This is a genomic window from Halomonas sp. 72 (genome assembly GCF_052379785.1).
In the GTDB taxonomy this organism is placed as follows: domain Bacteria; phylum Pseudomonadota; class Gammaproteobacteria; order Pseudomonadales; family Halomonadaceae; genus Vreelandella; species Vreelandella citrativorans.
This window is the reverse complement of record NZ_JBQSYY010000011.1, coordinates 57549-114045: the sequence shown is the minus strand read 5'-3', so window position 1 is coordinate 114045 and position 56497 is coordinate 57549. Positions and strand designations below refer to the sequence as shown.

Here is a 56497-nt window from a genome sequence, read left to right as displayed (position 1 = left end):
AGCAGCTCCAATATCTTTCGCTAACCACGCCCAGACTAAGGCTGCTTCGTCATCTACCTGCCGACGGCTGGGACGTACCAGCCAGAACTGCTCATCGCTTGGCACACTAATAGCCGGAAACGGCGTCACCAGGTCATTGCGCTGCTCCAACAAACGGTGATGAATAAGCGCTACCCCTGCGCCTTGGCTAGCTAACGCTAACGTCATCACCTGGTTATCGCATGTCATAGAACGACATTGCGTTTCCAAGTGACCCACGCCCGCCGCCTGTAGCCAGCCTGACCAGCCGACACCAAAACCTACCGCATGAAGCAACGTGTGCCCTCTTAAATCGGCAGGCGTTGTTAGCGTTGCAGCAAGCGCTGGCGAACACACTGGCAGCAATTGTTCATCACCTAGCGAGTGCATTTCAACGCCACTCCATTCACCCCGCCCATAACGGATTTCGATATCCGCGCCCTCTACCCCATAGTCATCTGGCCAGATAGCGCTGACCAGGCGAATGGTGATGTGTGGACAGTGCTGGTAAAGAGCAGCCAAACGCGGCGCCAGCCAGGATTGCTGGAGAATCGGCGTGGCTCTTAATGTCACAGGCTGCCCGCTGGTAGCGCCAAACACCTCAGCCGTTCCTTCGCTGATCCGCGAAAAAGCATCATTGATACTGGGCAGCCAGGCTTGCCCTACAGGCGTAAGCGTTAAGCTTCGCGCATGGCGCACAAAGAGCTTTTGCCCCAACCGCTCCTCCAACAACCGAACTCGCTGACTAATGGCCGCTTGGGTAACAGCCAACTCATTTCCAGCCGCGGTAAAGCTGAGCGTTCGCGCCGCCGACTCAAATGCCTGTAGCCATAACAGTGGCGGTAATTGACTCATGATAAATTCACCTATAAGTAAAATAAGGTCTTAGAGGCCATATTAATCATTTGTTTGAGCCATGACGAGTGCGCATCCTATCCGGGTGAGCCCCCGGTCGATTTTCGCTTTCAGGACGAAGCAACCGATATTAGGGTCTGTCTGAACAGTCGACGAGCGAAGACAAGACAAGGCAAAAATTGGCGAAAAAACGGAGTTTACATGTGTAAATGAGTATTTTGAGCCAATTTTTAACGCCGTATTGTCGAGCGCAGACACTTTTCAGACAGAGCCTAGCGTTCGTGCCCCGTCATTACCCTTGATAGCGGCGCTCGTCACCTCCAGGGCACGTATTTGGACCGCGACATGCTCGCCTCTCGCCTGCGTGTGTTGGCACGCCACTCATAAACCGCCCCGCGCGATATAAAAACTCAGCAAGGAGATCTCAATGAAAACCCGCCTACGCCTCTCACCCAGCATGCCGTTGGTAGCCACAGCACTCTTATCCGCTGCCTTTGCGTCCACCACGCACGGCGATGATCAAACACTTGATTTTGGTGTTCCCGCTTGGCCTGGCATCACCGTAAAGACGGAAATAGCCGAACAGCTGTTAAACCCGCTGGGTTATGAAACCCGCGCGCAAGAAATTGGCCTGCAGGTGATCTATCAGGGTATGGAGAGCGGTGATATCGATGTATTTCTGGGCGCCTGGCTGCCTGCTCAGCGTGACATGTTCACCCCACGCAAAGAGTCAGGCGTGCTGATTGATGTGGCGAACAACGTTGACGGCGCGCAAATGACGCTGGCGGTGCCTAGCTATATTTACGAGAGCGGCATTCAAAGTTTTGCTGACCTTGCCGAAAACCGCGACCTGTTTAACGGTCAGATTCTCAGCTTTGGCGCCGGCTCGGCCGCCAGCGAAATTCTCCATGACGCCATTGATAATGACGCTTGGGAGCTGGGTGACTGGCGCCTGGTTGATACCAGCGAAATCGCCATGCTGTCCGCCGCTCGCGATGCTATCGAGCGTGAACAAGCGGTGGTCTGGGTCGGCTGGACTCCTCACTGGATGAACCTTGAGCTACCCATGCGTTACCTGGAGGATCCAGACAATCTGTTCGGTGAAAACAACGGTGAAAGTGATGTACTTACCGTGCTGCGCGCCGACTATGCTGAAGCCAACCCCAATATCACTACGTTTTTTGAGCAGTTCAGCTTCACCGCTGACGAACAAAGCTGGATGATCCAGGCGTTTGGCCAAGACGAGCGTGCGCTTTCCGAGGTAGCCCAGGAGTGGATCAGCAATCATCCCGAGCGGGTAGAAGCCATGCTTACCGAGGTAACGAACACCGACGGCGAACCCGCTTGGCCAATTATTAAAGCGCAGTTGACGTTATAAGTGCGCATCTTATGCCAACGCATCGCAACCATTTAACGTAGCAAGGATGCGCCGCGGCCCTCCCCGGTCGCGGTGCTCGCCTCGCTAAAGGCCTTGCCACATACTCAGAACTGAGTCCCTAACAAGATACTTATTTTATCCACTGGTTTCTGACCAAACATGTCAGTGCGTGATGAGCTGGTCACCGTCGTTCATCGAGGCCGAGGCCTGGCAGCGGCGGTACTCGCCCGCTTATGTCACGCTGCACATGATCAATAAAAGCGCCTAACCGCGTGGGCACATGGCGGCGCTGCTCAAATACCGCATAAAAGTCGGCCCGCACGCCCTGCCACTCAGGCAGCAGCGGCACCAGCGCCCCGCTGGCCAAGTGCTCGTTTACATCCCACCAGGAGCGCATCATTATCCCGTGTCCGTCCAGGGCCAACCGAGTTATGACTTCTCCATCGTTACTGGCCAGCCGCCCACTCACCTTCACTGACTGAACACACCCTGGGTCATTACAGCGCTCAAAACGCCAAAGGGGAAAATCCGTATCGTTTTCACGAATCACCAGGCACGCTTGGCGCACAAGGTCACCAGGCGCGTTCAGCGGTGCCATACGGGCGATATAACCAGGCGCTGCACACAGCACTCGGCGATTAGGCAAAATTGGCCGAGCAATCAAACGTGAATCCGGCGGCTCGCCAATCCGTATACCGACATCAAAGCCGTGATCGCTCAGGTTAAGTGGAAAATTGGTGAGCTCCAGCCATCCCTCAACCGCTGGGTGCGTTGCACAAAAGGTGGAGAGCAGCGGCGCAATGTGCTGCCGACCAAAACCAAAGGTGGCATTAACCCGCAGCCGTCCGCTAAGCCCATGCTTATGTGTGTCGTTGAGAGAGTTCTCAAGCTCCCCCAACTCATCCAGAATCAGCGCCCCGCGGGAGAGATAACGTTCGCCTTCTGCCGTGAGTGTCAGCCGCCGAGTAGTGCGTGCGGCAAGCTCCACGCCCAACCGCGCCTCTAGCTGCTTTAAGCGCTTGCTCACCGCCGACAGCGAAAGCCCCAGTTCACGCGCCGTTCCTGTCAAACTTCCTGCACGTGCTAACTGCTGAAAAAATGCAAGATCGTCTAGCGCCGACATGGATTCTCCACTTTCAGGCAACAATAGCTTGAATAGTAGCCTGATTATTATCACTCAGATAGCGGCTACACTGCGTTCATCGCTCATCTTTTTTAATAACAAGGAATCCAAATGGCCCACCGTATTGCAGTGATCGCTGGCGACGGCATTGGTACCGAAGTCATGCCCGAAGGTATTCGCGCCCTTGAAGCCGCAGCCAAGCGCTTTAATATCGACCTTGAGTTCACGACCTTTGAATTTGGCAGCTGCGACTACTACCTGGAGCACGGCCAAATGATGCCGGACGACTGGTTTGAACAGCTAAAAGGGTTCGATGCGCTGTTTTACGGCGCGGTCGGCTGGCCCGACAAAGTGCCCGACCATATTTCCCTTTGGGGCTCGCTGCTGCAGTTTCGCCGCCAGTTCGACCAGTACATCAACCTGCGCCCTTGCAAGTTAATGCCCGGTATTAAAAGCCCGCTTGCTGGGCGTGAACCGGGCGATATCGACTTTTACGTGGTGCGCGAAAACACCGAGGGCGAATACTCAAGCATCGGCGGCAAGATGTTTGAAGGCACCGAGCGCGAAATTGTCATCCAGGAAACCGTGATGTCGCGTACAGGTGTTGACCGCGTGCTTAAGTACGCGTTTGATCTGGCACAAACCCGCCCGCGTAAAAAGCTCACCTCGGCCACCAAATCCAACGGTATCTCTATCACCATGCCCTACTGGGACGAGCGCGTGCTGGAAATGGCCAAGCAGTATCCGGAGATTGATGTTGATAAATTCCATATTGATATTCTGACCGCCAACTTTGTACTGCACCCGGACTGGTTTGACGTGGTCGTCGGCAGCAACCTGTTTGGCGATATTCTTTCCGACCTGGGGCCAGCGTGTACCGGCACTATCGGCATTGCCCCTTCGGCCAACATTAACCCTGAAGGCAAATTCCCTAGCCTGTTTGAGCCGGTACACGGCAGCGCACCGGATATTGCAGGCAAAGGTATCGCCAACCCAATTGGGCAAATTTGGTCTGGCGCCATGATGCTTGAGCACTTGGGCTATAAAGAAGCCGCTGATGCGATGGTGACAGCCATTGAAGACGTGCTTCGCGAAGGTGACAGCCAAGTGGTCACCCGTGATGTTGGCGGCCAAGGCACCACAGAAAGCCTGGGCCGCGCGATTGCCAAACGTTTAAGCCAGTAATCCCTTCGCCATAGGAAAGCCACCCCGCAGATAATTATCGACGGGGTGGCTTTTTATTGGCGGTTGGTTACTCCGCTAACTTCGCAGCGATTTTCGCAACGTGCTCGCCCTGAAAGCGCGCAAGCTTCAGTTCACGCTCGCTTGGCTGGCGGGAGCCGTCACTACCTGCCAAAGTCGCCGCTCCGTAAGGATTACCACCGCTGACTTCGGAAATATCAAACTGCTCTTCAATACCATAACCGACGGGCACAATCACCATGCCGTGGTGGGCAAGCGTCGTCCAGGTGGAGGTAATCGTCATCTCATCGCCACCGCCGGTACCTGTTGAGGTAAACACACTCGCCACTTTGCCACGCAAGGTGCCGTTAGCCCATAAGCCGCCGGTTTGGTCAAAAAAGGTGCGCATTTGGCCGGTCATATTGCCAAAGCGGGTTGGGGTACCAACAATAATCGCATCGTAATCGGCCAGTTCCTGGGGGGTCGCTTCGGGCGTATCGTAATCCTGCTTACCGCCGGCATTTTTGAAGGCATCTGCGGGCATGGTTTCAGGTACTCGCTTAACGGTTACCTCTACGCCTTCAACTTTCCTTGCCCCTTCTGCAACGGCCTTGGCCAAGGTATCAACATGCCCATACATGGAATAGTAAAGTACCAATACCTTTGTCATTGCTTACTCCTTTGGACTGCGTTTTAGCTACGTTAATGGCATTCCGATTAGGGAATGACTACAACATAGCCTAGCCTGCAGCAGCGAAAAGCGAATGTTTTCCCCCTGCACTCTTCGATTTTCACCTTACGCAGATACAAAGCAGCGGCTGGTTTCTCGCATTGAATCCCAAAAGTGCGTGGCAAAGCGCCCTTCCTATTAAAACGCCCACTCACCGTGAGCATTTTAGGTACCGTCTTACACTCGAGCGCCCGCCATTTTCATAACCACGACGCTAATGCTTGCTCCCGTTTTTGAGCATGTTAAAGATAGCGTGTGGATTTCCAACCAATAACAAGAGGCCGATAATGCTGAATCACTGGCTTGACTGGACCCTTGATGGGCACCTTCCCGTACAGCGTAGCGGCCAATTCCCAAGCGGTACTTATCGGTTTCATGCCCCCGGCATTATGGAGCTTATCCCCCATACGCCACAGCCAGAGGCCTATGCCTGCGTTTTTTCAGCGGCGATTCATGGCAACGAAACGGCCCCGGTTGAATTGCTCGGTGAGTGGCTAAGCGCCCTGGAAGCAGGCACCGCCCCACTGGGTGCTCCCGTACTGGTCATCCTTGGTAATATCCCCGCGCTACGCGCTCAGCAACGGTTTATAGCAACCAACCTTAACCGCCTCTTCAAGCATGACTTAACGGACAGTGGTGAGGAGCCAGAACGCGCACGTGAATTAATGGCTGCGGTAGACCGATTTTATGCAACTCATGCCGCGCGGCCCAGGTTGCACTATGACTTGCACACCGCCATTCGTGAAAGCCTCTACCCGATTTTTGTTGTCGAGCCATTTGCTAACACTGCGACCCTGCCGGAGCAGTGGCAGTGGCTTGCGGCTGCGGGCATGCAGGCCGTGCTTCATCAACACCAGACAAGCTGGACCTTCTCGCACTACAGCAAGCACTACCACGGCGCTCAAGCGTTCACTTTTGAGCTAGGCCGCGTCGCCCCTTTCGGGCAAAATGACAGGGCATCGCTAATCCCAATGGGCGCGCTGCTTACGTCACTCAGCAAAGGCGAAACGCCTGCTCAGCAAGACCCAGCGAGCATGGTATTCTTTCAGGTAGAGCATGAACTTAAGCGCCAAGCGGAGGACTTTACGCTCTACGTTGATGCAGACATGCCCAACTTCAGCCGTTTTGAGCCCGGCACGCGTTTGGCCCGGGATAGCGTGGCAGGCGATTTCGTGGTGGGCGAGACGCCGCTACATGTCGTATTTCCTAATGCCAACGTGGCGTTGGGGGCGCGGGCGGCGCTTTTGGTGGCCCCGATTCACCCTCCAAGTCAAACCGCAAAATAAGCTTAATAGTTATTTAATAACAACAACATGGAGATAATATCGAGGCACACGCGTATCACTTACGGCCGCCTTCCTACATTTATCGTATAAGGAAAGCACGCATTTTTCGCTGAGCCTGATAGAATCGCCACTTTTTTCGCGCCAGCCGCATTTAGCCTACGTTAACTCAACACGTTGCTACCGCGGCAACTTTGTACTGGAGCCTATGTTTATGGCCGCTACTCCCCTGGAAGTGCGTAATATTAAAAAGCGCTTCGGCGATACGGAAGTTCTGAAAGGCCTTTCACTCGAAGCCCAAAAAGGTGATGTCATCACGCTAATTGGCGCTTCAGGGTCGGGTAAAAGTACCTTTCTGCGCTGTATGAACCTGTTAGAGCAGCCGGATGAGGGCGAGATTATCCTTCACGGCGACCCGATACGCTTTAAGGTGAACCGGCACGGACGCGAGCCAGCCGATTGGAAACAGGTTGTCCAAATGCGTGCCAAGCTTTCCATGGTGTTTCAGAATTTCAATCTCTGGGCACACATGACGCTGCTTGAAAATATAATTGAAGCGCCTATCCATGTGCTCGGCCTTCCTAAAAAAGAAGCGATTGAACAAGCCCATGCGCTGCTTGAGCGTGTGGGGCTAACCGCCCGCGCCAACGCCTACCCAGCGCAAATGTCAGGTGGCCAGCAGCAGCGCGGCGCGATTGCTCGGGCACTGGCCATGAACCCAGAGGTTATGCTGTTTGATGAGCCGACCTCGGCGCTGGACCCGGAGCTTGTTGGCGACGTGCTGAAAGTCATGCGCGATCTGGCCAATGAAGGGCGTACCATGGTGGTGGTTACCCATGAGATGAGCTTTGCTCGCGATGTCTCAAGCAAGGTGATCTATCTTCATCAGGGCTTGGTAGAGGAAGCCGGGGCGCCAGATGATGTATTAGGCAACCCCCAATCGTCCCGACTAAAACAGTTTCTTACTCCTAACTACTGATCTGCGAGGCGACCATGCTGGATTTGCAAGGGTACGGCCCCCGTTTGATCGAAGGTGCCGGGGTCACCGTTCAACTAGCGGTTTTATCGCTACTGTTAGCCATCGCGCTAGGCCTTCTCACCGCCACAGCCAAGATGTCACGCCACTGGCTATTGCACGGCACGGCAACCGTTTACACGACGCTGATTCGCGGCGTGCCAGACCTTGTCTTGATGATGCTGCTGTTTTACGGCGGCCAAATCGGTGTTAACGCGATTAGTGATATTCTTTACTACAGCTACGACATTGATATTTACATTAATTTCAATGCCTTTGCCGCGGGCGTACTGACCATTGGGTTTATTTTTGGTGCCTATATGGGCGAGACCTTCCGGGGCGCCTTTATGGCCGTCGATAACGGCCAAATTGAGGCAGGCAAAGCCTACGGGATGAGCAGCACACTGGTCTTTCGCCGCATTCGTTTCCCGCAAATGATGCGCCATGCGCTGCCCGGGCTCTCCAATAACTGGATGGTGCTGCTGAAAACCACCGCGCTCGTCTCGGTAATCGGCCTGACCGATATGGTTCGCGTGGCCGCTGAAGCCTCCCGAGCGACTCATGAGCCGTTTGTGTTTTTAATCCCTGTAGCCGTTGCCTATCTGTTGATTGCCAGCGTCTCCGAGTGGATTTTTGCCCGGCTACAAAAGCGCTACGACATCGGCTTTGGGGAGCAGTGACATGCTAGATATTTCCACATGGTTTAATGACCTTTTGTCCGGCAATCTGATTTTCACCCCCACTACAATGGGCTACTACTGGACAGGGCTTGTCACCACCACACAGCTGGTGTTTCTGTCGCTGGTAATCGGGCTGGTGCTAGCGGTGCCGCTTGCCATTATGCGCAGCTCACGGCGTAAATGGATCAGCCTGCCCGTGTATGCCTATACCTACGTGTTTCGTGGCACGCCGCTGCTGGTCCAGCTGTATATTATTTACTATGGCGTGGTGTTTTTTGACGGCATCCAGGAAAGCTTTTTGTGGCCGATCTTCCGTGAGGCCTTCTACCCCGCACTGATCGCTTTCACTCTTAACACGGCCGCTTATACCACAGAGATTTTCCGAGGAGCGATCAAGGCAACGTCCAAAGGTGAAATTGAAGCGGCCCGCGCTTACGGCATGTCCCAAAGCCTGATGATGCGCCGGATCATTATCCCCAGCGCATTTCGTCGCGCTCTACCCGCCTACGGCAATGAAGTGATTTTCATGCTTCATGCTAGCGCGATAGCCAGCGTGGTCACCTTAATGGATCTGACCGGAGCTGCCCGCTATGTCTATTCACGGTTCTATACGCCGTTTGAGCCCTTCCTGTTTGTCGCGGCTATTTACCTGTGCTTAACGTTTGCCATTCTGTTTTTCTTCCGCTTTTTAGAGAAGAAATTACTTGCGCACTTAAAGCCACAAACCCCGTAAACGGTTCGATGACGAGCGAACGTCAAACAAACGTTGGTTCACAAGGCGTTTTCCTCTTTCCGCCGGCCTCAACCTGGGTTACGTTAAAGAGGATCACCTCGGGTGAACCTGTTTTACAACGGAGTTAAATAATGAAAAAGTTGCTATCAGTTTCTTTAATTGGTTTGGCTGTTGCTGCGGCCTCTTCCGCCCAGGCACGTGATTATGATGAGGTGCGTATTGGTGTTGATGTACCTTATGTCCCGATGGAATTCCGCACCCCTGAAGGCGACCTGACCGGTTTTGATATCGAGCTGGGCAACGCCATGTGTGAAGAGATCGGCGTGACCTGCGAGTGGATCGAGCAGGAGTGGGACGGCATTATTCCGGGCCTTCTGTCACGCAACTACGATGCTGTCATGTCCTCCATGACCATCAACGATGAACGTCGCCAGCAGGTGCTGTTCTCTGACCCCTACATCACCATGCCGTCTGCCTGGTTTGCCGCAAGCGACCTGGATATCGACGAAGCCAATGAAGAAACCCTTGAAGGCCTGACCATCGGCGTTCAACGCGGCACACTTCAGGACAACTACGTCACCGATAACTACGGCAGCGTGGCCGATATCAGCCGCTACTCCACCGCCGATGATATGGTGCTGGATATGGACGCGCAGCGTCTGGATATCGTCTTCCTCGACTTCCCGATCGGCCAGTCAACGCTGGTTGAAAACGAAGACGCTGACTACACCATTGTGGGCGAAAAAATCACTGAGCCTAAAGAGTACTTTGGTGACGGCTTTGGTATCGCCTTCCGCCAGCGTGATGAAGCGCTTGCCGAAAAATTCAACGAAGCCCTCGCAACACTTCAAGAAAACGGCACCTACGATGAGATTCACGCTCGCTATTTTGGCGAAGAGTAATCACATAGCGTAGTGACTGCCCCATCACCCCGGCCTTTGCCGGGGTGATTTATTTACGCCTTGGCCTTTTTTCTCCTTTCATCAGCGGCTTAAAAACCAGGTACACAGCCCCATTAACAAGCACGCTGCCCCTTGGAATGAACCAGGTCAGCGTGAAAGAGTCTCTGTATCATTCTCCATGTGCATATAGCCGATATGGTTCATATAGCCGATATAACCCATATAGCGATGAAACGTCATTTCGCTATCACCGTAATTTAGTCATAAAAACAGGGAGGTTTTATGGCAGTAACCCTTAGCGCCACACCAGACATCGACCGACGCCCGTCTTCCTACTGGACAGGCTGGGGCCAGTGGCTCGCGCTCATTACCATGACGGTAGACCACCTTACCCGCTATGTACTGCCTGGGGATTTTAGCTGGGCAGGCTCCTCTATTGGCCGGATTGCCTTTCCACTGTTTGCCGCCATGGTCGCCTGGCACGGGCTGTTTAATACCCGTAACCCAATGCGCTATTCACGGCGTATTCTGGTTATCGGGCTGGTAGCGCAACTCCCCTATATGATGATGCCACGCGCATCGGATGCGTTGATTTTTAACGTCTGCTTTACGCTGGCCAGTGGCCTGGCCTTGGGCACACTGGCGCGCCAAGGCTGGCAGCACTACCAACAGCAAACGCTGGGGTTTGGCTGGCTGCTGCTGGGCACAGCAGTGGGCGTCACGGTGTGGTACCTGCTCGGTTTCTGGGTGGAGTACGGCCACAACGGCTTGCTGTTGATACCACTATTCATGTTTGCCATGCATTCACTTAGCCAAGCGGGCACCCATTTTCAGGCGCGACTTTGGGCAGGCTTAGCCGCCTTTCCCGTACTCTGGGTTGCCGGGCAAATGAACGCCTCGGATATGGCAAAATCGTTTACCGTGGGCACCTGTGTCGTGGTGCTGATACTGGCTGCTGGCCTGGCTCAACGCGTGCCTGTGGTAACGTTTGCCATGCCTCGCAGGCTTTGGTTAGCCTGGTACCCTGGGCACTTTGCGTTAATCGCGCTGTGGCTATTGCTGAGCGGGCGTATTGTGCTGGGTTGGTAAACGTTCATACTGATTCGCTGGACTTTAAACAGAGCTTAAAACGGTCTTAAAAAAGAGCTTAATACCGGAATAAAAAAAGGCGCCTCACATCGTGGGGCGCCTTTTCAGTAACTTATTAACGCTTATCTATAATGAGCACTCAAAACTCCACTCAACCGCCGGGGCATCGGGTATCAGTGCCTGGCAGGCGCGCACCTTTTCCAGCAGTTCAGCGTGGGTTGCCGCCACCACATTAACGTGGGCCAGCTTGCGCCCTGCCCGCTCGGCTTTGTCATAACGGTGCACATGGGTATTGGCAAGCTTGAGCATGGCCACGTTGTCGCCCTCCTGGCCAATCACATTGACCATACAGGTGGGCGCAATGGCCGCTGTGCTGCCCAGTGGTAATCCTTGAACCGCGCGTAGATGGTTCTCGAACTGGCTGGTAACCGCTCCATCCATCGTCCAATGGCCGGAGTTATGCACGCGTGGCGCCATCTCGTTAGCCAGCAGGCTGCCATCGCGGGTTTGGAACAGTTCAAGCGCCAGCACGCCCACGTAATCCAGCTCATCCAGCAGCGCACGAATATACGTATCAGCCGTTTGCTGCACCTGAGCGTCCAGGTCGGGCAGCGGCGCCACCGAGTAACGCAGAATACCGCCCACATGCTGGTTCTCTGCCATGGGGTAGAAAACTACCTCGCCATCGCGACCGCGTACAGCAATCATCGAAACTTCGCGAACAAAATCCACAAACGCTTCAACGATCAGCTGCGTATGGCCAATGCTCTGCCAAGCGTTAGCCGCCTCTTCTGGCGCTTTTAAAACCGCCTGACCTTTGCCGTCGTAACCTTCCGTGACGGACTTTGCCACCACCGGGCAGCCAAGCTCGCGGGCGGCCGCTTCCAGTTGCTCTGCGCTCTCGACCACACGGTAAGCAGGCGTCGGGATGTTCAAGCGATCAAACAGGGTTTTCTCTTCAACCCGGTTTTGGCAGACCTCGATCGCTCGGCTACCTGGATACACCGGCTTGTGCTTTTCGATCTCCTGCACAAGCGTCACCGGTAGATGCTCGAACTCGTAAGTCACGACATCCACCTTGGCGAGAAACTCAGCCAAGTGCTGATTATCCGGGTCGACAATGACCTCGCCGATGCCCGCACTTGGGTTACCTGTGGTATCCAGGAACGTAAACCGATTGCCTAGCGGGTAGCCCGCCAGCGCCAGCATGCGACCCAGTTGGCCTGCGCCTAAAACGCCGATGTTTGTCGTACCAGAGTTCATGGGGGCTCCTTTTACTCAGCATCCGGCGCGGGGCGCGGGTCCGGGTTATCCAGTACCAGTTGAGTCTGCTCTGCACGGAAGGCCTCAACCGCGTTACGCACGGCGCTGTCCTGAAGGCCCACAATCTGCGCGGCCAGCAGGCCCGCATTGGTCGCACCGGCCTTACCAATCGCCAGCGTACCAACGGCGATACCACCGGGCATCTGCGCAATCGAGAGCAGTGAATCAAGGCCTTTAAGCGCTTTGGATTCAACCGGCACACCCAGCACCGGCAGCGGCGTTTGTGAGGCCACCATACCGGGCAGGTGGGCGGCACCGCCTGCACCGGCCACAATTACCTGTAAACCGCGCTCAGCGGCACTTTTCGCATAGTCGAACAACAGGTCAGGCGTTCGGTGGGCAGAGACCACACGCGTTTCATAGGCAACGCCTAAGCGCTCCAGCATCGTCACCGCATGCTCCATCACCGGCCAATCCGATTTGGACCCCATAATGACGCCCACTTTGGGTGCGCTATTCGACGACATGCCATTTCTCCCCGGCCAGTGGCCATATAAAAAAACGATAAAGTACCGCACGCCAGAAGCAGCCGTGCACGCTAAAATAAGGCACATAGTTTACCAGAGCCAAGCCGCAAGCGGGTGTTCGCAAGTGTCGCGAAATTTTCATCAAATTAAATATTGAAATGCGCCTGCGTTGGCGGCATTGTGTCCTTGTCATTTCAGACTGATGGAGTCTCATGAGTACGGCATACTCAACTGCTCACGCAGAAACGCTGGATCCTCCGCGAAGCAGCCCTGACCTCGATGTCAGGGAATTAGAAAAACGCACGCGCCTAATGCGCATTATCACGCGTTTAATTGCAGTATCAGATCTAGGAAGCCGGGAAATTGCCCGCCAGGCAGGGCTTCCAGTACAGAAGATTAGCGACTTGCTCGCCGGCAGGCTTGAGCACCTGAACATTGACGAGCTCAATGTTCTGCGCCGCACGTTAGAGCTGGAGGCGCCATAGGAGCAGCCATTAGCCCTTTAAACCACGAACGCCTCGCTTAAGCGAGGCGTTTTTGTAAGGTTTTGATTCAAGTAAGTGCTTGTACAAGCGCCTAGTACAGGTGAAAGGTATCAAGCCCTAGTCTTCGCGCTGCTCTAACGCCTCCGCTGCTTGAATCGCCTCTTTGTTAGACGTGTGCTCAGACACGACCACTTCGTTTGCAGGGTCTGTAACATCAACCACCAACCAGCCGGTAATGGTTTCCTTAAGATCGTTAACATCATAAACAGGATCAATACGGGCTTGTCGCGACATGCTGGCCTCCTTGTCAGTATGAACAGTCAAGCGAGCCACTCAGCTCACTAGCGACCATTTCATCAGCGTAGAAGACAAAGGCCCCAAGAGGAAAGGCCGTGCGCTGCTTTTGATTAATCGCAAAGCCAAGCCGTTACCCGGACTATTTATCTACTGAACCGGTATCAAAAGACCGCCCAGCGCAATCACAATCACAACCGCCCAGGCAGGCAGCTTCCACACGGAAAGCAGTAAAAAGCCGCTAAGCGCCAAGGCAAATTCATACGGTCCGATAATCGCGCTGGTCCACACCGGCTGATAAAGCGCGGCACCCAGAATCCCTACCACTGCGGCATTGGCACCGCGCATCAATGCCTGAGCACTGCCCCATTGGCGAAAGCGATTCCAGAAGGGCAGCACGCCCACCAGCAGTAAAAACCCTGGTATGAAGATGGCCAGCAAGGCCACTAGCGCCCCAACAAGGCCATTAATGCCGGGCAGTAACGCCCCAAGGTACGCGGCAAAAGTAAACAGCGGCCCCGGCACGGCCTGTGCCGCTCCGTAACCGGTTAAAAACGCATCCGGCGTTATCCAGCCTGACTCCACCACTTCCGCTTGTAATAGCGGTAGCACCACATGCCCACCGCCAAATACCAGCGCGCCTGAACGATAAAAGGCATCGGCAATATCAAGCCAAACGGCGCTTCCCGCAAGCAACGGCAACCCAATCAGTAGCCCAGCGAACAGCCCCAGTGCGATAACACCAACTGAGCGCGACACAGCAAAGTGGAGTGTTTCGCTTGGCGTGGCCGTCACGGCTTCGCGGCATAGCAGGAACCCCGCCAAGCCACCGAACACAATGGCGCCCACCTGCCCTAGCGGCCCGCTGACCAACAACACCGTGAATACGGCCAATAGCGCAATGCCCGTGCGGGTTTTATCCGGGCACAGGTTACGCGCCATCCCCCATACCGCATGGGCCACAATGGCCACAGCCACTATCTTCAAGCCATGAATAATACGGCTGACAATCGGGCCATCCAGCACCGTCGCCCCGAACGCAAACAGTACCAGCACAATGGCAGAAGGCAGCGTAAAGGCCAGCCACGCCATCGCGGCTCCCCAGGGGCCCGCGCGCATTAGCCCAAGCGCAAAACCCACCTGGCTGCTGGCGGGCCCTGGCAAAAACTGGCAAAGCGCGACCAGGTCCGCGTAGGCAGCCTCCGAAAGCCAACGGCGGCGCTCCACAAACTCAGCCCGAAAATAGCCCAGATGCGCCACCGGCCCACCAAAGGAGGTCAAGCCAAGCCATAGAAAAACCCTAAAGACTTCGCTGACGCGCGTGCGTAAATTGTTCTCTTCAGCCATAGCGGAAGGCTCTTTTGCGTAATAGAAAGTGCCTAGGCTACCCGCTGCATTTTACGCAGTGATGACAAGCCGCCCGGGCCGTATTACCTAACCCCGGCACCGCTTCGCGCTGCATCCGCGGGTGCGCTGGCGCTTACCACGCGCTACAAAATTCGGTAAACGTATCGTCGCACGCCACCAAATTGAATACCGGCATATCTCGTAGCGCGGCGTAACGTTTTGCGAGGAACGAGCAAATAAGGCACCCGCGAAAGGCGACACCAGCCGCCCGGGCCGGGCCACCTAACCCCGGCACCGCTTCGCGCTGCATCCGCGGGTGCGCTGCGCTTACCACGCGCTACGAGAACCACCCCAAATGGCCGCACAAGGCGTAGCGCGCGGTAACGCGCCGTGAGGAACGAACGGCAAGGCACCCGCGAATGGCGGCGCCAGCCGCCCCGGATGTGCCACCTATCCTTAACCCAGGCACCGCTTCGCGCTGCATCCGCGGGTGCGCTGGCGCTTACCACGCGCTACAAAATTCGGTAAACGTATTGTCGCACGCCACCAAACCGCATACAGGCGTGTTCCGTAACGACGGCCCGGCGCGAATGGCCGGGCCGCCAGCGTCACTTACTCGCTTTGGTCGGTAACGGCGCCGGTGCTTGCTGAGCTTACCAGCCGCGCATATTTGGCCAATACACCGCGGGTATAGCGCGGTGCGGGCTGTTGCCACGCGGCACGGCGGGTTGCCAATTCTTCATCGCTTAGCTGCACTTCGATAGTGTCCGCTTCGGCATCGATGGTGATGAGATCGCCATTTTCCACCAGCGCCAGCGGGCCGCCATCAAAGGCTTCCGGTGCGACGTGGCCGACCACAAAACCGTGGCTACCGCCTGAAAAGCGGCCATCGGTAATCAACGCGACGTCGTTGCCCAAGCCGCGACCCATAATGGCCGACGTCGGGGTGAGCATTTCGCGCATACCCGGGCCGCCTTTGGGGCCTTCGTAGCGAATAACCACGACATCGCCTGCCACCACGGTGCCATCATTGATGCGCGCCTGGGCTTCTTCTTCAGAACCAAACACCCGTGCCGTGCCGGAGAAGCGCGTGCCTTCTTTGCCAGAAATTTTAGCGACCGCCCCTTCCGGCGCTAGGTTGCCGTAAAGAATCCGCAGATGGCTTTCGGTTTTAATCGGCTTATCCAGCGGCGCGATAATTTTCTGGTCATCCGGATAGGCTTCAACGCCTGCTAGGTTCTCCGCCAGTGTTTGCCCGGTGACCGTCAGGCAGTCGCCGTGTAGAAGGCCAGCTTCCAGCAGGTTTTTCATCAGCGGTTGAATACCGCCAAGCGCCACAAGCTCGCTCATCATGTAGTGGCCGCTGGGGCGAAGATCTGCCACTACCGGCACGCGTTTACCGATCTCGGTAAAGTCGGAAAGCGTCAGCTCAACATCGATAGTGCGCGCCATGCCGATAAGATGCAGCACCGCGTTGGTAGAGCCGCCTAACGCAATCACCACGGTAATCGCGTTCTCAAACGCCTTACGGGTCATGATATCGGAAGGTTTGATATCCCGCGCCAGCAGCTCAAGCACCGCCTCGCCCGCCGCTTTACAGTCGTCGCGTTTTTCCTGGGAAATGGCGTTTTGTGCCGAGCTGCCCGGCAGGCTCATGCCCAGCGCTTCAATGGCCGATGCCATGGTGTTAGCCGTGTACATACCGCCACACGAACCGGGACCAGGAATCGCGGTTTCCTCGATCTGCTTGAGTTCAATCAAATCCATATCGCCCCGCGAGTGAGCGCCCATGGCCTCGAACACCGAGACGATATCGGTATGCCCTTTGCCCGGCATAATCGTACCGCCGTATACAAACACGCTGGGGCGATTCAAGCGCGCCAGCCCCATTACGCAGCCCGGCATGTTTTTGTCGCAACCGCCAATTGCCACTAGGCCATCAAAGCCTTCGCAGCCCGCAACGGTCTCAATGGAATCCGCGATCACCTCCCGCGAGACCATCGAGTACTTCATGCCCTCGGTGCCATTGGCAATACCGTCGGAAATGGTGATGGTGTTGAAGACCACACCTTTACCGCCTGCAGCATCGGCACCCTCGCGGGCCTGCTCGGCAAGCTCACCAATATGGCTGTTGCACGGCGTCACCATGCTCCAGGTAGAGGCCACGCCCACCTGGGGCTTTTTAAAATCAGCGTCGTTAAATCCTACTGCGCGCAGCATGGCACGGCTGGCGGCTTTACCCACGCCATCGACCACCGGGGCGGAATGGCGGCGAGTATGGTTTGGTGTATCGGTCATGGGGAAGTCCTCTTGGCTTTACTCAAAGTATCTGCATAGCTTGGGGATACCCTGGCTTGCGCGCAAGAGAAGATGAAAAACACATGGTTATCTATTTAAGCTAAACAGCTGCTTTATGGGGTCGAGGCAGGACAGACAGATCAAACCCACACGCTTGAGCATAACGCTGCAGTGTTTTCCAGCCAGGATTACTGTCACCACGTTCTAACCGACTGATATTGCTTTTCTGAGTATGTAAACGCTGAGCCAGCTCTTCCTGAGTAAGGCCTGCACGCTGACGCATGGAAATAAGCGTGTTGGCTAATTCAAATTCAGGCGCCAACCGCTCGTACTCAGCGTTAACCTCAGAATTCTGGAGCGCCTGTTCTTTCAATGCTTTTAAATTCATCACGGCTGTACCTCACGCTGTCTGGACCGGGCTAGTGCTAACGCTTGGCGAGGCGTTTTTTGGCTCTTTTTAACAAAGGCATGGAGAACAACTATCCGCTGGCCCTGTACGTAACAAAATAAGGAGCGCCCTATACCCTCTTTGGCTTTTGCCCTTATCTCAAAGAGGCCGTCTCCCATCGCCTCCGTATGCGGCGGACCCAAGTTCGCCCCATGCTGCTCAACCATTTCTAATAACCGAAGCATCCTGGCCTGAATTTTTGGCGGCATACCAAGGATGTCGCTTTCAACACCAGGATAGAAATCAATCTGCCATTGCATTAAATAGCCCCTAAAGTTATCACTTATGATAACCCATAAGCTGCAAAAGTTCCTATCGATAGCACCCACTAAAGACGTTTAACTTATGGCACCATAGTAGTCTTAAGCACTGTGCCTTATCGCTACTGCCTTGAAGGAAATATCGCCGCATGTCGTCATCCACGCTACTTGCCAATACATCGCCTCTTACGCCGGGTTTTATGGTGGTGCATGCCAACCGCCTGGAAGACCTGCGCGGGCTAGCGGTTGAGTGGATGCGCCTTCATCCGTTAGGCCCGCTTGAGAACGAGACGATTCTGGTGCAGAGCAACGGCATTGGGCAGTGGTTAAAGCTGGCACTGGCGGAAGACCCGGCACAGGGCGGCGCGGGCATTGCGGCGGCGCTGAACGTTACCCTGCCTGCGCGCTTTTTATGGCAGGCCTACCGCACGGTGTTAACGCATATTACCGGTGATGCCCAGGCGGTGCCTGAAACCTCACCGTTTGATAAATCGCGCCTGGTTTGGCGCTTGCTGCGCTTACTGCCCAGCCTCGCTGAGAAGCCCGCCTTTGCGCCGCTGGCGCGCTTTTTGGAAACCGACCGCGACCAGCGCAAGCACTATCAACTGGCCGAGCGCCTGGCGGACTTATTCGACCAATACCAGGTGTACCGTGCCGACTGGCTTGATGCCTGGGCACGGGGCGAGGACGTACTCATTACCGCACGCGGCGAAGTGCGCCCGCTGGATGAACACCAGCGCTGGCAGCCCGAGCTATGGCGTGCCCTGCGTGATGATGTTGCTGCCTCCCAGGGCGAGGCCGGGCTTAACAGCAGCCGCGCCCAAGTGCATAGCCGCTTTTTAGAGGTTGCCGAACAGCTGGAAGGCCAGGCTTGCCCGCCGGGGTTGCCGCGTCGGCTGATTATTTTCGGGATTTCCTCGCTGCCTCAGCAAACGCTGGAAGCCCTGGCGGCACTTTCACGCTGCTGCCAAATCGTGCTGTGCGTGCATAACCCCTGCCAGTTTTACTGGGCGGACATCATCGAACACAAGGATTTATTGCGCGCCAACCGCTACCGCCAACAGCGTAAAACGGGCATGCCCGAAGCGCTGGACGTACTCGGCGACGGCGATGTAGATAGCGCGCTGCATTTGCATGCCCAACCGCTATTGGCGGCCTGGGGCAAGCAGGGGCGCGACTATCTGCGCCTGCTGGATGAGCACGATGATTCAGGCAACTACCAAACCCTGTTTGAGCAACAAGCGCTGCGTATTGATATGTTTGAACCGTTCAGTACGCCCGAGCACGCCTGCCTGCTCAGCCAGCTACAGGATGATATCCGCGAGCTGCGCCCAGTGGCCGAAACCCAAACGACCTGGCCTGCGGTTGATGCAACCCACGACGACTCGATTGTGTTTCATATCGCCCACGGCCCCCAGCGCGAAGTGGAGATTCTTCACGACCAGCTGTTGGCTGCGTTCAGCGCCGACCCCGAGCTGCGCCCGCGAGATATCATCGTTATGGTGCCGGACATTGACCGCTACGCGCCGCATATTGAAGCGGTGTTTGGTCAATACCGCTCAAGCTACCGCACGCTTGGCCGCGACGACCCGCGCTATATTCCCTACACCCTTTCAGACCAGGCCAGCCGCCACCGCCTGCCGCTGATGATTGCGCTGGAAAAGCTCTTGCGCCTGCCGGAGCTGCGCCTCTCGGTGAGCGACCTGCTCGACCTGTTAGACGTGCCCGCCCTGCGCGCCCGTTTTGGCATTGAAGAGCGCGATTTGCCCACACTAAACCGCTGGATTGAGGGTGCGGGCATCCGTTGGGGCTTAAACGCCCAGCAGCGCACCCGGCTTGATTTGCCCCAGGGCTTAAGCCAGAACACCTGGGCGTTTGGCCTGCGCCGTTTGCTGTTGGGCTACACCGTGGGCGTGGCGGATGCGTGGCAGGGTATCGAGCCGTTTGATGACATTGGCGGGCTTGAAGCCTCGCTTGCCGGGCCGCTGGCAACACTGCTTGAGAAGCTGGAAACCACGTGGGAGATTTTTTGCCAGCCGACCACCGCCGCCAACTGGGTGATTCGGCTACGTGAACTGCTGGAAACCTACTTTCTTACCGATGACGCAGCAGAGAGCGTGATGCTGACCAAGCTGGAAGGCGCGCTTCAGCAACTGTTCGACAGCACCGAAGAGGCCAAATTGAATGACGATTTGCCGCTTTCCATGGTGCGTGAACACTGGCTCTCGCAAATTGATGAGCACAGCCTTTCTCAGCGCTTTTTAGCCGGAGCGGTCAACTTCGCCACGTTAATGCCGATGCGCGCCATTCCCTTCAAGCGGGTGTGTTTGCTGGGCATGAACGACGGCGAATACCCACGCTCCCAACCGCCGCTGGATTTTGACCTGATGGGCAGCGACTACCGCCCCGGCGACCGCTCGCGCCGGGAGGATGACCGCTACCTGTTTCTGGAGGCGCTGCTGTCGGCGCGCCAGCAGCTCTATATCAGTTGGGTGGGCCGCAGCCAGATCGACAACAACCCCATGCCGCCTTCCGTGCTGGTCGGCCAACTGCGCGATCACTTGGCGGCAGGCTGGGTAAGCCAACACCAGGCTGACGAGCCACTGATTGAAGCGCTGACCACCGAGCACCCGCTACAACCGTTTAGCCATCGCTATTTTGCCCAGCCCGGCAGTTCAGCCTCCCAGGCCCGGCTCTTTACCTATGTACATGAATGGCGCGATGCCCACGAACAGCACGCGCTGCTCGCCTCACAGGAAAACCCAAATAAACAGCAAAGCGCCCTGCTCGAATTTAACCAGGATGTCCCACTGACGCTTGCCCAGCTAGGCAGTTTTCTGCGTGAACCGGCCAAGGCGTTCTTCAACACTCGCCTGGGCGTGTATTTTGAGCAGGAAGTGCTGACCCAGTTAGACGTCGAGCCGTTTGTGCTTAACGGCCTACAACACTGGCAACTGCAGGACCAACTGATTGCCGCCCAGCGCCATGCGGTAGACAACGGCGAGCCGCGTGAAGACGCCATGTTTGCCGCGCTTGAGCGCATCAAGGGCCAAGGCGTGCTAGCGGTAGGCGCTTTTGGCGAGCGCATGAGCGAATCGCTGGCCGAGCCCATGCAGGCGCTGTTTGATGCCTATCGGAAAGCGCTCGAAGAGTGGCCCGTCGCCGTGGAAGCCCCTCAAGCGGTCGCATTTAACGCCCACGAACTTTCGGTCAACGACTGGATTAACGAACTGCGCACGGATGAGAGCGGCAAGCGCTGCCGCCTGCTGCTGGTGAGTAACAGCTTGATTAGTAATGCGCGTGGTCGAGGGCAGTACCGTTGGCAGCATCTACTCCGCCCTTGGGTGGCCCACCTGGCTGCCAATGCGGTGTCGCCGATGACCACACAGCTGCTTTCCAAGGCAGGCCATGCGCGCTTTGAACCGCTAGCAGCGGATACCGCCCAAGGCCATCTAGCGACTATTGTGCAGTGCTGGAAAGCGGGAATGACCCTGCCGCTGCCCCTTGCTCCGCAAGCAGCATTTGCCTGGCTGAGTAAAGAGGGAACGGTGGACAGCACCGCCGACAGCGACGCCTTTAGCGCAGCGGCAAGCACCTATGAAGGCGGGCGCTTTCAAACCGGCGAAGTCGCGCAAAGCGCCTACCTCGCCCGCCAATGGCCCAGCTTTGAAGCGCTGTTTAACGAGGGTCACCAGGAAGGGGCTAACCCCGCCCTCCGCTTCGCCGCCCTGGCAGATGCTCTTTATCTGCCGCTCTACCGTGCGGTGAAAGAGTAGCGCTGCTCGGTAAAAGAAGACGCGCTTCGCTTAATGCGGGTGGTTAACCAGGAGTATTCGATTGGCCAGCGAGATCATTTCGGGGTCGCCGGTGTTCTTTTCGGCCACATCGGAAAGCTTGATGACCGGCAGCCAGCCCTGGCCTTCAGGGCGCGCCTCGACCATCTTGATCACCATGTTCATGGGCTCCTCGCCCACATCGTTGGTGAAGTTGGTGCCAATACCAAATGCCATGCCGATACGATCTTTGCAGAACGCATGAATGCGCTCGATTTTTTCCGGCGTGAGCGCATCGGAAAAGATGATCGTCTTGCTCAGCGGGTCAATGCCCAGGCGCTCATAGTGCGCGATGGTTTGTGAGGCAAAGTCGATCGGGTCGCCGCTATCGTGGCGCACGCCATCAAACAGCTTGGCAAACTTCTTATCAAAGCTGTCGAAAAAGGCTTGCGAGGTAAACGTATCGGTTAACGCAATGCCCAGGTCGCCCCGGTACACATCCACCCAATGCTCCAGGGCCAGGCTGTTGGCCATTTTGAAACCAAACCGGGCACCGTGGAACATGAACCACTCGTGGGCGTGCGTACCAATCGGCTTCACATCATGGCGCATCGCCAGTAGCACATTACTGGTACCGGTAAACGACTCGCCGCCGTGATGGCGAAGCGCGCCCACCACACGGTCGTGAACATTAAAGGAGAAACGTCGACGCGTACCAAACTCAGCGATTTTGAGCCCCATGCGGTGGTAAAGCTCGATTTTTTCCTGGGCGTTCTGCTCGATCATCGCATCCGCTTCAGGGGTAATCGTAATACCACGCAACCGATACCAAAGCTCGCTGATCAGCGCCATCAACGGCACTTCCCAAAGGATAGTGCGATACCACGGGCCTTCAATCACCACGGAAAGGTCCGCCCCCTGCTGCTCGATAATGACCTCGCTGGGGTCATAACGAAACCCGGCCAGAAAATCGAGATAAGTGGGGTCCAAATAAGGGCAGGTCGTTTCGAGATAGCGCTTCTCTTCGTCGTTTAAGCGAAGCGCCGCCATATTATCGACTTCATGGCGTAATGCAGCACCGAACCCTTCTGGAAAGGCATGCGCGCCACGGTTAATAAAAGCGTAGCGCGCATGGGCATACGGGAAGCGTTTAATCACGGCGTTCTGCATCGTGATTTTGTAAAAGTCGTTATCCAGAAGCGAGGTCAGCATGAAGTCTCATCATCAACGTGAACAGAAGCCGCGGTAGCGTAAACCGGTCGCCCGCAAAGTGGCTAGCCGACAAGATTATCAGGTGATGGCGCTGGCTCCCAGCCCAACCCGCTCGCTTGTGGCTTTTGCTCGCTGCTTTTTGCTCCCTAAGGGTCATCGCGATATAGTTCTCCAGCCGCCCCTATTTGCCCCATCCGGGGCGTGTTGTTTTTGTGCCTGCTAGCGCCTGCTCCTGGAGACCAGTGATGAGCCACCCCGCCCCACTCAACCCCTTGAGCTTGCCCTTGCACGGCAGCCGCCTGATCGAAGCCAGCGCCGGTACCGGCAAAACCTTCACCATCGCGCTTTTATACGTGCGCCTGGTATTGGGTGGGCGCAGCAAAGAGGATGACGACGCCTTTATCCGCCCGCTCACGCCGCCGGAAATTCTCGTAGTCACGTTTACCAATGCCGCGACCCAGGAACTGCGCGAGCGGATTCGTAACCGGCTGGTGGAAGCCGCTGAGATTTTTCGCAGTGATGAAAACGCAGGCGACAAACTACTGCTTGAGCTGCGCAGTGAGTACCCACCCTCGGCCTGGCCCGCCTGCGCACGGCGCTTGGCACTGGCCGCCGAGTGGATGGACGAAGCCGCCGTTTCCACTATTCACAGCTGGTGCTACCGCATGCTGCGCGAACACGCTTTCGATAGCGGCAGCCTGTTCTCGCTGAACCTGGAGAACGACCAGCGCGAGCTAGAGCAGGACGTCGTTCGCGACTACTGGCGCAGCTTTTACTACGCCCTTGAGAGCGACGCGCTGGAAAGCATTGTTAGCTACTGGCAATCCCCCGACGACCTGCACGCCAGCTTGCAACGCCTACTGCCCGAGTGCGACGCGCTGGGCGAACAACGCCCGGCACCTCTGCAAACGCTGACGAACTGCCAGGCCGCCCGGGCCGCCAAACTCAGCACGTTAAAAGCCCCTTGGGCTGCATGGTTGAACGATGTGGTGCCCGCGCTGGAAGAAGCCGCCCAGCAAAAAGCCTTTAAGGGCCAAAGCTTTAACGCCAAAAGCCGCGCCAACTGGCTGGGCGCGCTGCGTGACTGGTGCACCAGTGATGCTGACCGCCCCCAGCTTACTGATGCCGCCTGGCGGCGCATGACGCCTGAGGGCATGGCCGATATCTGGAAAGTGGGCACGCCGCCCTGCCCAGCGGTGTGGGAAGCGCTCGCCCAACTGCCCGGCGAGCTTAATGCCCTGCCCGAGCCGCGCAACGACCTGTTAATTCACGCCGTGCAGTGGTGCCGCAAGCGCCTGGAACGCGAGCAGGAGCGCCGCGCTGAAATGGGCCCCAACGACCTGCTCACTCACCTCGACCGCGCCCTGCAAGGCCCCAATAAAGAAGCGCTGGCCGCCCAAATCCAGCGCCAGTTCCCGGTCGCGCTGATTGACGAATTTCAGGACACCGACCCAATCCAGTACCGCATTTTTAACGCGGTATATAACGTCGCATCACCGCGCCGCGACAGTGCCGTGATGCTGATTGGCGACCCCAAGCAGGCCATTTACGCCTTCCGTGGCGCAGATATTTTCACCTACCTGAAAGCCCGCCACGACACCGATGGCCGCCACGTTACGCTGGGCACTAACTTTCGCTCAAGTGCGGCGATGGTCAAGGCGGTTAACCACTGCTTTAACTACGCCGACAAGCACGAAGCGGGCGCGTTTTTATTTCGTGAACAAGGCGGCGATAACCCCCTGCCGTTTTTACCGGTAGACGCCAAAGGACGCGCCGACCAGCTGGTGTTGAACGACGCGCCACTGCCCGCCATGACGCTGTGGCAAATGGCGGCTGACGAGCCGCTTTCCAAAACCGCCTACCAGCTTGAAATGGCCGAAGGCTGCGCTTCCCACATGACCGCCCTGCTGGAAGCGGGTCGCAAGCGGCAAGCGGGTTTTAAAACCGAGGACGAACTCACCCCACTCAAGCCTTCAGATATGGCGGTGCTGGTGAACGGCCTGCAGGAAGCCCGCGCTATTCGCCTGGCGCTTGCCAGCCGTGGGGTTAAAAGCGTTTATCTATCGGATCACGACAAGGTATTTAGCTCATCTATCGCCCAGCAAGTGGAAACCTGCCTGCGCGCCTGTGCGGAATCCCAGGCCAATTCACGCCAGGCGGAAGCCAAGCTGCGCGCAGCGCTTGCCACGCCGCTGCTAGGGGTGAGCCTTAACGAGCTTGATCACCTTAACGAGAGCGAGCTTGCCTGGGAGGCCCGGGTAGAGCAGTTCAGCCGTTACCACCGCCTGTGGCAGCGCCAGGGCGTGCTGCCGCTGGTACGCAAGCTGATGGTGGACTTCGATATTCCTGCCCGGCTGCTTGCGTTGACCGACGGTGAGCGCTTGCTAACCGACTTGCTTCACCTGGGCGAACTACTTCAGCAGGCAAGCCAGGAACTGGACGGCGAACACGCGCTGATACGCTTTCTGGCGGAAGCGATTGCCGACCCGGAAAGCCACGGCGACAGCCACAAGCTGCGCCTGGAAAGCGATGCGGACCTGGTCAAGGTCGTGACTATTCATAAATCCAAGGGGCTTGAGTACCCGCTGGTCTTTCTGCCGTTTATTACCAACCATCGCCCCACTAAAAAAGGCGATGTGCCGCTGCGCTGGCACGATGGCGAAGGCAATTTACAGCTAAGCCTAAGCGCCGATGCAGAAACACTCGCCACTGCCGACCGCGAACGGTTAGGCGAAGACTTACGCAAGCTTTACGTGGCGCTTACCCGCGCCCGCCACGCCACCTGGCTGGGGCTTGCGCCGTTAAAAGATGGCGAAGGCAGCGCCCTGGGTTACCTGCTTAACGGCGGTAACTACATTGCGCCCAACGAGTTCAGCGAAGCGCTCGCCGCGCTGGTTCATAAAAGCGACATAGCCCTGGAGCCTGCGCCAGCACCCACCGCGCAGTGCTTTACGCCCGCCCAGCAGCAAGAAGCGTTGGGGCAAGCGCGCACGCCCACACGCCCGGCCCGCGAGCAGTGGTGGATCGCCAGTTACTCGGCGCTGCGCACCACGGGCGGCATCTCAGGGCTGCTATCAACCGCTGCCCCCACGCCGGAACCCACCACGCCCCAGGAAGCCACCACGTTTGAAGTGCTGGATGAGCCGCAAGATTTGCTGCAAGGTTCTCCATTGACCGGGCAGCCCATGGCGAGTGTAACCACTCACTCCCCATTACCAGTTGGCAGCGACCAGCCGAGTACAAACGCAAGCCACCTGCACCGTTTCCCTCGCGGCCCCGGCCCCGGCACCTTTCTACACGGCTTGTTGGAATGGGCAGGCCAGTTGGGCTTTGCCAAGGCGCTTGAAGACACCGCCGCCCGTGAAGACACTCTGCGCCGCCGCCTGCAACTGCGCGGTTGGCAAGCATGGTATGAACCGCTGGCAGGCTGGTTTGAGGATTTGCTCGGCACTCAACTGCCGCTTCCCGGCCAGCAAAGTGCCGTGGCGCTTCAACAGCTAAGCGGTTATCAGGTAGAACTGGAGTTCTGGTTTGCTGCCCACCAGGTCGATACGCAGGCGCTGGATGCGCTGGTTAGCCAGCACTTACTTCCCGGTCTTGCCCGGCCCGCGCTGGATGCCGATACGCTTAACGGTATGCTCAAAGGCTTTATCGACTTGGCGTTTGAATTTGATGGGCGCTTTTATGTGCTGGACTGGAAATCCAACTACCTGGGCGCAGACGACAGCGCCTACACCGTTGATGCCTTGAGTGCCGCGCTGCTGGAAAAACGCTACGACCTACAGGCCGCTCTGTACCTGCTGGCACTGCACCGGCTGTTAAAAGCCCGCCTACCCGACTACGACCCGCACGTCCATTTGGGCGGGTCATTGACCGTATTTTTGCGTGGCAGCCGTACGCCTGCACGCGGCGTACACCCCGAACCTGCCCCGGTGGCGCTGATTGAAGCGTTGGATGCGTTATTTGCAAGCACAGCCAACGGCGCTGGCCTTAAGGAAACGGCATGAAAGATTCACAAACCCTGGACCTGTTCGGCGAAAGCGAGCCTGCGCCTGCCACACCGCGTAACAGCACAGTAGCACCTGACCACCAACGGCACCCTGCGCTGAACGATACGGGCACTTTAATGGCGCTTTGCGAGCGCTGGGTCGCCAGAGGTTGGCTACGCGACCTGGACCGCGCGCTGGTCAGCTTCTTCGCCCGCGAGGGAGGCCAGGTGCCGCCGCTGCTTCTGCTGGCCACCGCGCTTGCCAGCCATCAGTTGGGCCGAGGCCATGTGTGCCTGGACTTAAACGCCACGCTGAACGCTCCGGATTTCGCCCTATCGCTCCCACCCGAAGGCGATGACCTAAGCGACCCGCCGCCGCTACCCAGCGAGGTATTAGCCACGCTAACGCTCGCCGAGTGGCAGGCCGCGCTTGAGCACCCGACGCTTATCAGCAACGGCCACGGCAACACACCGCTGGTGCGCTCCGACACCCCGCACACCACCCGGCTTTACCTGCGCCGCTACTGGCAGTACGAACAAACCCTGCACCAGGAAATCGCCGCTCGCTTGGCGCTTGAAGAAGGCGCTAACACGGCAATGGGGCATGAGCCGCTTTCGGTGATGGGTAGTGATGTGCTTGATTCAGGCCTGCTCCAACAAGCCCTGAACACCCTGTTCCCCGACAACGGCACACTGGATTGGCAAAAGGTCGCCTGCGCGCTGGCGACGCGCAGCCACTTTGCGATTATTACCGGCGGCCCCGGCACCGGCAAAACCACCACCGTTGTGCGCCTGCTCGCCCTGCTGCAAACCCTGCAACTGGCCCATTCGCCAACGCAGGCGCTACGCATTCGCTTAGCCGCTCCCACCGGCAAAGCCGCCGCCCGGCTCAATGAATCCATCGCCGGGCAGGTAAGCCAGCTGCCTATCGAAGACCTTGCGGCGCTATGGGAGCAGAGTGAATTGTGGGAGCCGAATTCATTCGGCGAAGGTTCATGCACTGAACAACTAAGTGCCTCCATCCCCACAGAAGTCACCACCCTACACCGCCTGCTAGGCGCTAGGCCCGACACCCGCCACTTCCGCCACACCCCCAACAACCCGTTGGCGTTGGACGTATTGGTGATCGACGAAGCCTCCATGGTCGATATCGAAATGATGACCGCCGTGTTAAGCGCCCTGCCCGCCCACGCCAAGCTGGTGCTGCTGGGCGATAAAGACCAGCTCGCCTCTGTAGAAGCCGGTGCCGTACTCGGTGATTTATGCCGACGCGCCGAGGCCGCCCACTACACGCCAGAAACCGCCGAGTGGCTTGCCAATCTCACCGGCCACCCGCTGCCCGAAGCGCTAACCTGCCCCAACGGCCACCCCCTCGACCAGGCGATTACCATGCTGCGGGTAAGCCACCGTTTTGACGCCGCCAGCGGCATTGGCCAGTTGGCCGAGGCGATTAACCAGCCGTTAAGCGCCACGCTTAGCGAGCGCGATAAACAGAACGCCGTACACAGCGCCCTGCGCCACGGCTACGCCGACCTGCATCATTTGGGGCTAGGCGGGGAAAATGACAGCGCCCTGGAGCGCCTGGTGGTGACCGGCTCCCCGGAGCGCTTCCCCAATGCCGGTAAAGGCCGCCTTGATAAGAAAACCAATGAGGAGATAGCGCCACCCACGGGCTACCGGCACTACCTCACGGTTTTGGACCAACAGTGCCCCGAGGTAACGCTAGCCTTTGAGGAAAACAAAAAGGCCTACGACACGTGGGCCAGCGACGTACTAAACGCCTACGGCCACTTCCAACTGCTCTGCACACTGCGCAAAGGGCCGTGGGGCGTAGAAGGCTTGAACTTACGCATCGCCAAGGTACTGCGCAGCCACACGCTATTAAGCGCAAGCGATATCGAACTAGAGAAAGGCTGGTATGAAGGCCGCCCGGTGCTGGTCACGCAAAACGACTACAGCCTGGGGCTAATGAACGGCGATATTGGCATTACGCTAGCAGTACCCGACCCGCGCAGCGTAGGAAGAACCTTATATAGAGTCGCCTTCCCGACCAGCGATACGAAAAATCCCATCCGCTGGGTACTGCCTTCCCGCCTGCACGCGGTAGAAACCGTATTCGCGATGACGGTACACAAATCCCAAGGCTCGGAGTTCTTGCACACCGCGCTGCTGCTACCCCAAACGCCCAACCCGATTCTGACGCGGGAGCTTGTCTACACCGGCATCACCCGCGCCCGCGAATGGCTTACGTTGGTGGAAGCCAAACGGGGGATTTTGAATGATGCGGTGGTGAGGGAGGTGATGCGGGTTAGTGGGACGGGAATTAATTAAAGTTTACATCACCAGTTCTAGCATTGTCAGCTATCGGCCGAGGCTGTGTGAAAACCTAAAAATCAGTTGGCGGTGACAGTGTTCAGTCGTATTGGCACGACTATCGGCTAGCAAGACAGATCAGAACGCTTTCATTTCATATGCCAAATCCGACGTTAATCGAGATAAAGCCTAAGAAGCCCTTACAAAAGCGCGTTATTGGCTACCGCAAGCTTGGCAGAGCTAGGTCCGGACTAAGGCCTTATGCCCGCAATGCCTGGATCAGACCCTTGGGGCCAAGGATATTCATGACGCGTTTCATGTTGTAGGCAAGCACATGAAGACTCATTTCCGTTCCGACGTTCTTAAGCCCTTTGGTTAAAAAGTGTGTCGCACCCATCCACGCTTTCAACGTGCCAAAGGGATGTTCAACCGTTTGACGACGGGTGCGCATTATATCCGGCGTCTGATCCAGACGTGATGTTACCGCCTCCAATACTTCTTCGTGTTCCCAGCGTTTAATGCGCCGATAAATACCTGTGGTGCATTGCGACTTCATTGAGCAATTCGGACAGGCCGAACTCCAATAGCAATGTAGCGTCTGGCCTTTTTCGACGTTCTTGAAGCGCCAAATAAGCCGCTTTCTCGCGGGACAGCGATATTCATTACGTTCAGGCACATATCGGAACGCTTCCCTGGGAAACATACCTTTGGCCTGGTTTGGCGAAGTTTTGGGCTTAGGGAGATACGTCGTAATACCGGCCTCATGACACGCAAGAATTTCATTACCTGTAAAATAACCGCGATCAGCGACGACGTGGAGATCACTGACGCCGCTAGCATCGCGTGCTTGCTTGGCCATCCGATAAAGCTGACGCCGGTCACTGCCGACATTAGTGACTTCATGGGCGACAATCAGATGATGCTGGCTATCGACAGCCGTCTGAACGTTGTAGCCCACGATTCCCGTTCCTCGCGTCGTCATGGAGCGAGCATCTGGGTCCGTCAACGAGATTTGCTGATCAGGGGCCTCGGTCCTTTGAATTTCAATGGATTGCAGTTGCTGAACTTCTTCTGTGAGGGAGGCGATCTTTTCCTTCAACCCTGTCGTCTGCGCTTCTGTGACAACGGTGGAGCCTTGGTCCATTGCGTCGAGTTGGCGTAAATAGCGCTCGATACTCTTATCGATTTCTTCTGCGCGGCGTTTCATTTTGGCCAAGGTAAAGTTGCGGTCTCGATTGTTGACTGCCTTAAATTTGCTACCATCGATTGCCCATGACCGACTGTGAAAAAAGCCCTAGACGCCGACATATAACGACAAAGTCTCGACAGGTGGCTTGGATCGCTTTGCCATTGTGCTTGCGGAAATCGGCAATCGTTTTGAAGTCCGGTGCGAGGCGCTCCGTTAGCCACATGAGTTCAACATTCCGCTGCGCCTCACGTTCAAGTCGGCGGCTGGATTGCACGCGGTTGAGGTAACCGTAAAGATAGATTTTTAGAAGTACAGCGGGGTGATAGGCGGGCCGACCCGTTGCCTGGGGATCAATACCTTTGAAACCCAGCTGTTTGAGGTCGAGAGCGTCTACAAAAACTTCAATGGCCCGAACCGGGTTGTCTTCAGTAACGAAATCATCCAGAAGCTCAGGAAACAACGTAGCTTGGGACCGGGATTCACCTGCAACGAAACGTTTCATCGGTACCTCCCACGATCTGTCATGGGTAGAGTATAGTCGGTACTACGTTTTCACACAGCCTCGGCCAGGAGCTGCCTTTTAAGTGCTACTGATATAGGGCATTAACGTCCGGCTCACGCGCCGGCTTGGAGCCGCGAAGCGGCAGAAATCGGTCGCCGTGCAGTCGATTGTTAGGGCTCTTCGTCATCGGGTTTAAATTCGATTTTCGGTGGTAACTCACTCATTGCGTAGTGGACAAACTGTTGCCCTAGCCCTGTAAGCTCATAGCCTTCACTCTCGTCAAACGCCGATACTGCCGGCTTGGGGCCACTTCCCTTAGGTCGTCTTTGGACGGGCTTTGGCACAAAGTTGCCGAAACGATCTACTTCTCTGTGTTGGCGGATAATACTGCCTGTACTCAGGTCACGAAAAAGAAGCTTGTACAGGTCAGCATCAGCCGAATCCTCCCGCACAGGCCCTTTACCAATTTTTCGCCATATTTCCCCGCGCGTAATCCCGCCGCTGTTATATATTGCACCGATCACCTGAAAATGCATTTCCGAGTACTGATTGATCCAGTCAATATACATTCGAATAACGTCGTCGCTGGAGACAGTGGATGCGGCGGCGTTCGATAGAATATTCCGAATATAGATGCGCTTCTCTTCACTTTCGGCACCCGCCCATTCTCGGAAAGTCTTCTTTACGAGCGACTGGTACTCTTTGCTTTCCACTCGCTTAGCGATTGCCTCATCCTGGAGGTCAAGCCGGGCCATAATCTCAATGATGGTTTCTTCTTTTTCTTTTAGCTCGTCTTGGAGCATCCTGACCCAGTGCTCGAAAAACCGATTAACTCGACCTTGTTCCGCCTCGGACCATGCACCGGCTATGGCCGAAAATACCCCGCCAGCAAAGGGAACAGCACCACCTATAGCTTGAAGTACTCCTCGCGAATATTTGGCTACTCTTTTCCCTTTTGGGACTTCATCGCCCGGGTTATTTTCATCCGCCATATTGTGTTCCTTTTAGCCCTAACAGGTATTAGACGGCGCGTTCTATGATTGGATAAACGTGTTGGCACTTTTTCCCAGCAAATGCAGCCTACCAGATTATCCCAAGCCTATGACCCTCTGAAACATTAATCAAAATTAGGACACATATCCAAAATTCGCGCCTGTTGTATTTCCCGGCATAGCCGCTCAGGGTCTAAAGATATCATTTATCAATTGACTCATAAGATCCTACCCCGCCCGCCATAGACTCAACCGGCTGCCCATAACTCCAAGCAACACCCTGAAATCTCACCCAACGAAAAACATACTGTATGTCCTTTTAAAAGGTCGGTAAGTCATGGTTTCTGAAACGCTGAATAAGTCGTCTACCGGCACACCTTTGCATGAAAAGTAGTGGCGTGGCAGATAGCCGCGTTCGCGGGGGGCAACCGTCCGTAGAGCCATGCAGAATACCGCTAGCCTGCCCTTGTATGAGCTGCTTGGTAGGGTGAACCGTTGGCAAGCATTCTGCATCGTGTGTTCCCTGCGGCGTTTTTCGCTCTAATATTCCGAGACTAGCAGTTAACTTAGATTAATCCCACCGCGGCGAGTTAGTTTTTAGTCGGTAGCGTTGCAGTGGCCTTTTCTCCTCGTCGCTGGATCACCGTTAAGGTGTGGTAAACGCTGTCGCTTGAAAACTCGAACGTGTGATCACACCCTGGTGCCACGAAGCAAGCAGTCGATAGGTCCCCTGCCACGCTACCTCCGGCAATCTGAAAGCGAGGTAATCCAATGTGACAGCGGCGGCGATATCACCGAGGCTAAGAGTCGAGGCCATTGGCGCTTCGCCAAGCTCGCGGTTCAATTGTTCGAGCAGCCGTTGAATGGCCCGCGAGCGCCGTGCTCCCAGCACGCTATTGTCGACTTCATTTCCACTGTGCTTTCTGGCAATCACCGTCGTAAACGCCGCTTCCATGAGGTTTTGTCCCAATCCCGCCAAGTGCAACACCTCGCCTAAGTGAGATGGTGGCAACACGGGCTTCTCCGGATAAGCGCTATCCAAATAAACAGCAATCAGCATTGATTCGCTGAGCGTGATGCCTTCCTCGGTGACTAGCGCAGGAATACGCCCGGCGGGGTTGGCCTTTAATAGTGCGGGGTCGTCTGCCCAGGGGTCACACCACTTCAGCGTAACGGCGTCGCTCAGGCCTTTTTCCAGTAGCACGATACGCACCAGGCGCGCATAGGGCGATGTAGCGTTTAGGTAGAGTTCCATTATTATCTCCTGTTTTGAGCAGTAAGCGCCGCGTTGCGCTGCTGCCAACCACGGCTAAGCAGCACCAGCAAAAAGCCTGCGACGAGCATGAGGCCGCTGATGGCGAACAGCGGCGAGTAAGTGCCCCAAACGCCATAGAGTGCCGACATGGCATAGCCAGCCACTGCCTGGGCAGCAGCAAAAGCGGCGGTGGCTTGCCCCCAGATTTTCTTGTGGGCAGTTGGCCCTACCAGCTCAGCAAGGCGGCCCGAGGTGAGTGCGACAATGCCGGGGATCATCGCCCCTACCATAAAAGAGGAAACCGATTGGCTGATCAACGCTAGCGAGAACACCGGCAGCAGGACAGCGGCAGCCTTCGCTAAAAAAGCAATCGCCAAACCATAATGCCAACCTGCTCGTTGCGCCAGGGCGCCGACCATGAGCGGCCCGCACACGGCACCTAAACCGAAGATCCCCCACTGAAATGAAGCCAACTGGTTACCTAGTGCGTTTTCCCTGGCGAGATAATCCACCCAGAACACGGTATGGGGCACAAACCCAACCGCATCCAGGGCATACGCACTAATGACCAGCCACACGACGACCTTTACCCCCGAATACTCCCTGGATTTATTGGCCGTTGAGGTGGCCGTGGCAGGTAACGCCAGCCGAGTGATGCCGTGATCGCATAAAAGCCCCGCCATCATGCAGAGCAGCCCCAACGCGCCCCATGTAAACGCGAGACTTAATTCAAGCAGCAACGGCACGATGAAGGCTGAAAGCAGAGCGCCCAGGCCAATCCCCGTAAACACCATGGCACCGACACGGGTTCGCCTTTCTGTGGGCGTGGCCGCCAACGCCAGCGAAGGGCCAACCACCATTAAAATGGCGCCCGCAATGCCTGACACCAGGCGCCAGAAGAAGAACCAGGTGAAACCGCCCTCCCCAGCGCAAAGCACAAAGCTTAAAGCGATACCTGCGAAGCTTGCCCCCATTACGTGGCGCGTAGAAAAGCGCTCACTCAGGGAGTGGGCGACAAGCGCGCCGATAAAGTAGCCCAGCAGATTGGCGGCCCCCAAGTAGGCGCCCTGGCTTGCGGTAAACCAACCCTCCTGAATAATCACCGGTAATAATGGCGTGTAGGCAAAGCGAGCAATGCCGATCCCCGCTAGGGTCGCCATTATGCCGGTCATCAGGGCGGGCAAATCGTGGGAAGTAAATGTTCGGCTCATCAGGTTGTGTCCTTTTTGTGCCGCCTTTCGGGCAAGGTGGGCAGCGCGGTACTGCACAGCCAGACTACGCGCGAGAAACTATTTCTAGAAACGATTTGTTTTGATAGTTACTATCTTTTTTTGAGATAACGCTGGCTTGGCAGAAAGGTGAGTATGCAGCTTAAATCATTGCGACTATTTATGGCGGTGGCCGAGACAGGCAGCTTCGTGGCAGCGGCAAAACGCTTGCACACGGTGCAATCTAACGTGACGACTCATATTAAGAAACTTGAGGAGGAGTTAGGCGTACAGCTCATTCATCGTGCGGGACGTGTTCGCCCGACAAGTGCTGGTTTGGCGCTGGTGGAGTACGCTGAGCGCATGTTGACGGCCCATGATGAAGCGGTATCGCTGTTTAAGGGCCAGGAGAAGGCGTGTGGGCGGCTACGAATAGGCGCCATGGAAACCACGACGGCATTGCGCCTTCCCCCAATACTAGCGGCGTATCACGCAGCGCAGCCTGATGTTGATATCCAGCTCAAGACCGGGCCAACGGCTGAGCTGGTCGAGTTGCTGCTCAATGGCCAGGTGGACTGTGCCTTCGTGGCGGGGCGGCTTGAGCATAGCCGCTACCACGTGCTTAAAGCGTTTAGCGAGGAGCTTGTCTTAGTGGGCTCAATGCCCATGACGACGATGCCCTCTTCACAAGCGCTGCTGGCGTCTGCCTTCATGGCGTTTCGCCAAGGGTGCAGCTACCGCCAGCGTATCGAGCTATTGCTGGCGTCCTATGGCGTCAATGCGGGCCGGATATTTGAGTTCGGCTCGCTGGATGCGATGCTGGGCTGCGTCGCTGCCGGGATGGGCTATACGGTATTACCGCGTGGAACGGTTGACGCTCATCAGCACCGGTTCGGGGTTCACACACTGGCGCTGCCCGCTTCTATTGCCCACATCGATACCTATTTTGTCGCCCCCGAACCGGAAACCTGGACACCTGCCCTGGCAAGCTTTGCTGAAACGTTGTGTGACGCGGTGGAAGTGGATGAGCCTCAGCTTACGGCGTCGTGATGTGGATAGTGGAATTCCGGCTCTTATTCAGGCCTTTTTCACAAAATGAGCGGTTACCATCATGTCGCCTGCGCCATCGACCTTGCAGTCCAGTTGGTGATCCTTGCTATCCACGAGCCGCTTGATAACGGCTTTGGTGCCTACCTTGAGTACCAGTGAGCTACCTTTGACCTTGAGGTCTTTGATCATCGTTACCTTGTCGCCTTCCGCTAACAGCGTGCCGTGGGCATCTTTTACCGTCACGGTGTCTTCTGCCTCAGCCTCAGAAGGGCTCCATTCGTGGGCGCACTCGGGGCAGATGAACAGGCTTTGATCCTGATAGACGAATTCAGATTGGCAATGGGGGCACGGTAGGCACGACATGAACGATGACTTCTGTGGCTTGGTTTAGGCTACTTATGATACTGAGCCTGTGTACCCTTGGCGAATACCTTCACGCCAGCCCAGGAAAGGAGAACCAGGATGAACAAACGTGACTTGGAAACGGCGTACCGTGATTACATCACCTGCCTCAATCATCAGGACTGGACGAGCCTTGGCCAGTTCGTACATGACAATGTCCACCACAACGGCAGGCGCCTAGGGCTTGATGGTTATCGTGCCATGTTGGAAGCCGATTATGAGCAGATACCCGATCTTCACTTCAATATTGAGCTTTTGGCCGCTGATTCACCCCACGTTGCGTGCAGGCTGCGATTCGATGTAACCCCGAAAGGTAGCTTCCTCGGCCTTGCGGTGGACGGCAAAAAAGTGACGTTTTGCGAGAACGCGTTCTACCTCTTCCGTGATAATAAGATTCAGGAAGTCTGGTCGGTGATCGACAAGACCGCGATAGAAGCTCAGCTGGATTGAGGCTCCAAATGCCATCCTTGTTCGGTTGCCTGCAGGTTATCTGTCAGGGCGAGGTTTTCCAGAAACGCATCGTCATGGGGTATCCGTTGCGCGAATCACAGTTCGATCCGACCAGCCGATAACCTCGCCTGCTGGGATAGTGAAGCGCGTTTCTGCTTATCGTTTATTTTGCCGAGCGATACAGTATAAAAGGCGGGAACGACAAACGCTTTTACGATGAAATGATTCCAGTTGCCGACAGAGAGTATGCGGCTCATCTGGAAACCTTAAAGTGAGGTAGTCACAATGGCACGCAAGCTTGAAGACTTACTGGCAAAAGAAAAGCCAGAGATCGTTGCGGCGGCAGAAGCGAAGGCAAGCGATATGCTGTTTGAGATCAGGCTAGCCGAAATTCGTCTGCTGGCAGAGAAAACGCAAACTGAACTTGCAGATGCAATGGGTGTTAGGCAGCCGACCGTAGCGGGACTGGAGAAGGTGGGCCAGGATATGCGCCTTAGCTCACTTAAACGCTACGTTGAAGCGATGGGTGGTCGTGTCCGTGTAGATATTGAGCTGCCGGACGGTAGCCATCATGGCTTCCCTGTTTAATGAATCTCTTTGCCTTCCGTGCCTACAATATGAGCGGCGATGAGTATTGGTTTGAATAAGTAGCCTACGCCATCGCGGGCTGAAGCCCGCTCCTGCAAAATGTGCCAGCCATTGGTGTTGGCCTGCGCGGCCATTACGGCACCAGCCACTGCCCTGCCCAACCGTCACCACGCGAGAATACGGCGCGGCGATGGCTTGGACCCAAGTGCAGCGCTTCTATCGCTTGAACATCCATCCACAACACTGCAAAAGCACTTTCATCCGGCGTTTTGGTGTAATCCAGTGAAGCCGCAATCGGCTCGCCCGGCGCCAGCCCGCTGCTATAGGCGATGCGGGCGTGTTCCGGCAGGCTTTGCCACTGCTCGCTTACGGCTTCGCCGGTCAGAACAGTGACGCTGGCTTCTATGCGTATTTGGAGCTGCTCAGCAGCATCCCATACGTGCAGCGCGGCCATAGGGTTAGCGCGAAGAGCGCTGATCTTTCCTGAGTGAATATCGGTGTAGACAGCAAGCGTTGCCGCCTGCTTATCAGCGCTGCGGAGTACTACCGTGCGGGCTTGCGGCAAGCCGCTTTCGCTAACGGTGGCCAAGGTGAGGTAACGCGCCGGTGCGTGGCGGTCGCTGACACCTTGGGTCAGGCGCGCCCAAAGGTGGTCATGCAGTAGCGGTAGCTCTTCTGCCCAAGAGTGGGGGTTCAACGCCATGGGGCACCTTTAAAAGTAATGGCTGAAAAGGCAGCGTCACTGAATAGCTGCCGGGCTTATAGCATGCGACGAAAACCCTCAGCGTCAGCACGCCCGCTAACGCGTTCGGCCTGTATAGGTGTTCTTGAGAGCACTACAAAGTAATTTAAACTTTGAATATTTATTAAACATTGCTATAGGTTAAGAGCATCAATATGAATATTAATTTTACCGAGGACGTAAAATGATTCGTAATCTTACTTTGGCTGCCGTGTTGATGGCTCCTGTTTCCGTTATGGCGCAAGATCTTCCAACAGCGCCTTATTTACCGCTCGACATGAGCCTGGCTGCTGCGCAGACTGCGTTGGATGCCTGCTCTGCCGAAGGCCACAATGTCAGCGTTGCTATCGCTGCTCGTAGCGGTGAAACGAAAGTGCTGTTACGCGCCGACAATGCTGGGCCGCATACCATCAACAGTAGCATAGGCAAGGCCTTCACTTCGGCCAGCATGGGGCGTGACACCGCTGGCCTGGCCGGATTTATCGGTGGCAATCCGGGGAATGATGGGATGCACAACATGGATGCCAGGATGGTGGTTCAGGCAGGTGGTCTGCCGATACGAATCAATGGTGAGCTGGTCGGCGGTATTGGTGTAGGTGGTGCACCATCGGGCGATATCGACGCGTCTTGCGCCCGTGCCGGGCTCGATGAGATCGGTGCCGAGTAATTTGTTTGTGTAATTCGGTGGGATCATCCCCACTTTCAGCGTCTCGCTTTCACGCATCATCCCGCCAAGGCGGTAATGCCAGTCCGTTAAGCCTGACTGGCATTTTCCTATCCGGATATTTTTGCAGTCATGCACTAACACCCCGTCGGTATAGCCTTACTTGTCTATCTGATAATTAAATGAGCAGTTGCTTTAAAACAAGGCACACCCTATCGCTCCATGCCACCCGCATTATGATGTGCCCAGCTCCACACACGCTGATTAAGACTGCCGGTTAAGCTCAGGCGTTAATATCCACTCTGCACTGTCGTTCCATACATCCATGCGCGTGATTTTGCCCTCACGCACTTCATACCGGTCCAAATAGCGGTTGCCTGCAAAAGGACGTCCATCTGGCCATTCTCCGTATAACGTACCGTTGGAGTAGACAACGATGTGGTCCTCGTGAACCGTCCAATCAAACTGCCCTAGCGCTTTTTTAACCCACGCATAACGCCCAGCATTAAAGTGGGTAATGGCGTGCGGGGTTTCCATGGCGCGGCCACCGGTGAAGGTGATAACGACATCGGGGGCCATATAGGTGGCCGCAAGCTCTGGGTCGGGTGCCATAGAGGCTTCCAGGAAGTTGCTGACAATGTTTACAGCGTTCTGTGCATCAGACATAAATGTGTTCCTATAGACGTTGAATATCATTGTAAAAAGCTGCGTCTATATAGTGCGACGCCTTCTATAGAAAGCATATATTCCCGCTTCGTAAACCGGCGTGAATTAACCCAGCCTGAAAGAGTGCTGCGCAGGCGGCTTCATCCACCCTAAACTGGGAGACTAAAAAGCAGGTAGCGCCATCTCTGAATGGTTGCAGCAAATTCGGCTATCCATACTCGGCCAAACCAAGGCACTCAGAGTTCTAGGCGTTCGGCCCGCCGCCGTTAATAAACGAGTAGAGCGCGATATCACTCCGAAACTCCCAGCCCAGGTTGCTCCAGAAGCGTTTACCGGCTTCGTTTTCTACCAGAATCATCAAGTGGGATTTTTGGATGCCTTCATTTTTAAGCGCTTCCAGGCAAAGCGCCACCATCTGTGAGCCGACCCCCATGTTGCGGTGTGAAGCCGCGACCGCCAAATGCTGAATAAAGCCCCGGTGGCTATCATGGCCGCTCATAATCGTGCCCACTACGTTTCCCTCTGCTTCCGCCACAAAGCTTAAACCGGGGTTACGCTGCAAATAGCGGGCAACGCCCTCGCGGGAGTCCGCATCGCGCAACCGCACGCCTTCGGTACTCAACCATAGCGCTACGGCGGCGTCGTAATCTTCAATCGTCATGGGGCGGTAGTGCATGTTGATCTCTCAGTACGGCGTAAAGGTATTCAGTTGCAACTCAGCGGTAACGTTATCGCCTCAACGTGACGATGAAAGTGCGCCAAGCAGCGCAGCATGGGTAGCGCACCATGTATGAATCGACTGCACATAACCGGCTGGCAGGTTGTGGGGCAAGTCATCAACCGGAAACGTATCAATTCGGGAATGTTCGTGACTCACCTTTGGGTTGAAGTCGCTCACAAGACGGCAGCCGTAGGTGACGATGAACACATACTTTTGGGGAATGACCTCAAACAGGTAACTATCGATAATTTCCTGACCAACGACCTTTACGTCCAGCTCTTCCTCGAACTCTCGCTCCAGGCATTCTGACGGTACTTCGCCTATCTCGATACGCCCGCCGGGCAGCTCCCACTCATCGCGGTCGTTGAGCGCCAGTACGACCTTGTTGGCGGGCAGGAGTAATACCCCTTTTATAGATACCGGATACATGGTTTCCCTTATCTTTCACAAGTGAATAGCCAAGAGCATATGTCACTACGCGTCCCAATGCGTTTACAACGTGCTATTCAAACAGGATATGCCAATCCGCCTATACCGGTCCGCTTTGAAAGGCTGGATCGTAACGAAAGTGCTTAGACGGATGCCCTCTCGCCTTGTCACGTTGAAGCGTTACTACATCCCCAAACCAATGCCCAACCGCAGCGCTTGCAGGCCATCAAACTGGACGCTTACCTCATCAGAAAACACGGGGTGGCCTTCTACGGCTAGGTCCAGCTCCGCTTGGGCGCCGCGATAAGTAATGCTTACCGTAAGATTTGCGGAGCTGCTAATAGGCGCCAGCACGCCGTACTCAACGTTATCGACGCTGACCGCAGAAAGGCCACGATTATCCAGCTGTTGCTGGACTTCCTGTTTAACGACATGACCGTAATAGAAGTACACCCCGGCATAGCCCAGCGCCAGCACTACTATCAGTGTAAGGAGTTTTCGCATTATGGCCTCTTGGTTAAAGAATTGGGTAGTTGCCACCATGGCAATGCCATCACCTTCCATCCGCATGGTGTGATAGCTCGTGTACTCGGGGATTATCAAACGACCTGATATAAGAAGCAGAAACAATTAGGCAAACGCTTATCCCAACAGGTACAACCATAGATTCAGGCAGCCCCATAGTTTATAGATTATCCAGCGACACCGTCACCGCTTTATCCTTTTCACCTCGGCGCTCTTCCACAAGTTTGGCAAGCTCATCACCTTCATCAAACACGCTAACCACCCAGTCGATAAATACTCGCACGCGGGAGGATAACTGACGGTTGCTTGGGTACAGAATGGAAACGGGTGATCCTGTGGGCGGGTTGGCGGGCAGGACTTCGATCAACTGGCCAGTTCGTAGATCATCTTCTGCATGGTAACGGGGCACCTGAATGATGCCGAGCCCTAGTCGTGCGGCCGCGTAATAGCTTTCTGCTGCACTTGTGGTCACGCTGGCGGGCAACGCTACATATTCAACTTTTCCGCTAACAGTAAACTCAAGAGGCAGCGTCTGGCCTGCACGGCTGGAGTGAAAGCCCACCATCGTGTGCCCGCCAAGTTCAGCGACTGAATGCGGCGTTCCGTACTTTGCCAGGTATCCGGGCGAGGCGACCGTGACTTCATCAAGTGTGGTGATTCGCCGGGAGTGCATATCGCTGTCCTGGGGCATACCGACACGCAATGCGCAGTCGATGCCCTCGCCTACCAGATCCACCAGGCGATCACCCTCGCTCATGTGAAGCTCCAAACCTGGGTAGGTGTTAAGAAACGCGGGTAGCTTCGGCAATATAAAATGGCGGGCTAGCGTGCCGTGAACGTCTACCCGCAGTACGCCTTTGGGTTTGGCATTCACTAGCGCGCCTTCCGCCTCCTCAACCTGGGCCAAAATACTCAAACAGCGGTGATAGTAAGCGTCGCCATCCCGCGTTGGGTGCACCGAGCGCGTGGTACGTTGCAACAGCCTTACGCCAAGGCGTGCCTCCAATGTTTTGATGGCCTCGGTCAGCGTTGAGCGGGAAATACTCAGGTCTTGCGCGGCGTGAGTAAAGCTTCGCCTTTCGACGATACGCGTAAACGCGTGCATCGTATCAAGTCGGTCCATTGTTCACGGTTTCCGAATAGTGATGACAGGTTAAGCCTGATTATAGAGCACGCTTTGTCTTTTATGCTGCATACGTCAGGTATTCACCGACTCCCTACGCAGAAGGAGAAAAACGATGGCAGAACAGAAAATTGCGCTTGTAACGGGTGGTTCCCGGGGAATTGGGGCGGCTATTTCCAAACAGCTGGCGCGCGATGGCTTTACGGTGATCGTCAACTACGCAGGCAATGCAGAAGCCGCTGACCACGTGGTTCAAGAGATTGAGTCGTCAGGTGGTAAAGCGCAGGCTATTCAAGCTGATATAGCCGATGCCCAAGCAGTGCGTCAGCTTTTTGACACCCTTGAAACACAGTGGGGGCGCATTGATGTGCTGGTCAATAACGCGGGCATTATGAAGCTTGCCCCGCTTGCTCAGATGGAGGAGAACGCGGTGGATGCTCAGATTGATACCAATCTGAAAGGCTCGATCAACACCATGCGCGAAGCGGCCAACCGCCTGAGAGACGGTGGCCGGATTATTAACCTATCGACTAGCGTTGTCGGGTTGAAACTTGAAACCTACGCGGTCTACGCCGCCACCAAAGCCGCCGTTGAGACCTTAACCGCGATTCTTGCCAAAGAGCTGCGTGGCCGCTCGATCACCGTCAATGCCGTGGCGCCCGGCCCTACCGCGACAGATCTGTTTCTTGAGGGTAAATCTGACGAACTGGTCGAGCGGATGGCCAAGATGCCGCCACTGGAGCGACTCGGCCAACCGGACGATATCGCAAGCGTCGTGGCTTTTCTCGCCTCGCCTGAAGGCGGCTGGATTAACGGCCAAACCCTGCGTGCCAATGGCGGCATCGTTTAACCGTTTCTTAATGACCTGGTTTAAACAACCTGGTTTTAATTAGCTTGTTTTAACTGACTTGCGGCTCGCCCAGCTCGCGGCACTCCCTAACGCTTTCAGCCAGTGCACGTGCAAGATCATGCACTCCTTTAACAGCTTCACCAGGCGTTGCGGCGTGCTCGATGCAATCTACCAACGCGGAGCCAACCACTACTGCATCGCTGAACCGGCCAATAATGGCGGCTTGTTCCGGGGTGCGAATACCAAAGCCAACGGCGATGGGAAGCTGGGTGTGTTCGCGTAGCTGGCTCACCGAGCGCTCAAGTTTTTCGGGCGTGGGTGCGCTGCCGCCAGTAACGCCTGCCACCGAAACGTAGTAGATAAACCCGGAGGCGTTACTCAGCACTTTGGGCAAGCGCTTGGTATCCGTGGTGGGCGTGGCCAAGCGGATAAAGTCGATGCCGTGCTGGGCGGCGGGCTGGCAAAGCTCGTCGTCGTGCTCCGGGGGCAGGTCGACCACAATCAGGCCATCTACGCCGGCGCTAGCGGCATCGGTTAAGAAGCGCTCTACGCCATAGCGGTAAATAGGGTTGTAGTAGCCCATTAGCACGATGGGCGTGGTGGTATCTTTTTCGCGAAAGGTACCCACCATCTCCAGCGTTTTAGCTTGGGTCTGGCCTTCTTTTAGGGCGCGCAGCGCGGCTTTTTGGATCGCGGGGCCATCGGCCATGGGGTCGCTAAACGGCATTCCCAGCTCAATCACGTCCACACCGGCAGCGGGCAGGCCCTCAAGAATGCGTTGCGATGTCGCCATATCTGGGTCGCCTGCGGTGAGATAACTCACCAGCGCCGGGCGGTTTTCGGTTTTGAGCGCGGCAAAGCGTGCTGCAAGACGCGAGTTGGGATTCATAGCAGTCTCCTTATGTGCGCTCTGGTGAATAGATTCGCTCTTGTGAACAGATGCGCTCATTTGAATTTTTCTCCCAGGTAGTGGGCCACGCTCATCATGTCTTTGTCACCGCGCCCGCTCAGGTTAACCACCATCAGGTGGTCGCTGGGGAGTTTCGGTGCCCGCTTGGCGACTTCGGCCAACGCGTGGGCCGTTTCAAGGGCGGGGATGATCCCTTCCAGGCGGCAGCACGTCTGAAAGGCTTCAAGCGCTTCATCGTCGGTAGCCGATACATATTCAACGCGCCCCTGCTCGTGCAACCACGCGTGTTCAGGGCCGATACCGGGGTAATCCAGGCCTGCCGAAATCGAATGGGCATCAATAATCTGGCCGTCCTCATCCTGCAACAGATAGGTGCGGTTGCCGTGAAGCACGCCCGGCGCACCGCCGTTGAGGCTTGCCGCATGCTGGCCGCTTTCAACGCCTTTACCGCCTGCTTCAACGCCAATCATCTCGACTGAGGCATCGTTCAAAAACGGGTGGAATAGCCCCATGGCGTTGGATCCACCGCCAATACAGGCCACTAGCGAATCCGGCAGGCGGCCCTCTTTTTCCTGCATTTGCGCGCGGGTTTCGTGGCCAATCACTGCCTGGAAATCGCGCACCATGGCGGGATACGGGTGCGGCCCGGCCACAGTGCCAATGATGTAGAACGTATCATCCACGTTAGTGACCCAGTCGCGTAGCGCTTCGTTCATGGCATCTTTCAGCGTGCCGGTGCCGGAAGTGACCGGGATCACTTCAGCGCCCAGCAGCTTCATGCGAAACACATTGGGTTGCTGGCGCTCGATATCCGTTGAGCCCATATAGATCACACAGGACAAACCAAACCGCGCCGCCACCGTGGCCGTAGCCACGCCGTGCATACCGGCGCCGGTCTCAGCGATGATGCGCTTTTTGCCCATGCGTTTGGCCAGCAACACTTGGCCGATGCAGTTATTAATCTTGTGCGCGCCGGTATGGTTAAGCTCTTCACGCTTGAGAAAAATCTTCGCGCCGCCAAAGTGTTCGGTCAGCCGCTCGGCAAAATAGAGTGGGTTGGGGCGCCCTACGTAGTCGCTTTGAAAGTAGGCGAGCTGGCGCTGGAATTCGGGGTCGTCTTTGGCAGCGTCGTATTCGGCTTGCAGCTCAAGAATCAGCGGCATGAGCGTTTCGGCAACAAAGCGGCCGCCGAATTGGCCAAACAGGCCGTTAATATCAGGCTGGATCGCAGGTTGATTCATGATGACCTCTCAAAGCGGAGTAGCAGTTGCATTGAAAGTAGCGCAAGCAGGCGGAGATAAAAATCGATAAGATGTCATCAATATGTGAGCTGGAGTCAACCGTTGACGCAACAAAGCATGCCACCTTTAAGCGCCCTGCGCGCCTTTGAAGCCACCGCCCGGCTAGGCAGCGTGACGGCCGCAGCCGATGAGCTAAGCGTGACCCACGGTGCCGTTAGTCGCCAGCTGCGTAGCTTGGATGAACACTTCGGCGTGGCGCTGTTTGCCAAAGCGGGCCGTGGCATTGAACTGACTCACCACGGCGAACGGCTTTATCACGGCATTGGCGAAGCGTTTACTCGCCTGCGTGATAGTTGCGCGGATCTCAAGCGTGATGTGAAAGAAGCGCCCTTTACGCTGGCCTGCCCCGGCAGCCTGCTGGCGCGCTGGTTGATTCCCAGGCTGGACCGTCTGCAGCGCGACCTGCCCCAGCTCAAATTGCAGGTCGTAGTGAGCGAAAGTGAACTGCCCGCCAAGCAGGAAAATATCAGTGCTACCCTGGCCTTTTCCGAGCCGCCCTGGCCTGCGGAGGTAGACGCCGTCGAGCTAATGGCCGAGCAGATTTGCGCGGTGGCAAGCCCTCACTTGGAAGCAAAGCTCGACCCAGCGCAGCCGGATACGCTCTTTTCCAGCAAGCTTTTACACACCGCTTCTCGCCCCCAGGCCTGGCCACAATGGGGCCGCGCCCAAGGGCTTGAACTGGCGACTCTTGAAGAGGCTTTGGGTAAAGGCCAGGGGTTTGATCATCTCTACTATTTAATCGAAGCCGCCGTGGCAGGCCTGGGCGTGGCGATTGCGCCAAAACTGCTGGTCGAAGATGACCTGAAAAGCGGACGACTCACCGCGCCCTGGGGATTTACCGAAACCCCCGCCAAGCTCTGCCTGTGGCTACCCCGCCACCACAACAGCCAACGTAGTGAGCAGTTGGCCGAATGGCTTAAGCGGGAGTTGGGCGCTTCAAGCTCTTAACGCGGGAAAGCCCAGCCCCCTGGCCAACTAAAGCGACTGCCGCCACTGGGCCAGTGCCCGAATATCATCAGGTGTTGTACGGCAGCAGCCACCGATACCCGCAGCCCCTGCCGCCAACCACTGCTCCACCCCTTGAACCAAGCCAGAAGGACCTGTGGCGGTATGATCACACGGTGCCGGGTGCCAGGTTTTGGTCGCCGCGTTATACAGCTCGCCCGAGTTGGGGTACACCAGCACAGGCAGATCACACTGGCGTTTGATCGCCGCGACCAATGACTCGATATGCGCAAGCGCGGTGCAGTTTACGCCAATCGCCGCCACGCCAGGGCAGTTGGCCAGCGCTGCGGCACATGCCTCAATCGGCGTTCCATCGCTGATATGTTCACCATCCTTGGCCGAGAAGGTAACCCAGGCGTGGGCGCCCGGATGTTCAGCCAACAGATCAGTGATTGCCAGCGCCTCCTCTAGTGAGGGCAAGGTTTCTGCTGCCAGCAGATCAGCGCCCGAGGCCAGCAGCAGCTCAAACCGCTCACGATGAAACTCAACCAGCCCGGCGCGATCCAGGTCATAGCCGCCGCGGTACTCGCTGCCATCTGCTAGATAAGCGCCATAGGGGCCAACGGATGCGGCCACCAGCGGCTTGGGGCGGTCGGTTTGCCCCGGCTGCCACACCGCATCGCGCGCCTGCTGCGCCAACGTGACCGACCGCTGAATCAGCTCCCGCGCCTGCTGGGCGGTCATTCCCGCCTGCATAAAACCGGGCACCGTGGCCTGGTAGCTGGCGGTAATGGCGCAGTCGGCACCGGCTTCGAAATACGCCTGATGCACCTGGCGAATCTTCTCCGGCGCTTGGGCCAGCAGGCGCGCCGACCACAGGCTATCGTTGAGATCGCAGCCCAACGCTTCCAGCTCAGTAGCAAGTGCCCCGTCAATCACCATAAAGGGTGCGTCCGCCAGCAGGGCCTTGATCGGATTTGTTTCACTCATACTCTTTTCTCCTCAGCGGCGGTATTCAGGTGAACAGGGGATTGAACGGCCTTACGATGGTGCAGAAAATACGCCAGGTAACACAGGCCAATGAACGGCACCCCGAAGTAGAGCGCTACACGCTGCTGCGGATCAAACGCAATGCCGATGCACGCCGCCAGACAAGCCGCAAACGCGATCAGCGGTACCCAGGGGTAGAACGGCGTGCGGTAGACCAGGTCTTCAAGCCGCCCGCCTTCGCGCAGATAGTGGCGGCGGAAGTTGAGCTGACTGAGCGCAATCGCCATCCACACCACTACCACGGCCAAGCCAGAAATCGAGACCAGTACCAGGTAGACCGTTTCCGGCGCATACACGCTTGAAAACAGCGCGCCGAAGCCGCCGATCATGCTTAGGAGCAGCGCATTCATCGGGATACCGCGCTTGTTAAGGCGACCCAACGACTTGGGCAAAGTGCCTTGATCTGAAAGCGTCCAAAGCATGCGTGATGAGGCATAAAGCCCGGAGTTGGCCGCCGAGAGCAGCGCGGTGATAATCACAAAGTTCATGATGTCCGCCGCCCCGGGTACGCCCAGGCGCTGGAATACCGCGACGAAGGGGCTTTGGCTAAGCCCGGCCTGGCTTTGAGGCAGCAATGCCGCAATCACGATGATGGTACCCACAAAAAATAGAATCAGCCGCCACAGCGTGGCGCGAATCGCCTTGGGCACATTGCGCGCCGGGTCCACGGTTTCCCCGGCGGCAATGCCAATAAGCTCCGTGCCGGAAAACGCAAACATCACCGCCAGTAACGTAGTGCCGATGGCCAACAGACTCGGCGACATGGCGCCCTCGCCCCAAAAGGCCGAAAGTCCGGGCGATGCCACCGCAGCGCCGCTTGATTCCTGCAGCGGCACCCAGCCAATAATCGCGCCTGCCCCGACGATCACAAACACCACCACCGCGATTACCTTGATCAACGACAGCCAGAACTCGGACTCGGCAAAAAAGCGTGAGGTAAATGCATTCACGCCAAACACAATAGCTGCGAACAGCCCGCTCCAGTACCAGCCAGGGACATCAGGAAACCAGCGTCCCATAAACACCGCCGCCGCAGTAAACTCCGACCCCAGCGCCACCGTCCAGGTGAGCCAGTACATCCAAGCCACCATATAGCCAGTGCCAGGGCCGATATAGCGGCTGGCATGGGCGCTGAACGCGCCGGAATCCGGCATGTGTACGGCAAGCTCTCCCAGACACATCATCACCAACCAGGCAACAATGCCACCTACCAGATAGGCCAGCACGGCCCCAGTCGGCCCTGCCTGCTGCACGGTATAGCCGGAACTTAAAAACAGCCCGGTGCCAATCACGCCCCCTAACGAGAGCATTACCAAGTGGCGCGTCTGCATGCTGCGCTTGAAGTGCGCGCCTTGTTGCTCGCTCATTTGCTCACCCATGGTGGCTTCCCTATCAATCGCTAACGGGCCAACGCAGGCCCTGCCTATGGTCCAGCGTAAAAAGGGTGGCTATATTAGAGCATTCAAAATCCACAAAAAAGCATAAAAAAACTATTTTATATTCTTATTTTAAATATGAGTTTTTAACGGCTATAACCGTGCATGCAAAAAAGCAACGCCATTGCCTGAAACAGGAGCCAGTTGCATCAAATGGGCCGGTGTCATTCCAGGCCGCCATAACGCTTTCGAGACTAACATTCTCGCTTTTCCAGAGAGGGATGACCTGGCTCCAGACGTTGTGGATGTGTTCCATGACCATGTGCTAACCATAAGCATTCTCCATGGCTATGATCCACTCAAGCATGTGCGATTCCTGGTAACCAGATCAGCCATAAAATCTGCTACGGCACGAATCCGGCCTGATTGAGTCACGTCAGTTTGGATAACAAGGTAAATAGGCTGATCAGCACCAAGCGCTGAAGTCACACAAACAAGCCCAGCATTCAGCGCTACAAAATGAGGCAGTACAGCCAATCCAAGCCCGGCTTTGGCGGCTGCTACTTGGGTCGATACCGAGGTGGTAGTTAAAGCAGGCTCCCGCCCCTGCAAAATTCGCTCGCTCCACTGCGCGGCAGGCAGGTGTGACTGCATTTCGCCCCAAGTGATAAAGGCATCAGAATCATAGTCGCCAGCATCGGGGCTGGACTTACGCTGCGCGACGTAATCAACGCTACCGTAAAGCCCGTAGCCCAATGTACCAATCCGGCGAAGCGTGACATGCCCCCGCTCGGGCTTGACCATTCTGATGGCTAGATCAGCATCGCGACGGTGCAGGTTAACGGTAGTAATATCCGTGACAAGCTCCAGCGTAATACCGGGGTACTGCCTGCGAAACTCGGGTAAAGCGGGCAAAATAAGTTCGGTGGCCAGGTTTTCTGCGGTGGCCAAGCGTACCCGTCCGGTCATCTGCGCCTGCTGGGAAACGCCGGTAGTGAATGCAGCTGCGGCAGCTTCCAGCGCTTCAGCCTTTTCGATTAGCCCAGCCCCCTCTTCGGTTAGCTGATAGCCCGACTGCTGGCGTACAAAAAGCGGCAAATGCAACGCTTGCTCAAGCCGTTCGATACGTCGGGAAAGCGTGGCGATGCCTAAATGCAGCTCCGCTGCTGCGCCGCTTAGCGTGCCGTGGCGGGCTACCGCTAAAAAGGTACGCGTATCGTCCCACACCCAGCCACGTGGCATGTGTTTTTCAAAATCGGAAATCTCTTTACCTATATCGTTCATTTTTTTCATTAATGGATAATGCCACGCTGTCTTTCCATTACTCAATAACTCAATAACTACCTATTGGCGACTTAAGGAGAGACACCATGGAAAAACGCACGCTGGGTACTGACCTGTCTGTTTCTGCCATTGGTCTGGGCTGCATGGGCATGAGCGAATTTTACGGCCCCCGCGATGACAGTAAGTCGCTGCGGGTGCTTGCGCGCGCCGTAGAGCTGGGTATCGATTTCTTCGATACCGCGGATATGTACGGGCCGCACCATAATGAGGAGTTGCTGGGCCGTTTTCTAGCGAGCCGGTCATCCAATATTCAGATCGCGACCAAGTTTGGCATTGTGCGCACCCCCGGTGAGTATAAGCGCAGCTTGAACAACAGCGCCGACTACGCCTGTACCGCCTGCGAGGCATCACTACGGCGGCTGGGTGTTGAGAAAATTGACCTTTATTATGTACATCGCCTTAATCCCGATGAACCCGTTGAAGAGACAATGGAAGGCCTAGTACAGCTGGTTAAGGCAGGCAAGATTGCGCGTATTGGGCTGTGTGAGGTTAGCGCGGACACGCTACGCCGGGCACATTCGGTTCATCCGATTACCGCCGTACAAACCGAATATTCACTCTGGACCCGCGACGTTGAACAAACAGTACTGCCTGCGTGTAATGAATTGGGGGTTGGCTTTGTGCCCTATTCGCCGCTTGGCCGAGGGTTTTTAACCGGCAGGTTTCAGGCGTCAGCGGATTTCAGCGAAGGGGATTTTCGCCCTAACCTGCCGCGTTTTAGTGAAATAGCCTTAGACGCTAACCGTCGATTGGCGGATGTGGTCGCTGAGTTGGCCACGCAAAAAGGCTGCACGCCCGCCCAGCTGTCACTAGCTTGGCTGCTATCTAAAGGCTCCAACATAGTTCCAATTCCCGGAACCAAACAGCTGCACTACCTTGAGGAGAATACAGCCGCCACGCAGATAACGCTGACCACCGAGGAACAGCAGCAGCTGGAAGCGGCCACCGAGCGCCTGCCGGTCGTCGGTGATCGCTATACCGCAGAAGGTATGAAGGGCGTCAATGTATAAGCAGCAGGATTAATAACGCCTCTTTACTGGTTGGACGCCATTAACGTTCCCCCGGCGGCGATAAACAGGCCGCCGGTGGCGCGATTGAAGCGCTTGTAGCGGCGCGGGCTTTGAAACCAGCGGCTAATGCTGGAGCCAAGTCCTGCGTAGGTCGACATCAGGGTAAAATCGATCACCAGCCAGGTCACGGCCAGTATCACGAACTGAATCAGCTGCGGCTGGCTGACATCGATAAAGTTGGGAAAGAGCGCAGCGAAGAACAACAGATCCTTGGGATTGCTGATGCCTACCATAAAACCACGCCGAAAGAGGGTTTTCATCGGTACACGCTGATTGCCAGCAGCTGAGGGACTCTGAATATCGATTCCCGATGAATCCCGCCAGGCCGCGATACCCAGGTAGATGAGATACGCCCCGCCGACCAGCTTCAGGATATAAAAGGCACTTTCCGAAGCGGCCAGAATGGCGCCCAACCCCAGCGAAGAAACCATCATCAGGACCAATGAAGACAAGGCACCGCCCAGCACGGTCGCAGTCGTATGCTTTCGGCCAAACTTGAGCCCGTGGCTTGTACAAAGCAGCGCCACCGGCCCTGGAAAAATAATCAAGGCAAAGATGACGCCCACATAGGTCAGCCAAGTCAACGTATCCACGCTGCGCTCCTTGTTAATTGAAGAAAGGTAATAATGTAAGGTAATAGCGCATCGCCTTACGTTTTCGCTCTTATTTACCGCATTTGCGTCTCCATATTCGTCAAACGACCAATAACGTATACCTTACAACGAGCGGGATACCAAAAGCGATGCAGGTTTGTCCAGCGCTCTCTACCTTCGTAAACTGGCGCGCCGCTTAAAAAGGGCTTCATCATGAAAATCAATGTCGTCGGTAGCAGCGGCAGCGGTAAAAGCACGCTCTCCCAGCAATTATCCCATGTTCTGGGCATTCCCCATATTCAGCTTGACCCGCTTTTCTGGCGCGCTGACTGGCAAGGCACGCCGGATGATGAATTTTATGGTGAACCTACACTATCAGCATATTCAGTTTGTGAGACTGACCTCCCGCAAAGAAGCACAGATGTTAATTAACCGCCTTAGCGCCCAGCCCCCCTAAATAACGCTGAAGCTGAGATTCTATAAAGCATGCTCTTTCGCCAAGATACATAGCATGTCAGCGTTAATAATATTTAATCTCGCCACCCTTTTTCACCACCTCCTTATCAGACGTAGCACTCTTTCGCTTAAATGAGTATTGCCCGCCGCCAATACTCGCCCTCCTTCTAACAGATTGTTAAAGCTTAATAAAAAACCTTCAGCCTATATTTTCCTGCTTAATAGACCGTCTCTCCCCTTTCCACTAGCGCTCGTACAATTGCGTTAATTCATCAGTAGCAGCTGATAAAAATTTCAAAATCATTTATTTGACATGTCAAAATAATAAATACAACATCTCAAAAATACTAAACATAAAAACGGAGCCTTAGGCATGGCGAATACACCTCTATTTAAGCCTGAATCCTGGCTGGAAAAGCGATCTCCAAGCTATGAGGGGCAGCGCCTGATATCGCGCTATCTCACAATGCGTGACGGCATCGATATCGCTATTGATATCCACTTGCCAGGCATTCAGGAAGATGATAATCGCTTCCCAGTGATCGCTTTTTTCACGCCCTATTATCGACGCATGAAGCTAAAACCGGGCGCGCCAGAAGGTGTTGAAGATTGCCCCAATATCGCCGTTTTTAGGTCCTTGCTTCTTTCTCGGGGCTACGCCCTTGCCGCGGTAGATGTGCGTGGTAGCGGCGCATCGTTTGGGGTTCGTACGGGGCTTCGTTCGCCCAAGGAACGTGGGGATTACCTGGAAATTATTGATTGGGTTAGCCAGCAGGATTGGTGTAACGGCGCTATTGGTATAACCGGCATCTCGTATCTGGGAGCTGCTGCCGACTTTACAGCCTCTTGGGCACACCCAGCGGTCAAGGCAATCGTGCCTCACTCATCGGTATGGGATACTTGGTCGAACCAGCTCTACCCAGGCGGGGTAATGTGCCGCCGCTTGGTGAAAGAGTACGGCAACCTGATGGATGCGCTAGATGACAATGCGGCCGAGGATCGAGACAAATTCCCGTATTTCAAAGGGGAGCACTATGACGGCCCTGCCCCTGTCGATGGTGATACCAATGGCCGCCAGTTAAAGGCTGCGCTTGAAGACCATACGGCTAACTTTGATATGGCGGACTTTGTTCATCAGTTCCCGTTTCGTGACCGCCCCCTGCATACCGACCCGGACTTTAGCTCTGCCATTATCAGCCCCTATTACTATGCCAATCGCAAAGCGGACCATCAAACAGCGGTGTATACCATCTCGGGTTGGATGGATGGCCACTATGCTCGCGGTGCCGCGCTTCGCTATGAGTGGCAGCAAAATCCGAAAAAGCGCCTAATGCTGGGGGCTTGGGATCATGGTGGCCGTTCAGGATCCAGCCCTTACCGACACGAGCCGCAACCGCAGTCCAAAGCCTTGTCGGAAACACTGCGTTTCTTCGACGAACACTTGATGGATTTGGACACCGGTTTACGCAACGAACTTCCAGTGCATTACTACACCGTTGGCGAAGAACGCTGGAAATCAGCTTCCGAGTGGCCGCCTGCAAGTACCCAATGGCGGACGCTCTATTTTCAGGAAGGACATAAGCTTAGCGAGGCAGCCCCTAACGCCCTGCACGGTAGTGATCGTTACGTAGGCGATTATCGCTGCGGAACGGGCAATCAGTCTCGCTATAACCGGCTCTATGCTCAGAACGTTGAACACTACTATGCGGATTGGCATGGTCGTGATGAGCGAATGCTGTGCTATACCACCGACACGCTGACAGCCAATATGGAGCTAACCGGCCACCCGGTTATCCGGCTGAACCTGCAAAGCGATACACAAGATTGCGCTCTGTTCGTCTATATCGAGGATATCGATGAGAATGGTCGCGCCGCTTATGTCACTGAAGGGGTATTCCGAGCGCTACATCGGCGCATTGCGGAAAGCCATCCTAACCTGCCAGCCATTGGGCCAAATCATAGTTTCAACGAACGTGATGCTCGTTATCTGATTCCTGGCGAATGCAGCGAAATTGCGTTTGATTTGTTGCCTACATCCTGGCTTTTCAAAGCAGGCCATCGGTTGCGTATCGCTATTGCGTTAGCCGACAGCGATCATTTTTCACGTATTCCGGACGGTGTCATACCCACGATTGATATTCACCGAAATGCTTTGCATGCGTCGGCTATCGAGCTTCCGATCATGCCCCGCTCATAAAACACTAAAGACGTGCTCTCACTAGGTTGAGGGCACCCTAAAAATAATCGTTGTTTAGAGCGCTCAGCCATAACACTTCATAAAACAAACGAATAGGGTCTTTATATGCAAACGTTGACACGGCTTTGTCTGAAGTTTGTTCAAACCTGCCTACCTAATGCACTGCTCTTGGCCATTGCCCTTAGCGTTGCAGTTTTTTTAATGGGTATGCTGCTCGAAGGACAAAGCGCTCATACCATGTTAAATGGCTGGGGCGATGGGTTTTCGAACCTTTACCAATTTGCCATGCAAATGTCGTTGATATTACTGACGGGCTTCGTCATGGCAAAAACACCGATCATCGCTCGCATGATCGACCGGCTTGCCTCTGTGCCTAAAACAGCGGGCCAGGCTGCTGGTCTTGTCGCCGTTGTTTCAATGGTAACGTTCTACATCAACTGGGGTTTCGGCATGATCGTTGGGGCCTTTTTGGCCCGCGAGATGGCTCGCAGAGTGCCTGGACTGCACTTTCCTCTGGCGGTAGCCGCCGCCTATTCGGGGGAGATTATTCGCGGCACAACGGCATCGACCCCGTTATTGATGGCCTCAGAAGGCAACTTTATGCAGGATGTGGTGGGTATTATTCCTATCACCGAAACCCTCTATGCCTGGTGGAACATCGCCCTTTCCCTAGTACTTCTGGGCCTTCTGTACTTTGTGTTCTCCCGCGTTAAACCAGAAGCTAGCGAAATAAAGCAATATAAGGGAGAGCCGCTCAACAACACCGTCGAAAAAGTCGATACACGAGGAATGCCTTGGGTCGAGAAACTTGAACACAACCGGCTGCCCAATCTGATTCTCGCCCTATTACCGATTGGCTATTTGGCGGTCAATTTTCATCAATTAGGTTTTACACTCAATCTCAACTTAGTGATTCTGATCTTTCTTTCCATCGGCCTCATATTGCAACCCAGCCCGGCAAGTCTCGGGGCAGCGGTCAAGGAAGGTATTCTAGCGTGCCGTGGTATTATTCTTCAATTCCCTCTTTACGCAGGTATCGCGGGAATGGTCAAAGTCTCAGGTCTGGCTGATAGCATGGCAACCTGGTTCGTCGATATTGCCAATGTACATACCTTTCCGATTATTACCTTTATCTCGGCCGGTATCGTCAATATTTTCATTCCGTCTGGCGGGGGGCAATGGGCTATTCAGGGGCCCATTATGCTGGAGGCCGCCCAACGACTGGGTGCTGACATCCCGCAAACGATTATGGCTTTTACCTGGGGAGATGCCTGGACCAATCAGATGCAGCCTTTCTGGGCGCTACCTTTGCTTGGTGTAGCAGGCCTGTCGGCGCGTGACATCATGGGCTATTGTGTGATGTGGACGCTTATCTGTGGCGCTGCCATTATGACCACGTTTGTTCTGCTATCAATACTTTAAGCAACCAACAAGCCTCCTTAGGTAGATGCTAGAATGAGGCGGTGCTCAACGTTAACATTGAGCACCGCCTTGCGGTTAACACGGAACAGTTTCATGGCAACTACTCATAAAATCAGTCTCAATACTCAAGCTTTCGAAACGTTAAAACACGATATTATTTCTTGTCATTTGAAGCCAGGTGCCTCAATTACCGAGGCTTGGCTAACAGAACATTACCCAATTGGTAAAGCAGCTATTCGCCATGCCTTGGCACGCCTAGCCCAACAGGGGTTAATTATTAATCAGGGGCGTCTTGGCTATACAGTTGCTTCCATTACCATCAAGAGCATTCGCGACAGCTATCATATACGTCGACTTGTAGAGCCTGAGCTTTGTCGCATGGCTGCTGGTCACCTGGATAGCAAAACTCTCGAACAGCTGCGCCATTGCTGCAAAGCTACTTATGATCATGAAAACCCTGCTCAAATGATCGCTTATTCATATGCTAATCACCAGTTTCACTGCTTGATTGCTCAAGTGGCAGGCAACCAACGTTTAACGCGACTGCTTGAAGAACTATCAGATGATCATATGCGAATTGCTTACGTCAGCATGGTGTACGGCCAAGGTAAAAAGGATTGGAGCGATGATCACACACATATTTTAGAGGCACTTAATACTGGGCAAGGTGAGCAAGCAGCAAAGCTTATGCTTGAACATTTAGCACAGAGCGAAGAAGCCATTTTACGTGCGGTACTCAACCTTCCTGAACTTCTTGAAACATCATTGAGTTAAGCCCTCGGTTTTGGCAGGTTTCTTCGAGTTAATTTAGGCGCTTTACCGTTCTTTTATCAAAAGCCTGACGCTCTACAACATTAAGATATTTAGATTATTTTTCATGCTACAGCTCCTTTTATTCTGTTACTCGATAAGTAGTCACCCCCGTTTGGCATCGCTTATTAAAACGGGTAGGGTCATAACCCATCCTTAAAAAAGGAAGCCTAATGCCACGCTATTCACTAAAAACATCCCTTTCTCTAGGCCTTTTCGCTTTCATTACCGCCCCGACTGCATTAGCAGAAACGTCTCCACTGGAGCAACAGCTAAAAGATCTAGCGTCGTTTCAGGTGATTGCGCATCGCGGTGCAAGCGGCCATGCCCCGGAAAGCAGCATGGCGGCACTGGAGTTGGCCCATGAATGGGAAGCGGACTATCTGGAATTGGATATTCAGATGACCGCCGATGGCGAATTGGTGGCCTTTCACGATAATACCCTTGAGCGCACCAGCAACGGCGAAGGCC

Annotated in this window: 52 protein-coding genes and 1 pseudogene (1 of these 53 running past the window's edge); 24 read left to right on the top strand and 29 right to left on the bottom strand. The window is 55.6% G+C overall.

Annotated features, from left to right (window positions below):
* Positions 1-873, bottom strand: an 873-nt coding sequence (locus ACT3T6_RS11655) for a LysR substrate-binding domain-containing protein (protein ID WP_193053909.1), incomplete at its 3' end; no start/stop codon positions are given.
* A gap of 427 nt (positions 874-1300) precedes the next feature.
* On the opposite strand from ACT3T6_RS11655, the gene ACT3T6_RS11650 reads away from it, so the two are divergent.
* The gene (locus tag ACT3T6_RS11650) at positions 1301-2251 is read left to right on the top strand and encodes an ABC transporter substrate-binding protein (protein ID WP_193053910.1); all 951 of its coding nucleotides are present in this window, start codon (positions 1301-1303) and stop codon (positions 2249-2251) included.
* Positions 2252-2432: 181 nt separating this feature from the next.
* Here ACT3T6_RS11650 and ACT3T6_RS11645 read toward each other — a convergent pair whose 3' ends face one another.
* Positions 2433-3374: a LysR family transcriptional regulator gene (locus ACT3T6_RS11645; RefSeq protein ID WP_193053911.1), complete on the bottom strand. Its 942-nt coding sequence runs from the start codon at positions 3372-3374 to the stop codon at positions 2433-2435.
* 111 nt (positions 3375-3485) lie between these two features.
* On the opposite strand from ACT3T6_RS11645, the gene ACT3T6_RS11640 reads away from it, so the two are divergent.
* Entirely contained in the window at positions 3486-4559 is a 1074-nt protein-coding gene (locus ACT3T6_RS11640) for a tartrate dehydrogenase (RefSeq protein WP_193053912.1), read from the top strand.
* 67 nt (positions 4560-4626) lie between these two features.
* Here the strand turns inward: ACT3T6_RS11640 and wrbA are convergent, their stop codons facing one another.
* Positions 4627-5226, bottom strand: a complete 600-nt coding sequence (gene wrbA, locus ACT3T6_RS11635) for an NAD(P)H:quinone oxidoreductase (RefSeq protein ID WP_087108478.1) — start codon at positions 5224-5226, stop codon at positions 4627-4629.
* 347 nt (positions 5227-5573) lie between these two features.
* On the opposite strand from wrbA, the gene ACT3T6_RS11630 reads away from it, so the two are divergent.
* From ACT3T6_RS11630 to ACT3T6_RS11605, 6 genes are all read left to right on the top strand, one after another.
* The gene (locus tag ACT3T6_RS11630) at positions 5574-6572 is read left to right on the top strand and encodes a succinylglutamate desuccinylase (RefSeq protein WP_193053913.1); all 999 of its coding nucleotides are present in this window, start codon (positions 5574-5576) and stop codon (positions 6570-6572) included.
* Between the two features lie 205 nt (positions 6573-6777).
* Entirely contained in the window at positions 6778-7548 is a 771-nt protein-coding gene (locus tag ACT3T6_RS11625; RefSeq protein WP_406565410.1) for an ABC transporter ATP-binding protein, read from the top strand.
* A 14-nt stretch (positions 7549-7562) separates the two neighbouring features.
* The gene (locus ACT3T6_RS11620; protein ID WP_172116068.1) at positions 7563-8264 is read left to right on the top strand and encodes an ABC transporter permease; all 702 of its coding nucleotides are present in this window, start codon (positions 7563-7565) and stop codon (positions 8262-8264) included.
* A 1-nt stretch (position 8265) separates the two neighbouring features.
* On the top strand, positions 8266-8997 hold the full coding sequence (locus ACT3T6_RS11615; RefSeq protein WP_193053914.1) for an ABC transporter permease: 732 nt from the start codon (positions 8266-8268) through the stop codon (positions 8995-8997).
* Positions 8998-9128: 131 nt separating this feature from the next.
* Positions 9129-9899: a transporter substrate-binding domain-containing protein gene (locus tag ACT3T6_RS11610; RefSeq protein WP_193053915.1), complete on the top strand. Its 771-nt coding sequence runs from the start codon at positions 9129-9131 to the stop codon at positions 9897-9899.
* 282 nt (positions 9900-10181) lie between these two features.
* On the top strand, positions 10182-10988 hold the full coding sequence (locus ACT3T6_RS11605) for a TraX family protein (protein ID WP_193053916.1): 807 nt from the start codon (positions 10182-10184) through the stop codon (positions 10986-10988).
* A 126-nt stretch (positions 10989-11114) separates the two neighbouring features.
* Here ACT3T6_RS11605 and ACT3T6_RS11600 read toward each other — a convergent pair whose 3' ends face one another.
* Positions 11115-12251 carry a 5-(carboxyamino)imidazole ribonucleotide synthase gene (locus ACT3T6_RS11600; protein WP_193053917.1) on the bottom strand — a complete coding sequence of 379 codons (1137 nt, stop codon included), beginning with the start codon at positions 12249-12251 and terminating at the stop codon, positions 11115-11117.
* An 11-nt stretch (positions 12252-12262) separates the two neighbouring features.
* The gene (purE, locus tag ACT3T6_RS11595) at positions 12263-12778 is read right to left on the bottom strand and encodes a 5-(carboxyamino)imidazole ribonucleotide mutase (RefSeq protein ID WP_087108461.1); all 516 of its coding nucleotides are present in this window, start codon (positions 12776-12778) and stop codon (positions 12263-12265) included.
* Positions 12779-12990: 212 nt separating this feature from the next.
* On the opposite strand from purE, the gene ACT3T6_RS11590 reads away from it, so the two are divergent.
* Positions 12991-13263 carry an XRE family transcriptional regulator gene (locus tag ACT3T6_RS11590; protein ID WP_018918645.1) on the top strand — a complete coding sequence of 91 codons (273 nt, stop codon included), beginning with the start codon at positions 12991-12993 and terminating at the stop codon, positions 13261-13263.
* 117 nt (positions 13264-13380) lie between these two features.
* Here ACT3T6_RS11590 and ACT3T6_RS11585 read toward each other — a convergent pair whose 3' ends face one another.
* The 5 genes from ACT3T6_RS11585 to ACT3T6_RS11565 all read right to left on the bottom strand — a co-directional run bounded on the left by ACT3T6_RS11585 (position 13381) and on the right by ACT3T6_RS11565 (position 17910).
* Positions 13381-13557 (bottom strand): hypothetical protein, encoded by a 177-nt coding sequence (locus ACT3T6_RS11585; protein WP_193053918.1) that lies wholly within the window; start codon positions 13555-13557, stop codon positions 13381-13383.
* A 150-nt stretch (positions 13558-13707) separates the two neighbouring features.
* A complete protein-coding gene (chrA, locus tag ACT3T6_RS11580; protein WP_193053919.1) occupies positions 13708-14904 on the bottom strand; it encodes a chromate efflux transporter in 1197 nt (398 codons plus the stop codon).
* Between the two features lie 612 nt (positions 14905-15516).
* Positions 15517-17202, bottom strand: a complete 1686-nt coding sequence (gene ilvD, locus ACT3T6_RS11575; RefSeq protein WP_193053920.1) for a dihydroxy-acid dehydratase — start codon at positions 17200-17202, stop codon at positions 15517-15519.
* A 100-nt stretch (positions 17203-17302) separates the two neighbouring features.
* Positions 17303-17590: a helix-turn-helix domain-containing protein gene (locus tag ACT3T6_RS11570; protein ID WP_172116060.1), complete on the bottom strand. Its 288-nt coding sequence runs from the start codon at positions 17588-17590 to the stop codon at positions 17303-17305.
* The gene (locus ACT3T6_RS11565; protein WP_192528192.1) at positions 17590-17910 is read right to left on the bottom strand and encodes a type II toxin-antitoxin system RelE/ParE family toxin; all 321 of its coding nucleotides are present in this window, start codon (positions 17908-17910) and stop codon (positions 17590-17592) included. The genes ACT3T6_RS11570 and ACT3T6_RS11565 overlap by 1 nt, the downstream gene beginning before the upstream one ends.
* 149 nt (positions 17911-18059) lie before the next feature.
* Between ACT3T6_RS11565 and recC the strand changes: the two genes are divergently transcribed.
* Positions 18060-21686: an exodeoxyribonuclease V subunit gamma gene (gene recC, locus ACT3T6_RS11560; RefSeq protein ID WP_193053921.1), complete on the top strand. Its 3627-nt coding sequence runs from the start codon at positions 18060-18062 to the stop codon at positions 21684-21686.
* 30 nt (positions 21687-21716) lie between these two features.
* Here recC and pncB read toward each other — a convergent pair whose 3' ends face one another.
* Positions 21717-22895, bottom strand: a complete 1179-nt coding sequence (gene pncB / locus ACT3T6_RS11555; protein WP_192528190.1) for a nicotinate phosphoribosyltransferase — start codon at positions 22893-22895, stop codon at positions 21717-21719.
* Positions 22896-23140: 245 nt separating this feature from the next.
* Between pncB and recB the strand changes: the two genes are divergently transcribed.
* Both recB and recD read left to right on the top strand, forming a co-directional pair.
* Positions 23141-26902, top strand: coding sequence for an exodeoxyribonuclease V subunit beta (gene recB, locus ACT3T6_RS11550; protein ID WP_193053922.1), 3762 nt, complete (start codon positions 23141-23143; stop codon positions 26900-26902).
* Positions 26899-29214 carry an exodeoxyribonuclease V subunit alpha gene (gene recD, locus ACT3T6_RS11545; RefSeq protein ID WP_193053923.1) on the top strand — a complete coding sequence of 772 codons (2316 nt, stop codon included), beginning with the start codon at positions 26899-26901 and terminating at the stop codon, positions 29212-29214. The genes recB and recD overlap by 4 nt, the downstream gene beginning before the upstream one ends.
* A gap of 241 nt (positions 29215-29455) precedes the next feature.
* On the opposite strand, the pseudogene ACT3T6_RS11540 reads toward recD, so the two are convergent.
* From ACT3T6_RS11540 to ACT3T6_RS11525, 4 genes and pseudogenes are all read right to left on the bottom strand, one after another.
* Positions 29456-30887 (bottom strand): annotated as a pseudogene (locus ACT3T6_RS11540) (IS1182 family transposase).
* Between the two features lie 170 nt (positions 30888-31057).
* Positions 31058-31879, bottom strand: a complete 822-nt coding sequence (locus tag ACT3T6_RS11535; RefSeq protein WP_193053924.1) for a hypothetical protein — start codon at positions 31877-31879, stop codon at positions 31058-31060.
* A gap of 646 nt (positions 31880-32525) precedes the next feature.
* A complete protein-coding gene (locus tag ACT3T6_RS11530) occupies positions 32526-33134 on the bottom strand; it encodes a glutathione S-transferase family protein (protein ID WP_193053925.1) in 609 nt (202 codons plus the stop codon).
* A 2-nt stretch (positions 33135-33136) separates the two neighbouring features.
* Positions 33137-34345, bottom strand: coding sequence for a YbfB/YjiJ family MFS transporter (locus tag ACT3T6_RS11525; RefSeq protein ID WP_193053926.1), 1209 nt, complete (start codon positions 34343-34345; stop codon positions 33137-33139).
* Positions 34346-34498: 153 nt separating this feature from the next.
* Here ACT3T6_RS11525 and ACT3T6_RS11520 point away from each other — a divergent pair, with 153 nt between their 5' ends.
* The gene (locus ACT3T6_RS11520; protein WP_193053927.1) at positions 34499-35392 is read left to right on the top strand and encodes a LysR family transcriptional regulator; all 894 of its coding nucleotides are present in this window, start codon (positions 34499-34501) and stop codon (positions 35390-35392) included.
* A gap of 27 nt (positions 35393-35419) precedes the next feature.
* Here the strand turns inward: ACT3T6_RS11520 and ACT3T6_RS11515 are convergent, their stop codons facing one another.
* Positions 35420-35755, bottom strand: coding sequence for a zinc ribbon domain-containing protein YjdM (locus ACT3T6_RS11515; RefSeq protein ID WP_193053928.1), 336 nt, complete (start codon positions 35753-35755; stop codon positions 35420-35422).
* Between the two features lie 99 nt (positions 35756-35854).
* Here ACT3T6_RS11515 and ACT3T6_RS11510 point away from each other — a divergent pair, with 99 nt between their 5' ends.
* Both ACT3T6_RS11510 and ACT3T6_RS11505 read left to right on the top strand, forming a co-directional pair.
* Positions 35855-36244 carry an ester cyclase gene (locus ACT3T6_RS11510; protein WP_193053929.1) on the top strand — a complete coding sequence of 130 codons (390 nt, stop codon included), beginning with the start codon at positions 35855-35857 and terminating at the stop codon, positions 36242-36244.
* Between the two features lie 285 nt (positions 36245-36529).
* Positions 36530-36832, top strand: coding sequence for a helix-turn-helix domain-containing protein (locus tag ACT3T6_RS11505; protein WP_172116042.1), 303 nt, complete (start codon positions 36530-36532; stop codon positions 36830-36832).
* On the opposite strand, the gene ACT3T6_RS11500 is transcribed toward ACT3T6_RS11505, so the two are convergent.
* Entirely contained in the window at positions 36829-36966 is a 138-nt protein-coding gene (locus ACT3T6_RS11500) for a hypothetical protein (protein ID WP_172116041.1), read from the bottom strand. The genes ACT3T6_RS11505 and ACT3T6_RS11500 overlap by 4 nt on opposite strands.
* The gene (locus ACT3T6_RS11495) at positions 36966-37535 is read right to left on the bottom strand and encodes a pyridoxamine 5'-phosphate oxidase family protein (RefSeq protein ID WP_193053930.1); all 570 of its coding nucleotides are present in this window, start codon (positions 37533-37535) and stop codon (positions 36966-36968) included. Before ACT3T6_RS11495 ends, ACT3T6_RS11500 begins: the two co-directional genes overlap by 1 nt.
* A gap of 223 nt (positions 37536-37758) precedes the next feature.
* On the opposite strand from ACT3T6_RS11495, the gene ACT3T6_RS11490 reads away from it, so the two are divergent.
* Entirely contained in the window at positions 37759-38241 is a 483-nt protein-coding gene (locus tag ACT3T6_RS11490) for a GlcG/HbpS family heme-binding protein (protein ID WP_087111822.1), read from the top strand.
* A gap of 261 nt (positions 38242-38502) precedes the next feature.
* Here ACT3T6_RS11490 and ACT3T6_RS11485 read toward each other — a convergent pair whose 3' ends face one another.
* The 5 genes from ACT3T6_RS11485 to ACT3T6_RS11465 form a co-directional block, all read right to left on the bottom strand.
* Positions 38503-38904, bottom strand: coding sequence for a nuclear transport factor 2 family protein (locus tag ACT3T6_RS11485; RefSeq protein ID WP_193053931.1), 402 nt, complete (start codon positions 38902-38904; stop codon positions 38503-38505).
* A gap of 244 nt (positions 38905-39148) precedes the next feature.
* Positions 39149-39580 carry a GNAT family N-acetyltransferase gene (locus ACT3T6_RS11480; RefSeq protein ID WP_193053932.1) on the bottom strand — a complete coding sequence of 144 codons (432 nt, stop codon included), beginning with the start codon at positions 39578-39580 and terminating at the stop codon, positions 39149-39151.
* A gap of 60 nt (positions 39581-39640) precedes the next feature.
* Positions 39641-40054, bottom strand: a complete 414-nt coding sequence (locus tag ACT3T6_RS11475; protein ID WP_193053933.1) for an NUDIX domain-containing protein — start codon at positions 40052-40054, stop codon at positions 39641-39643.
* A gap of 183 nt (positions 40055-40237) precedes the next feature.
* A complete protein-coding gene (locus ACT3T6_RS11470) occupies positions 40238-40558 on the bottom strand; it encodes a hypothetical protein (RefSeq protein ID WP_193053934.1) in 321 nt (106 codons plus the stop codon).
* A gap of 181 nt (positions 40559-40739) precedes the next feature.
* Positions 40740-41702, bottom strand: a complete 963-nt coding sequence (locus ACT3T6_RS11465) for a LysR family transcriptional regulator (RefSeq protein WP_193053935.1) — start codon at positions 41700-41702, stop codon at positions 40740-40742.
* Between the two features lie 115 nt (positions 41703-41817).
* Here ACT3T6_RS11465 and ACT3T6_RS11460 point away from each other — a divergent pair, with 115 nt between their 5' ends.
* Positions 41818-42552 (top strand): SDR family oxidoreductase, encoded by a 735-nt coding sequence (locus ACT3T6_RS11460; RefSeq protein WP_193053936.1) that lies wholly within the window; start codon positions 41818-41820, stop codon positions 42550-42552.
* A gap of 49 nt (positions 42553-42601) precedes the next feature.
* On the opposite strand, the gene trpA is transcribed toward ACT3T6_RS11460, so the two are convergent.
* Both trpA and trpB read right to left on the bottom strand, forming a co-directional pair.
* Positions 42602-43441, bottom strand: a complete 840-nt coding sequence (gene trpA / locus ACT3T6_RS11455; RefSeq protein WP_193053937.1) for a tryptophan synthase subunit alpha — start codon at positions 43439-43441, stop codon at positions 42602-42604.
* 56 nt (positions 43442-43497) lie between these two features.
* A complete protein-coding gene (gene trpB, locus ACT3T6_RS11450; protein WP_193053938.1) occupies positions 43498-44703 on the bottom strand; it encodes a tryptophan synthase subunit beta in 1206 nt (401 codons plus the stop codon).
* 117 nt (positions 44704-44820) lie between these two features.
* Here trpB and ACT3T6_RS11445 point away from each other — a divergent pair, with 117 nt between their 5' ends.
* Positions 44821-45711: a LysR family transcriptional regulator gene (locus ACT3T6_RS11445; RefSeq protein ID WP_193053994.1), complete on the top strand. Its 891-nt coding sequence runs from the start codon at positions 44821-44823 to the stop codon at positions 45709-45711.
* Positions 45712-45738: 27 nt separating this feature from the next.
* Here the strand turns inward: ACT3T6_RS11445 and mmuM are convergent, their stop codons facing one another.
* The 3 genes from mmuM to ACT3T6_RS11430 all read right to left on the bottom strand — a co-directional run bounded on the left by mmuM (position 45739) and on the right by ACT3T6_RS11430 (position 49418).
* Positions 45739-46698 (bottom strand): homocysteine S-methyltransferase, encoded by a 960-nt coding sequence (mmuM, locus tag ACT3T6_RS11440; protein WP_193053939.1) that lies wholly within the window; start codon positions 46696-46698, stop codon positions 45739-45741.
* Positions 46695-48137 (bottom strand): amino acid permease, encoded by a 1443-nt coding sequence (locus ACT3T6_RS11435; RefSeq protein ID WP_193053940.1) that lies wholly within the window; start codon positions 48135-48137, stop codon positions 46695-46697. The genes mmuM and ACT3T6_RS11435 overlap by 4 nt, the downstream gene beginning before the upstream one ends.
* Before the next feature lie 345 nt (positions 48138-48482).
* On the bottom strand, positions 48483-49418 hold the full coding sequence (locus ACT3T6_RS11430) for a LysR family transcriptional regulator (RefSeq protein ID WP_319022136.1): 936 nt from the start codon (positions 49416-49418) through the stop codon (positions 48483-48485).
* 86 nt (positions 49419-49504) lie between these two features.
* On the opposite strand from ACT3T6_RS11430, the gene ACT3T6_RS11425 reads away from it, so the two are divergent.
* Positions 49505-50488, top strand: a complete 984-nt coding sequence (locus tag ACT3T6_RS11425; protein WP_193053942.1) for an aldo/keto reductase — start codon at positions 49505-49507, stop codon at positions 50486-50488.
* Positions 50489-50511: 23 nt separating this feature from the next.
* On the opposite strand, the gene ACT3T6_RS11420 is transcribed toward ACT3T6_RS11425, so the two are convergent.
* On the bottom strand, positions 50512-51141 hold the full coding sequence (locus ACT3T6_RS11420) for a LysE family translocator (protein ID WP_193053943.1): 630 nt from the start codon (positions 51139-51141) through the stop codon (positions 50512-50514).
* A 213-nt stretch (positions 51142-51354) separates the two neighbouring features.
* On the opposite strand from ACT3T6_RS11420, the gene ACT3T6_RS11415 reads away from it, so the two are divergent.
* The 5 genes from ACT3T6_RS11415 to ACT3T6_RS11395 all read left to right on the top strand — a co-directional run.
* Entirely contained in the window at positions 51355-51573 is a 219-nt protein-coding gene (locus ACT3T6_RS11415) for a hypothetical protein (protein ID WP_226912174.1), read from the top strand.
* A 397-nt stretch (positions 51574-51970) separates the two neighbouring features.
* Positions 51971-53794 carry a CocE/NonD family hydrolase gene (locus tag ACT3T6_RS11410; RefSeq protein ID WP_193053944.1) on the top strand — a complete coding sequence of 608 codons (1824 nt, stop codon included), beginning with the start codon at positions 51971-51973 and terminating at the stop codon, positions 53792-53794.
* Positions 53795-53899: 105 nt separating this feature from the next.
* Positions 53900-55216 (top strand): short-chain fatty acid transporter, encoded by a 1317-nt coding sequence (locus tag ACT3T6_RS11405; RefSeq protein WP_193053945.1) that lies wholly within the window; start codon positions 53900-53902, stop codon positions 55214-55216.
* A 93-nt stretch (positions 55217-55309) separates the two neighbouring features.
* On the top strand, positions 55310-55990 hold the full coding sequence (locus ACT3T6_RS11400; RefSeq protein ID WP_193053946.1) for a GntR family transcriptional regulator: 681 nt from the start codon (positions 55310-55312) through the stop codon (positions 55988-55990).
* Positions 55991-56199: 209 nt separating this feature from the next.
* Positions 56200-56497, top strand: partial view of a glycerophosphodiester phosphodiesterase gene (locus ACT3T6_RS11395; RefSeq protein ID WP_193053947.1) — the 5' end (the start) only. It continues 638 nt past the right edge of the window; only the first 298 of its 936 coding nucleotides appear in the window; its start codon is at positions 56200-56202; its stop codon lies beyond the right edge, outside the window.

Excerpts from the sequence above, each read along its gene's own strand:
- ACT3T6_RS11510 (WP_193053929.1), top strand. The coding sequence starts at position 35,855 with ATGAACAAACGTGACTTGGAAACGGCGTACCGTGATTACATCACCTGC.
- ACT3T6_RS11535 (WP_193053924.1), bottom strand. The coding sequence starts at position 31,879 with ATGGCGGATGAAAATAACCCGGGCGATGAAGTCCCAAAAGGGAAAAGA.
- mmuM (WP_193053939.1), bottom strand. The coding sequence starts at position 46,698 with ATGAGTGAAACAAATCCGATCAAGGCCCTGCTGGCGGACGCACCCTTT.
- ACT3T6_RS11470 (WP_193053934.1), bottom strand. The coding sequence starts at position 40,558 with ATGCGAAAACTCCTTACACTGATAGTAGTGCTGGCGCTGGGCTATGCC.
- ACT3T6_RS11520 (WP_193053927.1), top strand. The coding sequence starts at position 34,499 with ATGCAGCTTAAATCATTGCGACTATTTATGGCGGTGGCCGAGACAGGC.
- purE (WP_087108461.1), bottom strand. The coding sequence starts at position 12,778 with ATGTCGTCGAATAGCGCACCCAAAGTGGGCGTCATTATGGGGTCCAAA.
- ACT3T6_RS11565 (WP_192528192.1), bottom strand. The coding sequence starts at position 17,910 with ATGCAATGGCAGATTGATTTCTATCCTGGTGTTGAAAGCGACATCCTT.
- ACT3T6_RS11505 (WP_172116042.1), top strand. The coding sequence starts at position 36,530 with ATGGCACGCAAGCTTGAAGACTTACTGGCAAAAGAAAAGCCAGAGATC.
- ACT3T6_RS11525 (WP_193053926.1), bottom strand. The coding sequence starts at position 34,345 with ATGAGCCGAACATTTACTTCCCACGATTTGCCCGCCCTGATGACCGGC.
- recD (WP_193053923.1), top strand. The coding sequence starts at position 26,899 with ATGAAAGATTCACAAACCCTGGACCTGTTCGGCGAAAGCGAGCCTGCG.
- recC (WP_193053921.1), top strand. The coding sequence starts at position 18,060 with ATGTCGTCATCCACGCTACTTGCCAATACATCGCCTCTTACGCCGGGT.
- wrbA (WP_087108478.1), bottom strand. The coding sequence starts at position 5,226 with ATGACAAAGGTATTGGTACTTTACTATTCCATGTATGGGCATGTTGAT.
- ACT3T6_RS11640 (WP_193053912.1), top strand. The coding sequence starts at position 3,486 with ATGGCCCACCGTATTGCAGTGATCGCTGGCGACGGCATTGGTACCGAA.
- ACT3T6_RS11415 (WP_226912174.1), top strand. The coding sequence starts at position 51,355 with ATGAAAATCAATGTCGTCGGTAGCAGCGGCAGCGGTAAAAGCACGCTC.
- chrA (WP_193053919.1), bottom strand. The coding sequence starts at position 14,904 with ATGGCTGAAGAGAACAATTTACGCACGCGCGTCAGCGAAGTCTTTAGG.
- recB (WP_193053922.1), top strand. The coding sequence starts at position 23,141 with ATGAGCCACCCCGCCCCACTCAACCCCTTGAGCTTGCCCTTGCACGGC.
- ACT3T6_RS11435 (WP_193053940.1), bottom strand. The coding sequence starts at position 48,137 with ATGGGTGAGCAAATGAGCGAGCAACAAGGCGCGCACTTCAAGCGCAGC.
- trpA (WP_193053937.1), bottom strand. The coding sequence starts at position 43,441 with ATGAATCCCAACTCGCGTCTTGCAGCACGCTTTGCCGCGCTCAAAACC.
- ACT3T6_RS11645 (WP_193053911.1), bottom strand. The coding sequence starts at position 3,374 with ATGTCGGCGCTAGACGATCTTGCATTTTTTCAGCAGTTAGCACGTGCA.
- ACT3T6_RS11430 (WP_319022136.1), bottom strand. The coding sequence starts at position 49,418 with ATGAACGATATAGGTAAAGAGATTTCCGATTTTGAAAAACACATGCCA.
- ACT3T6_RS11610 (WP_193053915.1), top strand. The coding sequence starts at position 9,129 with ATGAAAAAGTTGCTATCAGTTTCTTTAATTGGTTTGGCTGTTGCTGCG.
- ACT3T6_RS11650 (WP_193053910.1), top strand. The coding sequence starts at position 1,301 with ATGAAAACCCGCCTACGCCTCTCACCCAGCATGCCGTTGGTAGCCACA.
- ACT3T6_RS11500 (WP_172116041.1), bottom strand. The coding sequence starts at position 36,966 with ATGGCCGCGCAGGCCAACACCAATGGCTGGCACATTTTGCAGGAGCGG.
- ACT3T6_RS11530 (WP_193053925.1), bottom strand. The coding sequence starts at position 33,134 with ATGGAACTCTACCTAAACGCTACATCGCCCTATGCGCGCCTGGTGCGT.
- pncB (WP_192528190.1), bottom strand. The coding sequence starts at position 22,895 with ATGCTGACCTCGCTTCTGGATAACGACTTTTACAAAATCACGATGCAG.
- ACT3T6_RS11605 (WP_193053916.1), top strand. The coding sequence starts at position 10,182 with ATGGCAGTAACCCTTAGCGCCACACCAGACATCGACCGACGCCCGTCT.
- ACT3T6_RS11490 (WP_087111822.1), top strand. The coding sequence starts at position 37,759 with ATGATTCGTAATCTTACTTTGGCTGCCGTGTTGATGGCTCCTGTTTCC.
- ACT3T6_RS11445 (WP_193053994.1), top strand. The coding sequence starts at position 44,821 with ATGCCACCTTTAAGCGCCCTGCGCGCCTTTGAAGCCACCGCCCGGCTA.
- ACT3T6_RS11460 (WP_193053936.1), top strand. The coding sequence starts at position 41,818 with ATGGCAGAACAGAAAATTGCGCTTGTAACGGGTGGTTCCCGGGGAATT.
- ACT3T6_RS11405 (WP_193053945.1), top strand. The coding sequence starts at position 53,900 with ATGCAAACGTTGACACGGCTTTGTCTGAAGTTTGTTCAAACCTGCCTA.
- ACT3T6_RS11625 (WP_406565410.1), top strand. The coding sequence starts at position 6,778 with ATGTTTATGGCCGCTACTCCCCTGGAAGTGCGTAATATTAAAAAGCGC.
- ACT3T6_RS11400 (WP_193053946.1), top strand. The coding sequence starts at position 55,310 with ATGGCAACTACTCATAAAATCAGTCTCAATACTCAAGCTTTCGAAACG.
- ACT3T6_RS11585 (WP_193053918.1), bottom strand. The coding sequence starts at position 13,557 with ATGTCGCGACAAGCCCGTATTGATCCTGTTTATGATGTTAACGATCTT.
- ilvD (WP_193053920.1), bottom strand. The coding sequence starts at position 17,202 with ATGACCGATACACCAAACCATACTCGCCGCCATTCCGCCCCGGTGGTC.
- trpB (WP_193053938.1), bottom strand. The coding sequence starts at position 44,703 with ATGAATCAACCTGCGATCCAGCCTGATATTAACGGCCTGTTTGGCCAA.
- ACT3T6_RS11590 (WP_018918645.1), top strand. The coding sequence starts at position 12,991 with ATGAGTACGGCATACTCAACTGCTCACGCAGAAACGCTGGATCCTCCG.
- ACT3T6_RS11630 (WP_193053913.1), top strand. The coding sequence starts at position 5,574 with ATGCTGAATCACTGGCTTGACTGGACCCTTGATGGGCACCTTCCCGTA.
- ACT3T6_RS11600 (WP_193053917.1), bottom strand. The coding sequence starts at position 12,251 with ATGAACTCTGGTACGACAAACATCGGCGTTTTAGGCGCAGGCCAACTG.
- ACT3T6_RS11615 (WP_193053914.1), top strand. The coding sequence starts at position 8,266 with ATGCTAGATATTTCCACATGGTTTAATGACCTTTTGTCCGGCAATCTG.
- ACT3T6_RS11465 (WP_193053935.1), bottom strand. The coding sequence starts at position 41,702 with ATGGACCGACTTGATACGATGCACGCGTTTACGCGTATCGTCGAAAGG.
- ACT3T6_RS11515 (WP_193053928.1), bottom strand. The coding sequence starts at position 35,755 with ATGTCGTGCCTACCGTGCCCCCATTGCCAATCTGAATTCGTCTATCAG.
- ACT3T6_RS11475 (WP_193053933.1), bottom strand. The coding sequence starts at position 40,054 with ATGTATCCGGTATCTATAAAAGGGGTATTACTCCTGCCCGCCAACAAG.
- ACT3T6_RS11425 (WP_193053942.1), top strand. The coding sequence starts at position 49,505 with ATGGAAAAACGCACGCTGGGTACTGACCTGTCTGTTTCTGCCATTGGT.
- ACT3T6_RS11485 (WP_193053931.1), bottom strand. The coding sequence starts at position 38,904 with ATGTCTGATGCACAGAACGCTGTAAACATTGTCAGCAACTTCCTGGAA.
- ACT3T6_RS11620 (WP_172116068.1), top strand. The coding sequence starts at position 7,563 with ATGCTGGATTTGCAAGGGTACGGCCCCCGTTTGATCGAAGGTGCCGGG.
- ACT3T6_RS11410 (WP_193053944.1), top strand. The coding sequence starts at position 51,971 with ATGGCGAATACACCTCTATTTAAGCCTGAATCCTGGCTGGAAAAGCGA.
- ACT3T6_RS11495 (WP_193053930.1), bottom strand. The coding sequence starts at position 37,535 with ATGGCGTTGAACCCCCACTCTTGGGCAGAAGAGCTACCGCTACTGCAT.
- ACT3T6_RS11570 (WP_172116060.1), bottom strand. The coding sequence starts at position 17,590 with ATGAATTTAAAAGCATTGAAAGAACAGGCGCTCCAGAATTCTGAGGTT.
- ACT3T6_RS11480 (WP_193053932.1), bottom strand. The coding sequence starts at position 39,580 with ATGCACTACCGCCCCATGACGATTGAAGATTACGACGCCGCCGTAGCG.